The organism is Aliifodinibius sp. S!AR15-10 (genome assembly GCF_031569985.1).
In the GTDB taxonomy this organism is placed as follows: Bacteria; Bacteroidota; Rhodothermia; order Balneolales; family Balneolaceae; genus JAMQKA01.
The window spans coordinates 57,672-115,342 of record NZ_JAMQKA010000004.1; the positions used below are offsets into that span (position 1 = coordinate 57,672).

At 46.9% G+C, this 57,671-nt stretch carries 51 protein-coding genes and 1 pseudogene (1 of these 52 only partly in view); 23 read left to right on the top strand and 29 right to left on the bottom strand.

The window, feature by feature from the left end; translation table 11 throughout:
* The first annotated feature begins 8 nt into the window (after nt 1-8).
* From NC796_RS04150 to NC796_RS04160, 3 genes are all read left to right on the top strand, one after another.
* Nucleotides 9-1,319 (top strand): sigma-54 dependent transcriptional regulator, encoded by a 1,311-nt coding sequence (locus NC796_RS04150; RefSeq protein ID WP_310682377.1) that lies wholly within the window; start codon nt 9-11, stop codon nt 1,317-1,319.
* Nucleotides 1,312-1,923: an LptE family protein gene (locus tag NC796_RS04155; protein ID WP_310682379.1), complete on the top strand. Its 612-nt coding sequence runs from the start codon at nt 1,312-1,314 to the stop codon at nt 1,921-1,923. Before NC796_RS04150 ends, NC796_RS04155 begins: the two co-directional genes overlap by 8 nt.
* A 162-nt stretch (nt 1,924-2,085) precedes the next feature.
* Nucleotides 2,086-2,703 carry a hypothetical protein gene (locus NC796_RS04160; protein WP_310682381.1) on the top strand — a complete coding sequence of 206 codons (618 nt, stop codon included), beginning with the start codon at nt 2,086-2,088 and terminating at the stop codon, nt 2,701-2,703.
* 6 nt (nt 2,704-2,709) lie between these two features.
* Here the strand turns inward: NC796_RS04160 and NC796_RS04165 are convergent, their stop codons facing one another.
* The 22 genes and pseudogenes from NC796_RS04165 to NC796_RS04275 form a co-directional block, all read right to left on the bottom strand.
* The gene (locus NC796_RS04165) at nt 2,710-3,345 is read right to left on the bottom strand and encodes an MBL fold metallo-hydrolase (protein WP_310682383.1); all 636 of its coding nucleotides are present in this window, start codon (nt 3,343-3,345) and stop codon (nt 2,710-2,712) included.
* A gap of 117 nt (nt 3,346-3,462) precedes the next feature.
* The gene (gene rpmE / locus NC796_RS04170) at nt 3,463-3,678 is read right to left on the bottom strand and encodes a 50S ribosomal protein L31 (RefSeq protein ID WP_310682385.1); all 216 of its coding nucleotides are present in this window, start codon (nt 3,676-3,678) and stop codon (nt 3,463-3,465) included.
* Nucleotides 3,679-3,886: 208 nt separating this feature from the next.
* A complete protein-coding gene (locus NC796_RS04175) occupies nt 3,887-5,395 on the bottom strand; it encodes a magnesium chelatase (RefSeq protein WP_310682387.1) in 1,509 nt (502 codons plus the stop codon).
* Between the two features lie 290 nt (nt 5,396-5,685).
* The gene (locus NC796_RS04180) at nt 5,686-6,096 is read right to left on the bottom strand and encodes a hypothetical protein (RefSeq protein ID WP_310682390.1); all 411 of its coding nucleotides are present in this window, start codon (nt 6,094-6,096) and stop codon (nt 5,686-5,688) included.
* A 231-nt stretch (nt 6,097-6,327) separates the two neighbouring features.
* Nucleotides 6,328-7,877 (bottom strand): annotated as a pseudogene (locus NC796_RS04190) (MFS transporter).
* A gap of 58 nt (nt 7,878-7,935) precedes the next feature.
* Nucleotides 7,936-9,330, bottom strand: a complete 1,395-nt coding sequence (locus NC796_RS04195; RefSeq protein ID WP_310682396.1) for an alpha-amylase family glycosyl hydrolase — start codon at nt 9,328-9,330, stop codon at nt 7,936-7,938.
* 151 nt (nt 9,331-9,481) lie between these two features.
* Nucleotides 9,482-10,483, bottom strand: coding sequence for a LacI family DNA-binding transcriptional regulator (locus tag NC796_RS04200; RefSeq protein ID WP_310682397.1), 1,002 nt, complete (start codon nt 10,481-10,483; stop codon nt 9,482-9,484).
* A gap of 44 nt (nt 10,484-10,527) precedes the next feature.
* The gene (pabB, locus tag NC796_RS04205; protein WP_310682399.1) at nt 10,528-11,859 is read right to left on the bottom strand and encodes an aminodeoxychorismate synthase component I; all 1,332 of its coding nucleotides are present in this window, start codon (nt 11,857-11,859) and stop codon (nt 10,528-10,530) included.
* A 4-nt stretch (nt 11,860-11,863) separates the two neighbouring features.
* Nucleotides 11,864-12,733 (bottom strand): aminotransferase class IV, encoded by an 870-nt coding sequence (locus NC796_RS04210; RefSeq protein WP_310682401.1) that lies wholly within the window; start codon nt 12,731-12,733, stop codon nt 11,864-11,866.
* Nucleotides 12,726-13,265, bottom strand: a complete 540-nt coding sequence (locus NC796_RS04215) for a TlpA disulfide reductase family protein (RefSeq protein ID WP_310682403.1) — start codon at nt 13,263-13,265, stop codon at nt 12,726-12,728. Before NC796_RS04215 ends, NC796_RS04210 begins: the two co-directional genes overlap by 8 nt.
* A gap of 12 nt (nt 13,266-13,277) precedes the next feature.
* Nucleotides 13,278-15,053, bottom strand: a complete 1,776-nt coding sequence (locus tag NC796_RS04220) for a glycoside hydrolase family 13 protein (protein ID WP_310682405.1) — start codon at nt 15,051-15,053, stop codon at nt 13,278-13,280.
* Nucleotides 15,054-15,128: 75 nt separating this feature from the next.
* Complete coding sequence (pfkA, locus tag NC796_RS04225; RefSeq protein ID WP_310682407.1) at nt 15,129-16,118, bottom strand: 6-phosphofructokinase; 990 nt, start codon at nt 16,116-16,118, stop codon at nt 15,129-15,131.
* 40 nt (nt 16,119-16,158) lie between these two features.
* The gene (locus tag NC796_RS04230; RefSeq protein WP_310682409.1) at nt 16,159-16,923 is read right to left on the bottom strand and encodes a tetratricopeptide repeat protein; all 765 of its coding nucleotides are present in this window, start codon (nt 16,921-16,923) and stop codon (nt 16,159-16,161) included.
* Nucleotides 16,924-17,066: 143 nt separating this feature from the next.
* Nucleotides 17,067-18,323, bottom strand: a complete 1,257-nt coding sequence (gene ispG / locus NC796_RS04235; protein ID WP_310682410.1) for a flavodoxin-dependent (E)-4-hydroxy-3-methylbut-2-enyl-diphosphate synthase — start codon at nt 18,321-18,323, stop codon at nt 17,067-17,069.
* Between the two features lie 75 nt (nt 18,324-18,398).
* Nucleotides 18,399-19,247 (bottom strand): rhomboid family intramembrane serine protease, encoded by an 849-nt coding sequence (locus tag NC796_RS04240; protein ID WP_310682412.1) that lies wholly within the window; start codon nt 19,245-19,247, stop codon nt 18,399-18,401.
* Between the two features lie 277 nt (nt 19,248-19,524).
* Entirely contained in the window at nt 19,525-21,018 is a 1,494-nt protein-coding gene (locus NC796_RS04245; protein WP_310682414.1) for a M48 family metalloprotease, read from the bottom strand.
* A 113-nt stretch (nt 21,019-21,131) separates the two neighbouring features.
* Complete coding sequence (locus NC796_RS04250; RefSeq protein ID WP_310682416.1) at nt 21,132-23,045, bottom strand: DUF2779 domain-containing protein; 1,914 nt, start codon at nt 23,043-23,045, stop codon at nt 21,132-21,134.
* Between the two features lie 9 nt (nt 23,046-23,054).
* Nucleotides 23,055-24,092, bottom strand: coding sequence for a UDP-N-acetylmuramate dehydrogenase (gene murB / locus NC796_RS04255; protein WP_310682418.1), 1,038 nt, complete (start codon nt 24,090-24,092; stop codon nt 23,055-23,057).
* A gap of 5 nt (nt 24,093-24,097) precedes the next feature.
* Complete coding sequence (locus tag NC796_RS04260; RefSeq protein WP_310682419.1) at nt 24,098-25,402, bottom strand: hemolysin family protein; 1,305 nt, start codon at nt 25,400-25,402, stop codon at nt 24,098-24,100.
* Nucleotides 25,403-25,684: 282 nt separating this feature from the next.
* On the bottom strand, nt 25,685-26,140 hold the full coding sequence (locus NC796_RS04265) for a single-stranded DNA-binding protein (RefSeq protein WP_310682421.1): 456 nt from the start codon (nt 26,138-26,140) through the stop codon (nt 25,685-25,687).
* 663 nt (nt 26,141-26,803) lie between these two features.
* Nucleotides 26,804-27,997 carry a phosphoglycerate kinase gene (locus NC796_RS04270; protein ID WP_310682423.1) on the bottom strand — a complete coding sequence of 398 codons (1,194 nt, stop codon included), beginning with the start codon at nt 27,995-27,997 and terminating at the stop codon, nt 26,804-26,806.
* Nucleotides 27,998-28,038: 41 nt separating this feature from the next.
* Nucleotides 28,039-29,442: a hypothetical protein gene (locus NC796_RS04275; protein WP_310682425.1), complete on the bottom strand. Its 1,404-nt coding sequence runs from the start codon at nt 29,440-29,442 to the stop codon at nt 28,039-28,041.
* Nucleotides 29,443-29,676: 234 nt separating this feature from the next.
* On the opposite strand from NC796_RS04275, the gene NC796_RS04280 reads away from it, so the two are divergent.
* The 4 genes from NC796_RS04280 (at nt 29,677) to NC796_RS04295 (ending at nt 32,342) form a co-directional block, all read left to right on the top strand.
* Nucleotides 29,677-30,840, top strand: coding sequence for a cysteine desulfurase family protein (locus NC796_RS04280; protein ID WP_310682426.1), 1,164 nt, complete (start codon nt 29,677-29,679; stop codon nt 30,838-30,840).
* Entirely contained in the window at nt 30,840-31,379 is a 540-nt protein-coding gene (locus NC796_RS04285; protein WP_310682427.1) for a TIGR00730 family Rossman fold protein, read from the top strand. The genes NC796_RS04280 and NC796_RS04285 overlap by 1 nt, the downstream gene beginning before the upstream one ends.
* Nucleotides 31,380-31,450: 71 nt before the next feature.
* Nucleotides 31,451-31,864: a DUF1499 domain-containing protein gene (locus tag NC796_RS04290; RefSeq protein WP_310682428.1), complete on the top strand. Its 414-nt coding sequence runs from the start codon at nt 31,451-31,453 to the stop codon at nt 31,862-31,864.
* Between the two features lie 106 nt (nt 31,865-31,970).
* The gene (locus tag NC796_RS04295; RefSeq protein ID WP_310682429.1) at nt 31,971-32,342 is read left to right on the top strand and encodes a hypothetical protein; all 372 of its coding nucleotides are present in this window, start codon (nt 31,971-31,973) and stop codon (nt 32,340-32,342) included.
* Between the two features lie 3 nt (nt 32,343-32,345).
* On the opposite strand, the gene NC796_RS04300 is transcribed toward NC796_RS04295, so the two are convergent.
* Complete coding sequence (locus NC796_RS04300) at nt 32,346-34,229, bottom strand: long-chain fatty acid--CoA ligase (RefSeq protein WP_310682431.1); 1,884 nt, start codon at nt 34,227-34,229, stop codon at nt 32,346-32,348.
* A 241-nt stretch (nt 34,230-34,470) separates the two neighbouring features.
* Here NC796_RS04300 and NC796_RS04305 point away from each other — a divergent pair, with 241 nt between their 5' ends.
* Nucleotides 34,471-34,974, top strand: coding sequence for a transcriptional repressor (locus NC796_RS04305; RefSeq protein WP_310682433.1), 504 nt, complete (start codon nt 34,471-34,473; stop codon nt 34,972-34,974).
* Nucleotides 34,975-34,981: 7 nt separating this feature from the next.
* Here the strand turns inward: NC796_RS04305 and NC796_RS04310 are convergent, their stop codons facing one another.
* The gene (locus NC796_RS04310) at nt 34,982-35,458 is read right to left on the bottom strand and encodes a GNAT family N-acetyltransferase (RefSeq protein ID WP_310682435.1); all 477 of its coding nucleotides are present in this window, start codon (nt 35,456-35,458) and stop codon (nt 34,982-34,984) included.
* Nucleotides 35,459-35,474: 16 nt separating this feature from the next.
* Complete coding sequence (locus tag NC796_RS04315) at nt 35,475-37,073, bottom strand: glycoside hydrolase family 28 protein (protein WP_310682437.1); 1,599 nt, start codon at nt 37,071-37,073, stop codon at nt 35,475-35,477.
* 238 nt (nt 37,074-37,311) lie between these two features.
* On the opposite strand from NC796_RS04315, the gene NC796_RS04320 reads away from it, so the two are divergent.
* The gene (locus NC796_RS04320) at nt 37,312-38,490 is read left to right on the top strand and encodes a hypothetical protein (protein ID WP_310682439.1); all 1,179 of its coding nucleotides are present in this window, start codon (nt 37,312-37,314) and stop codon (nt 38,488-38,490) included.
* A 34-nt stretch (nt 38,491-38,524) separates the two neighbouring features.
* Here NC796_RS04320 and NC796_RS04325 read toward each other — a convergent pair whose 3' ends face one another.
* Nucleotides 38,525-38,998, bottom strand: coding sequence for a YbaK/EbsC family protein (locus NC796_RS04325; protein WP_310682441.1), 474 nt, complete (start codon nt 38,996-38,998; stop codon nt 38,525-38,527).
* Between the two features lie 314 nt (nt 38,999-39,312).
* Here NC796_RS04325 and NC796_RS04330 point away from each other — a divergent pair, with 314 nt between their 5' ends.
* The 9 genes from NC796_RS04330 to NC796_RS04370 all read left to right on the top strand — a co-directional run bounded on the left by NC796_RS04330 (nt 39,313) and on the right by NC796_RS04370 (nt 48,687).
* Complete coding sequence (locus tag NC796_RS04330) at nt 39,313-40,257, top strand: kelch repeat-containing protein (protein ID WP_310682442.1); 945 nt, start codon at nt 39,313-39,315, stop codon at nt 40,255-40,257.
* 140 nt (nt 40,258-40,397) lie between these two features.
* Entirely contained in the window at nt 40,398-40,700 is a 303-nt protein-coding gene (locus tag NC796_RS04335) for a hypothetical protein (RefSeq protein ID WP_310682443.1), read from the top strand.
* Between the two features lie 71 nt (nt 40,701-40,771).
* A complete protein-coding gene (locus NC796_RS04340) occupies nt 40,772-42,943 on the top strand; it encodes a pyrroloquinoline quinone-dependent dehydrogenase (RefSeq protein ID WP_310682444.1) in 2,172 nt (723 codons plus the stop codon).
* Nucleotides 42,944-43,245: 302 nt separating this feature from the next.
* A complete protein-coding gene (locus NC796_RS04345; RefSeq protein ID WP_310682445.1) occupies nt 43,246-43,938 on the top strand; it encodes an MliC family protein in 693 nt (230 codons plus the stop codon).
* A 65-nt stretch (nt 43,939-44,003) separates the two neighbouring features.
* Entirely contained in the window at nt 44,004-44,741 is a 738-nt protein-coding gene (locus tag NC796_RS04350) for an NYN domain-containing protein (RefSeq protein WP_310682446.1), read from the top strand.
* A 270-nt stretch (nt 44,742-45,011) separates the two neighbouring features.
* A complete protein-coding gene (locus NC796_RS04355) occupies nt 45,012-45,689 on the top strand; it encodes an O-methyltransferase (protein WP_310682447.1) in 678 nt (225 codons plus the stop codon).
* Nucleotides 45,690-46,382: 693 nt separating this feature from the next.
* Nucleotides 46,383-46,958, top strand: a complete 576-nt coding sequence (locus tag NC796_RS04360) for a carboxymuconolactone decarboxylase family protein (protein ID WP_310682448.1) — start codon at nt 46,383-46,385, stop codon at nt 46,956-46,958.
* 14 nt (nt 46,959-46,972) lie between these two features.
* Nucleotides 46,973-47,845, top strand: a complete 873-nt coding sequence (locus NC796_RS04365) for an RNA polymerase sigma-70 factor (protein ID WP_310682450.1) — start codon at nt 46,973-46,975, stop codon at nt 47,843-47,845.
* A 71-nt stretch (nt 47,846-47,916) separates the two neighbouring features.
* Nucleotides 47,917-48,687, top strand: a complete 771-nt coding sequence (locus NC796_RS04370; protein ID WP_310682451.1) for a hypothetical protein — start codon at nt 47,917-47,919, stop codon at nt 48,685-48,687.
* Nucleotides 48,688-49,387: 700 nt separating this feature from the next.
* On the opposite strand, the gene dnaJ is transcribed toward NC796_RS04370, so the two are convergent.
* The 3 genes from dnaJ to NC796_RS04385 all read right to left on the bottom strand — a co-directional run bounded on the left by dnaJ (nt 49,388) and on the right by NC796_RS04385 (nt 51,797).
* Nucleotides 49,388-50,557: a molecular chaperone DnaJ gene (dnaJ, locus tag NC796_RS04375; protein ID WP_310682453.1), complete on the bottom strand. Its 1,170-nt coding sequence runs from the start codon at nt 50,555-50,557 to the stop codon at nt 49,388-49,390.
* An 18-nt stretch (nt 50,558-50,575) separates the two neighbouring features.
* Nucleotides 50,576-51,187, bottom strand: coding sequence for a nucleotide exchange factor GrpE (locus NC796_RS04380; RefSeq protein ID WP_310682455.1), 612 nt, complete (start codon nt 51,185-51,187; stop codon nt 50,576-50,578).
* 217 nt (nt 51,188-51,404) lie between these two features.
* Nucleotides 51,405-51,797: a VOC family protein gene (locus NC796_RS04385; RefSeq protein WP_310682457.1), complete on the bottom strand. Its 393-nt coding sequence runs from the start codon at nt 51,795-51,797 to the stop codon at nt 51,405-51,407.
* Between the two features lie 198 nt (nt 51,798-51,995).
* On the opposite strand from NC796_RS04385, the gene rsmI reads away from it, so the two are divergent.
* The 5 genes from rsmI to NC796_RS04410 form a co-directional block, all read left to right on the top strand.
* On the top strand, nt 51,996-52,679 hold the full coding sequence (gene rsmI / locus NC796_RS04390) for a 16S rRNA (cytidine(1402)-2'-O)-methyltransferase (protein ID WP_310682459.1): 684 nt from the start codon (nt 51,996-51,998) through the stop codon (nt 52,677-52,679).
* A complete protein-coding gene (lnt, locus tag NC796_RS04395) occupies nt 52,669-54,246 on the top strand; it encodes an apolipoprotein N-acyltransferase (RefSeq protein WP_310682461.1) in 1,578 nt (525 codons plus the stop codon). The genes rsmI and lnt overlap by 11 nt, the downstream gene beginning before the upstream one ends.
* Nucleotides 54,247-54,405: 159 nt before the next feature.
* Nucleotides 54,406-54,975, top strand: coding sequence for an RNA polymerase sigma-70 factor (locus NC796_RS04400; protein WP_310682462.1), 570 nt, complete (start codon nt 54,406-54,408; stop codon nt 54,973-54,975).
* Nucleotides 54,972-55,931, top strand: a complete 960-nt coding sequence (locus NC796_RS04405; protein WP_310682463.1) for a FecR domain-containing protein — start codon at nt 54,972-54,974, stop codon at nt 55,929-55,931. The genes NC796_RS04400 and NC796_RS04405 overlap by 4 nt, the downstream gene beginning before the upstream one ends.
* 13 nt (nt 55,932-55,944) lie before the next feature.
* On the top strand, nt 55,945-57,671 hold the 5' portion of the coding sequence (locus tag NC796_RS04410; protein WP_310682464.1) for a TonB-dependent receptor. Its footprint extends 1,063 nt past the window's final position; 1,727 of the gene's 2,790 nt are visible here — the first part of the coding sequence; its start codon is at nt 55,945-55,947; its stop codon lies off the right edge, out of view.

Here is a 57,671-nt window from a genome sequence, read left to right on the forward strand (position 1 = left end):
TAAGTTTAATGGACCGCGAAGCATTTCAGGAACGATTCGGACTTATCGGAGAATCTGCAGCACTAAAACAGGTTATTGACAAGGCTGTTCAGGTTGCCGATACCGACATTACGATACTGTTACAGGGGGAAAGCGGAGTTGGCAAAGACATTACAGCACGTGCTATCCACGCTATCAGCAAACGAAAGCACGAGAACCTAGTTATTGTTAACTGCGGGGCCATCCCGGAGGGCATTATCGAAAGCGAGCTTTTTGGGCATGAGCAGGGAGCTTTTACCGGCGCCCATGAGGCCCGTGAAGGTTATTTTGAAAAGGCTGACGGTGGGACCATCTTCCTGGATGAGATCGGTGACACTCCTAAAAATGTACAGGTCAAGTTGCTGCGGGTGCTGGAAAGCGGTGAATATTTCAGAGTTGGCTCCAGCAAGCTGAAAAAAACGGATGTTCGGGTTATTGCCGCAACAAACAAGGATTTGTGGGAGCACGTGCAGGAAGGCGCCTTTCGTGAGGACCTGTATTACCGGCTTGACACGGTTAAAATCAAACTCCCTCCTCTGCGTGAACGCCCGGATGATATCATCCCTATTTTCCGCAAATTTGTAACCGAGTTTTCGGCCAAATATGATTCAGTTTTTAAAGGATTTTCTGACGAAGCAAAAGAGCTGTTGATTTCATATCGCTGGCCGGGGAATGTACGTGAGTTGCGTAACGTGGCAGAGCAGCTCGTAGTTCTGGAGAAATCACAATTTATTGATACACAGACGCTGAGAAAATATCTCAAGGGTCGCCAGCAAACAGGCTCGGCGGATAACCTGCCCGTGCTGTCGGGTGATGCCCAGCAATCAAAGAGTTCGGATTCCTCCTTTGGCAAAGCAGATCGCGAGCTGGTATACCGCGCTCTCGTAGAGTTGAGAAGTGAGATAAGCGAAATGAAAAAAATGCTGGCCACATTCCTTTATGGGGCCTTTTCCGGGCGCGATCTGAAGGCATTGCCACAAAACATCCAAAGTGAGGTAGAGCACTCCACAAATATCTCAGATTTTGACATCGATGAAGAGACGGAAAGCCCCGGGTCTCTGGGCGTTCAGTCTTTTTCGGAGGCGAACATATCCGAGGAAGAGGAGAGTGAACCCGAGATAGGGAATTTGTTCAAGCAGTTTTTTAATGGTGACGAAATCCCATCCATCGAAAAAACGGAACAGTTTCTTATTGAACAGGCACTCGTAAAATTTGATGGCAATCGGCGGAAAGCTTCTGAGGCCCTTGGCATCAGTGAGCGGACCTTGTACCGGAAACTAGATCAATACGGACTTGAGTAATACAGAGGTTAAGTTTCATTCCATGCACCATACTAATTCCCCAAAAGCATCATTCAACCGCAATATCCCAGACTCCAATACCTCGGGGAGAAGCATAACATACATTATTGTATTTCTTTTGCTTTCGCTGCCTTTCTCACTGTCTGGCTGCTACAGTTACAGCTTTACCGGTACCTCTATTCCTGAGGGGGTCAATTCAATCTATATTCCCTTCTTTGCCGACCAGTCGACCAGCGGTATCGGGGATCTCAGTGACCAACTGAACCAAGCACTCATTGATCGTTTTGTCAATCAAACAAAATTAAACCTGGCAAACAGTCGAGCCGATGCAGACGCGGTGTTGGAAGGTCAAATCACCAACTATACCAACCGCCCGTTCAGTGTAACCAGCGATGAAGAGACCGACCGTAATCAAGTGACGATAACCGTCAGGGCCACGTACCTGTACACCGATGCCGAGGAACCGGAGTGGAACCAGCAGTTCTCTGGCAGCGCTACTTACGATCCCAATGAGGACCCCATTGAGGGAGAAGAAAATGCGGCTACACAGGCGCTGGAACAGGTCGTTAATAATATGTTCAATGACGCGGTCAGCGACTGGTAGCGGGTAACCCATTGATTAACCAGTTTAACAGAAATTATTTTTGACTGTATTCTCCTACTGTTTGTATACTAGAAGCTCATAATTTTTTTGTTCTCTCGGCCATTTTTTGTTGTAACCAGATCCCGTAAACTCCCGGTCGATTTTGATAACTAAATAGACTCAATGTCGGAATTTCCTTTTAAAATACCCAAATCCCTGGCCACCTACGCTGAGCAGTTTAAAGACGATCCGCTCAAGGTGACTACCAAGCTAAAGAATCACCTTGAAAAAAGAGGGCCGGATGCTGTAGGATATTTCCTGCTGGCTTGGTTCTACCACCTCAAAGGCATAAAAGACCAGGCAATTGAGCAGGCCCTGAAAGCGAAGGCATTCGCGCCCGGCAGTGCACTCATGGAAAAATTGCATTATTACCTATCCCATCCTGATGCGTTTGATGCCTGGACTCCTGATGTAGAATCTGACCAGCCATCTCAGAAGCAGCACTCCCGGAAGGGCCCGGAACCGGTGTTGGACCTTGATGACCTGATTACCCGGTTGTCAAAAGTGGACTCTGATCCTATTTCCATACCGAATACAGCGGAAGAGGAAGAAATTCAGGTTGCTGAGTCAGGTGACGACGATGTGGATAACATTGCATCGGAGACCTTGGCCAAAATCCACGAAATGCAGGGTAAAACCAAGGCCGCAATCAACACATATGAACGGCTCAAAAAGATTAAGAAAGATAAAACGGAATATTACGACGAGCAGATCGAACGCCTGAAGAGAGAAGCCGACTAGCCTGGATTACACTTTCACAAATGGATTGTTACTCTTCTCGTAATCCACGGTTGTCTTGGGTCCGTGACCGGGATAGATGTCCGTATCACCGGGCAGCGTATAGAGCTGCTCTCTGATCGACTGTTCAAGCCTACCGAAATTTCCCTTGTATAGATCTGTTCTGCCTATCCCCTGCTTGAAAAGCGTATCCCCTGCTATCACCAATCCATCCTTTTGGGAATAGAGCACCACATGATCAGGCGCATGGCCCGGCGTGTAACGGACATCAAAATCAAAAGGCCCAAGCTGCCAACTGTTGGAAATGGGCAGCGGTTTCGGGTCAGCATCAATCGACTCGACATTAAATCCAAACATCTGGGCTTGTGATGCATAATTGTTCCATAAATAACGGTCCTTTTCACTCAGGTACACCGGTACATCAAACACTTCCAACACGCGGTTCAACCCCAAAATATGATCGACGTGAGCATGTGTCAGCACCACTGCAATAAGTTCTGCCGACTGTGATTCCAGCTCTTCCCGTGCCTTTTCAAACTCGTTCTGCTTGTGGAAGCCGGGATCAACTAAAATGCCTTTCCCTGATTCAACCAGCAAGTAGGTATTCTCGGCAAATGGACCGACGGTATAACTGAATAGCTGCATGTAAAATTCTTGAGAAGGTTCGAATTCAGAAAAGTTTCAGACTGGCAGGTAGTAACCAAAAAAAAAGGATGCAGAAACCTTGCTCTGCATCCTTTGAAATATCGAATATAAAGTTCCTTAGTCCTTGCTTCCGTAACGCTTGTGAAAACGATCGATACGGTCTGCTTTTTTCTGGACTTTCAGGTTGTCAGTATAAAACGGGTGGTTTTTTGAATCTACCTCGCTGTGATACGTACCATCTTTGGTTTCTAGAGTGCTCCGGGTTTTGAATTCGGTACCATCACTCATGACAACCGTAATTTCGTGATAGTCGGGATGAATTCCTTTTTTCATGATTATAAATGCTCTAATTTCCTTTGATTTTGAGTGGTCAAATATACGATGATCTTTGGGGTTATGCAACGTGGTTATTTAGCTAGTCTTCCTCGTTGAACCTGCATTGGATAGAGCCGAATCAGCTTTATTGATTTCTAAATCAAACAAATTAGCCTTGTGAGATCCTGAAACAAGTTCAGGATGACACAACATTAAGTAACCTTATCTAGTTATCAAAGTCTTCAAAATCGTCGAAGTCTCCCATGGAACCAAGCATGCTACCGAGCATATCAGTGTACGATCGGTGGTCGTCCAGATCCTCTTTGCCCAGCATGGAGTTTTGGTGAAGTGCTTCGATCGTCAGATCCATAAGCACAAACTTATCTTCGCTGAAGTCCATTTTTGCATTCTTTTCAACAAATTGAGCTAGTCCGGCTACACTGTTGAGGGCTTCCTCATACTTTTGAGCACTGAGATCATCGGGCATGTCCAGTTCATTGCCGTTGGCAAACCAGTCCAGTATTTCCTGGTACACATTCTCTTTCTCCTCCCCTTTTTTCTTCTGTTTTTGGGGATCGGGAAAGTGTTTAATAAATATCTTCTTGACCGCCTTTCCGATGATATGTTTGGCCACATTGATCGCCCCCTCTTGCTCACCTTCATAAACCAGCTCCATTTTACCGGTAAGGGCAGGCACAACATGATAGAGGTCTGTGATCCTGGCCCTAGTTTCATTTTCTCCATTAATCAACGCACGGCGCTCAGCCGATGAAGTAAGCTGTTCCATAGCAGTGATCGTCATCCGGGTTGATACCCCGCTTTTCTGGTCTATATACTCCGATTCACGCGCTTCAAATGCAATTTGCTCCAGTATTTCCTTGATTATCTGCGGCACATGAACGGTCACAGTACCATTTCTCGATCTCCAGGCCTCCTGCTCGGTTATCTTCATACCAACCTTCAGCTCTCGCGGATAGTGCGTCAGGATCTGCGAATCGATGCGGTCCTTTAGCGGTGTAATGATGTTGCCACGGCTGGTATAGTCCTCGGGATTGGCAGAGAAAAACATCCCTACATCCAATGGTATACGCACGTTGAAACCGCGAATCTGGATATCCCGCTCTTGCATAATGTTCAGCAGCGCTACCTGGATGCGGGGTTGAAGGTCCGGCAGCTCATTAATGGCAAATATGCCGCGATTGGTCCTCGGGATAAGTCCAAAATTTATGACGTTCTCGTCGGCCAGGGTCAGCTTTTTTGTCGCCGCTTTGATTGGGTCAATATCGCCAATCAGGTCGGCCACGGTGGTATCGGGCGTCGCCAGCTTCTCCCCATAGCGGTTGTCGCGGTGGACCCACTCGATCGGGGTATCATCACCCATTTCTTCAATTTTCTCACGGGCAAACTTTGAGATCGGCTTAAATGGGTCGTCATTGATCTCAGAGCCCTTTACAATCGGCATATATTCATCCAGGAAGTTAACCAGCATGCGCAGGATTTTTGTTTTTGCCTGTCCCCTGAGTCCCAGCAGAATAAGATCGTGCTTGGCCATCAGTGCGTGCTGGATCTGGGGAACAACCGATTTTTCATAACCAATAATTCCGGGAAAAAGAGTTTCACCACACTTAATTTTTTCGATCAGATTTCGGCGGATCTCTTCCTTCACCGAAACTGATTCCCAACCGCTTTCTTTCAATTCACCTAGCGTTGACACTTTTTTATGGAGATCACTCATAAATCTAAATCAAAATTTTACTTTCCGTTGCTATCGTGATAACCGTTTAGAATTGGTAATCATTCAATCTGTAAAAATCTTCTGCAGGTTATCTATTATTCGTTGGTTATACATCACAGATAAGAAATATTAACTGATAATGAAATCTTTTATTGGATCATATCTTGGAAGCGTACGACTCTGCTTCGCCTGTCCCGACAGCTGTACGGGATAAAAGAAACCAAGATATTCATGTTCAAAGCTCCTTCCGGGTTATTGAGGTTTGCACCTCCAGTCTTTCCCGGAAGCTGCTACAGGGTTTCTTTCTTAACGCCTCCGCTGCGTTTGTCCGGGCGGCTCATATATGCGTAGACCGGAGGGGTAAAGCCCAACTCCACCGGCAGCCCCAAGTCCAGAAAATCCCTGCTTTCGGTGCCAGCAACGTCTCCCAACGTTGATAAGCAGGACCCGGAATGAAGCTCTGATAGAACAATATCTGGGATTTTATGGTGAGTTTTTTGGTTTAAGTTCTTGAGTCCGACTCCCGGCGGATTTTCCTCACCGAAAAAATGAACACCCCATAAAGAGCCTACCGGTTGCAACTGGATTTCAGGATAGCGATGGCCGGTACCGGCTGTATCATATGCAGGGTAATTTGATAAAAACCCATAAAGCCTTGCATTTCGATCACCCAATTTATCCGTTAAAGCATTGTCACGCATAGAATTATCTTGTCAAAAGGAAGTCCTATTTAAAATGGTGACTGTGCTCAACATTGCTTCAAAGACAAGTCTGGTGCATGTAAACAGCAGATTACGCTGAATACGCAGATAATTTTAGTGATTTTTGTCTTGAAAGAGATGAAACCAATCTCTTGATATTTTAGTAAATGGTCTTCTTTCAACTGTTTGGTATCTGATCTCAGGCAAACAAAACGCGTAACAACTGCTTCCCTACCCCACAGTTTCAGGTGTTTTCTCAATTTCTTTGGCGGCCTTGTCATCTACGAACAGCATTACCAGTGCCGCTACTCCCATCGATGCACCACCGGCTATGAGGGCAAAAATCGCTTCTCCCCCAAAAAGTTACGCAACATAAATCCAAGGATACTGGCTGCTACAATCTGCGGAACCACAATAAAAAAGTTAAAAAGTCCCATGTAAACACCCATCTTTTCACCCGGGATGGCACCGGAAAGTATGGCATACGGCATGGCCAAGATGCTGCCCTAGGCCAGACCAATACCCACCATCGGGAGCAGTAGCATAGTGGGGTCGCTGACCAGGTAGATGCCCGCCAGGCTTGCTCCGCCGATCAAAAGAGATGAGGCGTGAACTGCTTTTCGGCTGGTCCACTTGGCAGCTCTCGGGAGTCCGAAAGCGATTAAAGCAGCAAAGCCATTATATACTGCAAAGCAGATACCGACCCAGTCGGCGCCTTCGTTGTAGAGAACAGACGTCGCATCGCTTGTTCCATAAATATGAGAAGTAACTGCCGCCGTTGTGTAAATCCAGAGAGCAAAAAGAGCAAACCAGGAGAAAAACTGTACCACCGACAACTGCACCATCGTCTTTGGCATATTCAGAAAATCGGAGACGACCACAACCAGTCCGTGCTCTTTTTTGTCCGCCTGCTGCAGTAATCCGGCAATGCCCATTACCACGCCAAATGCAGCAACGCCAATACTAAAAATGTAGAGCTCTTTCTCATATCCACCGCTATACACTAAATATGTTAGCCCCAGTCCTATTGCAATAAAGGTTATAGCAGATACAAACTTTTGACGAATGCCGCCTTCTACTAACTCTCCCTTTGCAGCATCAATAAGAGAATCTGTTTCCCGGGAATCCCTGGCATAGCGTTCAAACTCTTCAGGCGGATATTCCTCCGTTTTCAAGACGGTCCAGAGCACAGCTCCCAAAAAAGTAATTCCCCCAAGATAAAACGACCATTTAACCGCCGGTGGAATTTCTCCTGAGGGAGCAGTATTTGAAAGGCCGATCCAATTGGTCATGATATAAGGGAGTGCCGAGGCAATAACCGCGCCGGTGCCAATAAAGAAGGTCTGCATGGCAAACCCTTTGGTATGCTGTTCCGCCGGCAGCATATCGCCCACGAATGCCCGAAACGGCTCCATCGATATGTTAATCGAAGCGTCCATGATCCAAAGCATACCTGCTGCTACCCACAGGACCGGAGAATTGGGCATGATTAAGAGTGCTAATGAGGCAAAAATTGCCCCAAAAAGGAAGTAGGGGCGGCGCCCGAGACTATTCCAAGTTTTATCGCTCATATGGCCAATGATCGGCTGAACGACCAAGCCGGTCACCGGTGCGGCAATCCACAAGAGCGGGATGTTGTCAATACTGGCACCAAGTGTCTCAAAGATGCGGCTGACATTGGCGTTTTGTAGAGCAAATCCGAATTGTATCCCCAAAAAGCCAAAGCTCATATTCCAGATCTCCCAGAAAGAGAGGCTGGGCTTCATGTGCTTCTTTTTCATAAAATCCCTGTTTATGATCCCCTTCTATTGGTAAAATAGAATACCATAAATACCAAACCTATTTTTCTAATACAAGGTGACTGTGGGCAGGTATCGCAACTTGTTGTTTACCCACAGTCAGTGTTTCTCCGCTGAACACATCACTATATTCAGTGGGTCTGATATCTTGCAACGCCACCTGCTGTTCCTGCCCGGTAAGGTTCAGGACCACCAGTACTTCACTGTCTCCCTTGACGCGTTTATATGCGTATATGCTCTCTGATGGGCTGGTTTGTACATGCTGAAAATGTCCACCATGCTGACCGTTCCAAAGTGCCTCATTTCTATCTTTAAGTTCAAAAAGTGTCCGGTAAAAGTCTTCATATTCATAACCGTCCCAGTCAATGGTATCTTTCTTGAAGAATTCCAATCGCTGCTCCAATCCGGTCTCCTGTCCGCTATAGATAAGCGGCATGCCGTCAATTGTGGATGCCATAACGGCAAAATTCTCAAAGTTATCACCAAACAACTCCTCGTCAGTTCCGTTCCAGGAATTTTCATCGTGATTGGTTGTGAAATAAAGCCGGTAAGCGTGCCCTGGGTAGAGGGAGTCCTGCCTGGCCATGTATTCGGTCAGTTGATCCAGCGAGGCTTCCCCCTTTGCGATCTCGGTGGTTAGATGGAAATATTCCCATGTATAAGTGGCATCAAACCACGGATGCATCTCCGGGGTGTTCCACTCAGCCAGCCAAAAGAAATCTTGCTTGACGTTATTCACTTCAGGAATCGCTTTTTTCCAGAACTCCAGCGGTATGTCGTGGCCTGCATGATCCACCCGGTAACCGTCAATATTGGCCTCTTCCACCCAATACTTTAGCTTTTCGATCATATCGTCCCACAGCGCCCTGTTCTCGTAATTAAGCTGTGCAATATCGGTCCAGTCGGCTTCATAGGTAATGTTGCCTAATGAGTCTTTCATGTAATATTCCGGGTGCTCTGTCACCCACGGGTGATCCCACGCGGTGTGGTTTGGCACCATATCCAGGAACACTTTCATATCGTTGGCATGTATTGCTCGCACCAGGTCAAAGAAATCCTGCCTGGTACCAAAATTCGGGTTCACCGCGGTATAATCTTTTATCGAATAGTAGCTTCCCAGTTCCCCTTTGCGTCTTTTCTCTCCTATCGGGTGGATCGGCATGAGCCACAGGATATCAACTCCCATATTCTTTAACCTGGGTAATTCCTTTTGGAATGCTTTAAAAGTGCCCTCCGGGGTGTACTGGCGAATGTTCACCTCATATATATTTGCACTCTTCGACCATTCAGGATGCTCAATGTGTTCCGAAGCCGAGGTAATAGCTGAGTCTTGAGTAGCTTCCTCTGCTGAACGAGTACAGTTCCATCCCAGCAGACCTACTGCCAGGATCAGAAATAGTATTTTATATTTTAAACAGGAAAGAAAAGGCCTCATACTAAAAAGAATTAAGTTGTAAGTTATATCAGCAGACCCCCTTCCCTGAGATTTCCCGGGCCCACAGATCACAAATCAGGAATGTAAGCGCTTACAAAGGTATGAATTGTTAATCTCATTCTCCAATTTTAAATGTTGGCAGGGTCAACTCCTATACATCTGTGCTGGATCGAAGCACCAGTTCTGGAGTAAACTCTTTATGGGTAGGAGTAAGTTTGCTGTTCTTCATCTTATTCATCAGCCGTTTGGTGGCATACATTCCCATATCATACATCGGCTGACGGATCGTTGATAACCCGATATAATTTGAGATGGTGATATCATCGTAGCCGATTACGGGTATTTCCACACCTTTCTCCTTCATCGCCTTGAGGGCTCCCACGGCCTGGATATCGGAAGAACAAAAGCATGCTTCCGGCGGATTTGGCAGTTCCAGCAGTTTGCTCATCGCTTCGTACCCGTTTTCCTCGGAAAAGCCATCGCGATACATAGAGTCGCCTGTCATGATGAGCTGCTCATCCACCGGCATGTCCGCCTTTTTCAATGCTTTTTTGTATCCGTCAATCCGCTGTTTGCTCGGCTTGGAGCTTTTCATTGCGCTGATCATTGCTATCCTTTCATACCCACTTTCAAGGAAATAATCCATCGCCTTCTGCACGCCCTCCTCATTATTGACCGTCACAGAATCGGACCCAGAAAAGGACTCGTCAATCAGCGTAATCGGCATGTCGTGCCTTTTCAACTTTTCCAGCTGCTGCTCCTGCATGTGAGTAGAAATAAAAAGATAACCGTCGGCCCAGCCCCGTTTTAAAATATTCTCCACCTCATGGAACATACTCTCTTCACTGTTGCTCCCGACGTTGAAAATATTCAAATCGTACTTGTAGTTGGTCATTTCGTCCTGAATACCGGCCAGTACCTCCATAAAAAAGTAGTTGGAGAGAACGGGTACGACAACCATTATAATATTCTTCTTGTTGCGAGCAAGCCCCTGTGCGTAAGCCTGGGGATGATACCCCAGCTCATCAGCAACTTTTAACACCTTTTTACGGGTCTTATCGGCTATACCCTCACTTTTATTGATCACTCTTGAGACTGTGGCGATACTCACACCCGCCTCTTTCGCTATGTCATAAATCGTAGTTTTCGCCATCTACTCTCAATTATGCCCATTTTCAGGTTGGACTTCGGGCAATTTTATTTAATCAATTCTGTTTCAATCTGTAAACTTTTTTGATCTTTTGAAACCGCCGAGGTCAGCGCCTTCGCTTTTACCAATGTTTCCTGCCACTCCCTGCCCGGTTCAGAATCGCTGGTTATGGCTCCACCTACAGAATAGTAAAGCTGATCCTGTTTAATAACTGCGGTTCGAATTACAACGTTAAAATCAAAATTGCCACCCGGCGCCAGGTAACCGATCGCACCAGAATAAATTCCGCGGCGATAGCCCTCCAGCTCCTCGATCGAGCGCATAGCGCTAATTTTGGGAGCCCCGGTCATGGATCCCATAGGAAAACACGCCCGGATGATATCGGTTGAAGCTACCTCGTCCACCAAAGCCTCTATGGTTGAAACCATCTGGTGTACAGTCTCAAAGGACTGCACTTCAAACAGATTGGAAACCTTGACGGAACCGGTTTTAGCTATCCTACCGAGGTCATTGCGCACCAAGTCGACAATCATCAGGTTTTCCGCCCTGTTTTTTTCCGAGGATTGCAGCCACTGTTTTAGCTCTTCATCTTCAGTTACTGAGTTGCCCCTGTGGATTGTCCCCTTTATCGGTTGAGAAAATACTCGGCTTCCCTCCCTGGCAAGGAAACGTTCCGGGGAAGCACAGCACACACTCCAACTGTTGCCCTCATCCGCAAAATGCAGATAGGCCCCAAAAGGCACCGGCCCAACCCGTTTCATATCCTCATAGAGCCCATAAAAACAACCCGAAAAATCGCCCTGCATCTGGTGAGAGAGGTTTACTTCGTAGTAATTTCCTTCCCTGATATGGTTCTTTGCTTGCCGGATAATGCCGCGGTATGCCTGTTCTGTAACCCGAGGTTCAACGTTTTTTAACCTGTAATCAAGTTGTTGAGATGTAATCTCGGAACCGGTATTTGCCGGAATTTTTCCTTTTATCACCGACCATCCATTCTGGGTGATTTGTATCAGCAAGCCCGGGTTCATCATAAAAAGATCGGGTGCCCCCACCTGGTCGCGGTTGTTGGATTCCAGCTTCTCCAGGTGATTCTTGAGATCATAGCCCAAGTATCCGAAAAGCCACCCGTCAGTTTCAGATTGAAACTGTTTGAGCTCTTCCCAGGGATCGGCATCAGGCTTCTTATGAATTTTTTTTCCAAGTCTTCGGTAAACCTGGTTCCCATATGCCCATATTTCGGCTTTGGGCATCGCCGCCAAGTAAGTTTTTTGAGCTGCGGGATGTAAATATGACTGCGATTCCAGCAGCACCACGGCTCCCTTGCTCTGCAACATAGGGATGAGTGTGGAGAGGTTGATATTTCGATTTGACGGCTTCAAAAAACTATGCTAACAACTTATTTTTATATGATTTGAATGCTTCTTTCAACTTAAGAAAAAACGAATTCTCCAGGCTAAACGTTTGGTCATCGATTTTTCTAACAGGTACTAACTCGCGGACCGAATTACAGATCCAGGCCGCATCTGCATGCTTGAGATCCGCTGTTGTAAACTGCCCTTCCCTTACGCTGACGTCAAATTTTGTTGCCAGTATTTCGAGTATCATATTCCGCGTTATCCCGGGAAGGATGTCACAATCAATTGAGGGAGTACACACGGTTTGGTCATTGACCCAAAAAATATTTGCGATGGTTGTTTCCGCCACAAGCCCGTCAACAGTCAGCATAAGTGCATCATCAGCCTGCTGTTCTGAGGCCTGGGTGGCGGCCTGAATGTAGTTAATACTATTGGAAAGCTTAAACCGCGGGTTCAACGCCTCCGCGGGTATACGTCGCGTAGCAACCGTAGCCAGCGATACTGCCCTAGAAATTTGAGGCAGTTTTGACACGGTAATACAATACCCGGAATCGGCCTCACGGGAGATGCTAAAACCGCGTCCCCCCTCGCGCCAAACCTGGATGCGAACAACAGCATCTTCATCCCGAAGTTGATTTTCCGTTAATAACTCCAATATTTTTTCCCTGAAACTTTTGTCCTCCAACTCAATCGATGGAATAATCCTCAGATACTCCAGTGCCCCTTTTAACCGCTCTAGGTGAGCTTCCAGCTTCAAAAAACGACCCTGGTAAGATCGAAAAGTCTCAAAACAGCCGTCGCCGTAACGAACGGCCCGGGCGTCTACCGGAATAAGAAGTTCATCCCTTCGATGGATCTGGTCATTGACTATTATCCAGGACTGTCGAGAATTACTCATTTGCGAGGTGGGTTTTCAGACTGTCATAGCGGTTCGGACCGGTGTATCCCACAAAGGTGGCCACCACTTGTCCTCCCGGATTAAAAAGAATTTGACTGGGGACGCCGGGCAAGTTCATTTCACGGTAAAAATCGGTACCGTCAACAAATTCAAATGCGTAGTTGTACTTTTGCCGATAAGCAGCGACTTCACTGCTGTCGGTACGGACCGAAGCAGCAACTACCCGCAGTGATATAAAATCCTCTTCTGGCAGTTTAGAAAGGACTTTGTGCGATTCGATTGAGGGCTCCGACCAAGTCGACCAAAAATCGAGGAGCAGGTATTGCCCCCGAAGCTGGTTTAGCAGCAGGGTATCCCTGCTTTCGATGTAGGGAAAGGCGACATAACCGAGGGAATCGGCCTCCATCATTTGTCGCTGGAAAGCAGATTCGCGGCTGGAGGTATAGCTCAATGTAGCTATCACGATGAGGATAGCCGTAACCACGGCAACCACAATCATGAATTTATTGAAATGCCTTGGATGAATCCGCATGGAACTGTACCATTATTGCGGTTCGAGTATAGCCCCGGAAAGAGCTTCTACCTTGACAGCTATCTTGTTTTCAAGTGAAACGGTCATCTCATCGCCATTCAGTAGGTTCTTGTAACCGTCAGGCGTCATAATAAACTGGGAAAGATCAAGCTTTATTTCACGGTCCTGGTCTGCACGATTAATCAGAACGATCACCGGGTTTTCTTTCTTTTGGTGTCGACCAAAAACAAGAAGATCTACCTCGCTGACCATTTTCAAATAATCACCAGTACGCAACAACTCTTGGTTGTTCCTGATCTGACCGAGTTTTTTGTACCAGTTGAACAGATCCCAATCAAATTCATTTTTATCAACCGGACGGGTTTTACCCTCGATGGGATGAGTTTTTTCATCCTCATACTCCATATCGGGCCAAAGCATCGGCTTTCGATCGTCGGGGTCATCAGCTCCCCACATGCCGGCTTCGGTTCCGTAAAACGTCATCGGTGCACCGATATAGGTATATTGGAAAAGCGCGATTAGTTTTTGTAACTGCTGTTCTTTTTTGTTTGGCTTACGAATGTTAAAGCTATCGCTGGGCATGCCCCACTGGTCAAACTTCCGCCCGGGATTTACAATTATGGACGCGAGCCGTGGAGTATCATGGCTCTCCATCAGGTTCTGCATCACATAATTGGCTTCAGCAGGATAACTCTCCCTTATGGAATCCAGCCAGTGACTAAATTCCTTAACCGTAATATCCCGGTCAATCATGTAGCTCTGTACGGCCTGGAAGAAACGGTAGTTCATTGAGGCGTTGAACTGTTCAGCATTGATGTAATTCACGGCGTTGTCAGTCCAGATCTCTCCCACTGTAAATGCCTCGGAGTTGATACTGCGAACCACCTCATGCCATTCCACCCAGAAATCCTGTCCGACTTCTTCCGGCACATCCAGTCGCCAGCCGTCAATACCATCAGAGGGATCGCCATCTCCGTTGGGGTCCATCCAGCGACGTGTGATATCAAAAAGATGCTCGCGCACCGGTTTTACCAGCGTTCCGTTATCGGCCTGAAATTCCGGCAAATCTTTTACGCCCCACCAGCCGTGATAAGCAAATTCTTTTCCATCCTGACCATTAAAGGAGATCACATCATACCAATCTTTAAAGGAAGAATCCTCCTGGTTCTTTTTAAGATCCCGGAACGCCCAAAAATCGCTGCCTGAATGGTTAAATACACCGTCAATAATGATCTTCATTCCCCGTTTATGGACCTCCTCAATAAGCTTGAGGAATAGCTTGTCGGCTGATGTCCACTGCCAGGTAGAGGGATCTTCCGGGTCCTCCTGCTCCATAATCGCCACATCTCCTTCGGGATCGGGCCCAAAAAAGCGATCGATGTGGTGAAAATGGCTGGTATCGTATTTATGCAGAGATACGGCATCAAATACGGGGTTCAGGTAGATCGCCCCGATGCCCAATTCTTCGATATAATCCAGCTTGTCCAGGATACCCTGGAGATCACCACCATAGCGCCGGTGAAAAACGCTGTCTCTGAACCGAGGACCAAGTTTTTTCTCCCATTCAGCTCGTTCGTACCAATCGCCGGTCCAGGAACTAACCTCCCAGCCCTCGGGGCCGTCAACTCGCTCTGCAGTGGGATCATTGGAAGGATCCCCATTTCTAAAACGTTCTGGAAAAATTTGATACCAGATCACGTGCTTGGCCCATTCCGGAGTATGGTAGGGCACCTTGTCACGGGTCTCTTTTACCGTGATATCCTTTTGCGGGTGCTGCATCATTTGCATAATCAGATCCTGCTTTCTTTTGAGTAAATAGTCTTTATTGATGAAACCATCATCATATCAGACTAATTTACATAATTAAATAGATACGATGTCAGCAATTTTTAACAGATCTTCATCAATTGTGTTACGTTGCTTGGTCGCTTTTTCCAAGTTTGTGTGGACCACTTTGTGATTCTGAACACCAACCATTATCCTTTTTTTGCCACCTTTCAGGGCTTCGACGGCAGCCACTCCAAGCCGGCTGGCCAATACACGGTCGGCACAACTTGGTCGCCCGCCGCGTTGGATATGCCCCAGCACTGTTACTTTAATTTCATATCGCTCACCAAACTTCTGCTTTACATTGTCTGCGAGTTCGTAAATACTCCCCGATTTTTCGCCTTCCGCGACGATCACGAGGCGGGATGTTTTGTTACGTCTTGAGCTCTGTTCTAGCGATTGAATAAGTTTGTCCATTCCACGGTCTTTTTCCGGGATCAGGATCTCCTCGGCACCGGCAGCAATTCCGGAGCTTATAGCGATATATCCGGAATCACGGCCCATTACTTCGATGAAAAACAAGCGGTTATGTGAAGTAGCCGTATCCCTGATCTGGTCAACGGCCTCAATTACTGTATTTGTCGCTGTGTCGAAACCGATAGTAAAATCGGTACCTGAAATGTCATTATCAATGGTTCCGGGAATGCCCAGCACCGGGAAATCAAATTCTTTACCAAAAATATTAGCCCCCTGGAATGTTCCATCACCACCAATAACAACCAGTGCTTCTATACCGCGTTTTTGCAGGTTGTCATAGGCCTTTTGTCTACCCTCTTTTGTTCTAAAGCCGTCGCATCTAGTAGACTTAAGTATCGTACCCCCCTGGTGAATGATATGCTTTACAGAGCCGGCCTCCATCCTGTACATATCATTTTGTATTAATCCCTCATATCCTTCGCGGATGCCATAGGGGGTAATATCATAATAAATACAGGCACGTACGACGGCCCGGATAGCGGCGTTCATTCCCGGAGCATCACCGCCAGATGTGAGCACACCAATTTTCTGTAGCTTTTGATCAGACATAGTTCAACAGTTAAAATTATTTGATTTTAAAATAGATGAGTTATCGTAATGCGTTAAGGAGATTTCTGCATTTGTCCAGCCATTTGGGGTCATCAGGTGTCATTGGTTCTTTTTTCAGCGCCTTTTGACACGTTCCGATGGCTTGCTGGTCTTTTCCTAAGTGCTTGTAAATTCTGGCTAAATCGTAGTAGTAGAGAATATTTTCGGAATTCAGTTCAATCGCTTTCTCAATTGAACGCATCGCCTTGGTTTCACTTGCTTTCGGGATGCCTCCGAAGAGCGTGTTGGCAGCCAGCCGTTCCACAAAATTTAAATTGGCCACCTTAAAATGCCAGCGTCCCAATACATGCCAGGCTCCGGCATTTGTGCTGTCCAGTTGAATAGCACGTTCGGCATATTTTTTTATATCACGGGAAGCTTCAACTCGTTCACGCGCGCCAGAGACCATCGCCTTCCGTCCAAGGGCAACGGAGGCTACAAAATTGGATTGGGTATCAGTCGAATCCACGTTCAGAGCACGTTTCGCCAACGCTATCGCCCGATCATAATAGGAACGCTGCTGCTCACCCTCGAGACGGTATCCTATCCTAGAGTACAAAAAGCTAGTACGCCAGAGAGCAGTATAATTGTCCGGATTGTGATTCAAAATGGAAGTATATAATTCCAGTGCTTCAGCTTCATCAAAATTATCATACAGGGAATCCGCCCTGGAAAGCTCTTTCTCCAATGCAGCATCCTGTGCTAAGCCAATACTTGTAACGGTCATTATAATCATGGGAAGTATGAAAAAATCTTTCATACCCATTGCATAACCTTGGTTTCAAAATGAACGGAATATAACAAATTACAAGGTAATACCTAGAATTGTGAATCCTTGTATTATGCACGTTAACTAAAGGAGTGCTGATAAATGTCGAAAGAATTTTGCACAATATGTGCTCAAAAACACTACCCTTCCAAGGTAGGCTCTTCCGCTTTTTTCTCTCCGTTTGATTTGGAGTAATTACGTATCACATAGTCATCCAGAATACTTCTGAACTCCTCCCCGATGCCTTCTCCACGGAGTGTTGTATAATGTTCGCCATCCATATAGACGGGGGCTGCCGGTTCTTCGAACGTTCCGGGCAGTGAAATGCCGATGTTGGCGTTACGGGATTCCCCGGGACCATTAACGACGCAGCCCATAACGGCCACATCCATCTCTTCTACGCCGGGGTACACCTCACGCCATATAGGCATCATTTCGCGCAGGTATTCCTGGATCTCATCGGCCAGTTCCTGGAAATAAGTACTGTTGGTTCGACCACAGCCGGGACATGCTGTCACCTGGGGAATAAAATTACGGATGCCGAGTGACTGCAGAACTTGCTGGCAGACACGGACCTCTTCCGCACGATCTCCCCCCGGCTTGGGCGTCAGTGATACACGAATGGTATCGCCAATGCCCTCTTGCAGGAGTACCGAAAGCGCAGAGGTGCTGGCTACAACGCCTTTCATACCCATTCCGGCCTCGGTAAGCCCCACATGCAGTGGATAGTCAGTAATCTCAGCAATACGGCGATACACGGCGATGACATCCTGCACGCCGCTCATCTTACAGCTTATAATAATTTTGTTTGAGGATAGGCCAACTTCTTCAGCAAGATCGGCTGAACGACGGGCACTTTCCACCATGGTATCGAGCATAACCTGTTTTGAAGATTTGGGCTTTTCCCGCTCGTTGTTCTCATCCATCTTTTGAGCCAACAGTTGCTGGTCCAGGGAGCCCCAGTTCACCCCGATGCGCACCGGCTTGTCATACTTTATCGCCTGTTCAACGATGGTACAAAAATTCTCATCCCGCTGCCGGGTACCTACATTCCCGGGGTTGATCCTGAATTTGGCAAGCGCCTGGGCCATATCGGGATATTCGGGAAGCAATTTATGACCGTTATAATGAAAATCCCCGATAATCGGTACCGTGACGTCCTGTTTGAGCAGCTTTTCTTTGATATGGGGGACCGCTTCTGCGGCCTGCTTGTTGTTAACCGTGATTCTAACCAGTTCGGATCCCGCTTCGTGGAGATATTTCACCTGATCTACGGTTGCCTCAATGTCGGCAGTATCGGTATTGGTCATTGACTGAACAACGATGGGGGCACCGCCTCCAACAGGCACATCTCCGACCATTACCTGGATAGATTTACGTCGCTGAATGTTAGACATAAACTGTAACTAAAATTTGGATGTGAACTTTGTAGTTGAACGGAACAACAGGTTGTTAAAGCTGAATTCAAACCGTCAGTTTTTCTTGCTGAGCTCAAACAATTTCCTTTTTTCCTCTTTGGTCAGCCCGTCGTACCCTTTTTTCGAGATTTTTTCGAGAATTTCATCGAGTTCTGACTGGTCACTTTCTTCCACGATTTCAACGTCTGATACGGAGCGAAGATTGCTCGATTTTCGTGTACTTTTCTTTTTCTTGTAGGCGCCCCGCAAATTATACCAAAAATTTTCAATTGGCCGCACAAGCGCACTTAGATCAATGCCCTGTTGCTGGTACCGCATCAACAGGTACCCGATACCCGCTCCGCCCAGGTGTACAATTCTTGCGGTATTGTCGGATGAACCCAGGAACAGCAAATCGAGCGCAATTAACCCGGCCACAACATAACGCGCCTCAATAGGAGGCAGCAGGAAAAGCATAATCGGCATCCGGGGGAACAACATAGCAAATGCCACCATTACGCCAAAGACTGCCCCAGAAGCACCGATTACCAGGTTGATGCCAACAAACTGAGCAAAAGCAATATCCAGCAGCGCACCACCGATTCCCGAGCCGAAATAGATCACACAAAACGTTCGGGGACCCAGCGTTTGCTCTACCGAACGCCCCATCCACCAAAGCCAGAGCATATTAAAAATCAGGTGGAAACCGCCGGCGTGCAGAAACATGTAGGTAACGAGTCGCCACGGCTGGATGACAGCGGTCGGCAGATCGGGATTAAATGCCATTGTACTTATGAAAAGATCATTAGCACCCAAAATCTGCAATAAAAATACGACTACGTTAATCGTAATTATAGTACGGATAGCTACCGGCAGGCCTAGGTATCCGCGCTTCAATGAATTTCCAAATGAATCGTTGTACATGACTCTTACTCTAGATACAAAACATTAAACATAACCAGTCGTAACGTCATAAATTTGATGTTCGTTTCTGGGTCTTCTAAAAATACAAATAAGAACGTCAAGATTGTAGCTGTTTTCCAGCATCTATGCATTCTTTATTAAAAGAGTAGCGTATTCATTGTCAAACTTATCGCCCTCTTACTCCAATTTAGCCCCGGTCACAGTGCCTGACTGGAGGATTCAATTTTGATGAAATATTTCTATAAAGCTTTTGGATGATCGGTGAAGAATTTCACAATCACTGCCTTGGAATTTTCAGATACTGGCCCTGCTCAATCTGGCTGTCAAGATGGACCTGGTTGACAATGGCCAGCTCTTCTGCCGTAATATCCATCGGAAGTTCTTCAGGCAAAAACGAGCTGAATGTCCCCGAACGGTCGGTTTTGATTACCTGCAGGCGCACCGGTTGAATACCAAGAATATCCGAATCTGTCAACTCACGAAATCCATCGGTGGTTGCAAAGAAGTTTGATTTCTGAGAATCAAACTGTACGGCCGTGGTGTACGAAATAAATCGATACACGTTGCCACCATATTCAATACCATACACATAGATACCGAGTTTGGTACCATCCTGTGTTGTGGCATTGGCCGTCGCCTCGTAAGCCGGAAGGTCGCTGTCGGCTGCAGCAGATTGTTCAGTAACCGTGATCCCCTCTTGGCTCACAAAATTCTGGACCGATTGCTGTGCCCCACCTGCCTCAGAGTCAATCTGCATAATCATCACGGCATTGCCATCCTCATTGGCTAAAATAACGCGAGTCGGCTCATTAATAACCTGCCAACCTGTGGGTACCGGGAACTGAAATTCCAATTCGGGATGGTAAAATACATTGCCCCTGGTAAATCCTTCCCGGGGATTATTACCATAAATAATCCCGTCGATGGTATTCATATACCCGTCTTTGTTTATTTTGGTCTGCTCATATCCTTTTTCTTTCCATTCTTCAGCAAGCTGTGGAATTCGTTTTTCACGTTCGCCGGGCTCCGGGTGAGTAGACAAAAATGAAGGGATATTCTGCCCCGACTTGTCCGACAAACGCTTTAGAGAGGTAAAAAAGTCAGCACCCTCCGCCGCCACGTAGTGTTGCATGGCCGCATACTCTACGCCCAACTGGTCCGACTCCCGCTCGTCATCACGTCCATACTGCAGGAAGAGAAGCTGCGTGGCCGTACTTCCCAGGTTCAGCAGATCCTGCCCAGGGAGTCCCAACAGTTCCTGTCCAGCAATAGCCCCACCGACCAGGGCTATCTGCCCAACCTGTTGTTCAAAGGCCCGTTGCGAGGCGTGCCGGGCGGCAACGTGACCAATCTCGTGTCCCAGCACGACGGCAAGCTGAGCTTCGTTATTCAGATGTGAGAGCAGTCCGCGTGTTATGTAAACGTATCCCCCGGGCAGCGCAAATGCATTGACCACCGGGCTGTTCAGCACCCTAAAATAAAATTCGGTATTCTTGTACTTGGGATCCGTATTCTCACGACGCATATGGCTCACAGAAAGCACCTCCTGTCCAAGTTCTTCCACATAATTCCTGACTTCCTGATCATCGTACACCCCGTATTGCTGCTGGATTTGTCCATCTGCCTCCTTTCCGATTTGGAGCTCCTTTTCCCAGCTATAACCGTAAGCGCGACTCTTGCCCGAAACCGGGTTTTTCTGAACCACACATGCGCTGACAGTAAGCGAAACGATCAGAATGGGAATTGAAAACCATGACAGTAGACGTATCATTATATCTCTTCTTTTCTTTTTATCTCTGATTAATACTGCATTTAAAGCAGTTGCAATATAATTAGCTCCATATCTCTTGGGTAGCTTTAAGCGCCTAATTTTTCATTAAATCTCTACTCATTTTGACGACTGCGGATTTCTTTGAGTTTTTCCTGCCAATGCATGTAAATCATAACCAGAGCAAGCGTGTCCAGTTCACAATAGCTAAGCAGCCCTCTGATTAAAGATTCTACAGCCTCCGGTTCATTCAACCCATTCCGCAACTCACTATATGCCACCATCGCTTCTGTTCCACGCCCAACCGCATTTTCCCCCTCGTCACGGAGGATATCATATGGATTTTCCAGCTGCTGCTTTTCCTGCTGCCACCATACGATGTCCGTGAAGTTATTGCTGCTATAAGGACGAGAGAAACGTTCTTTCAAGACGGGACTAATCTTCATCACGGAAAGCAGTACATCTTTGATGCTGAGCGAATCCTTCATCTCGGCATTGTAGTAATAATTCTTCACCAAATGCCCCAGATCAGCCAGTTGTGGCGATGGGGTGCCTTTTCCCCCAACAACTTTTTCGAGCCATTGGATCAGATCCTGTGCACCCGGAACCCGATCACTTTCTTGCTGGAGTTCTCCTCGAATTCGACGGAGTGCTGAACGCTCAAATCCAGAATAATGAACAATAGTGCCGCTAAGGATACCGGGTATCTTTTTGAGCTCGGCAACCAGCTCATAATTGGGATAGCTGTCATCTCCGCGGTGCACCCACTGGTGGTGATGCAGAGAACCATCTCCGTGGAGTGTATGGCATGAAAATTGGAATACCACTTGATGATACGGTTTTTTACCAGCTCGAATGGGAACAGCGAAACTACCGGCTTCGAAATCCAGGAAATGCAGGGGAAATTCCCAGTCCTGAATTTCATCTAACAACTGCGGTTTAATGATTTCATCCGGCACCTTCCTTCCCTTGGCTTTGGCTATCTGGAGTATGCGGCGGTGATGGTCGGTAATACGTCCTTTTGACCGGGCAATCTGTTCCGGTTGGATCTTCTCCTCCAGCGGGATTTCATGCTGTAAAAAAATTTTGTCCTGCAGTAGCTCACCGTTACCGGCACCGATCAGGTCAAAAATGTGGGCATCTCCATTTTTTTCCTCCAAAACATCTTTCCAACACTCCTCAAACCCGCTTATTTCCTGTTGACCAAGGCTCATCGGATCGACTCTGAATTCGCAATTTCCACATTTTTTACCCACATCGGTAACTTTCTTTTCTCCACTAAAATACCACTCAGAAAGTTGCAGAACTATCTCTTCAAATGAATAGCGATCAGCTTCAACGTAGTCATTTCGATCGTCAAAAAGTGGTTCTCTTCCATCCCAAATGGCATTTATTTGATCTATTACAGGGACAAATGCGAGTAAATCACTCATATCCTCAACTTCCACGGGCACCCCCGATACTAGTTTCTGATCCAAATTATCTATTGGAGCTGTAGCTGTTTTATCAGGTAATACCAGGTAGGGCTCCAGTTTCCAGTGGGGATACAGCTTTTTTATTACCAGGAGTTGATACGCAAAATCACGCAAATAGTCTATCCACTTGGAGTGAATACGGCCCTGGCGATTGGTCATGGAGTAGCGCTGTGGATCAAACGCCTTTGTTTGCAAGTTGTAAATGCGAACTCGCTCTCCGTCTTTTTCCAGTAGTGGAACGCGTGAGAACAGGGATCGATAAAGGAACGCCGCGTTATAAATTACGGTATAATCCTGTTCCAAAAGTTGTGCCGTTTCCTCAGCCATATGCTCCCGGTCGCCATGGGCAACTCTCTTACCTTGGGGATACAGTCGCTCCAGGAGCAACCGTAACTGTCGCTTGTTATAGCGTATATGGGCGATAAAAGGGAGCGCTTCCTCTCGCTCGGGGTAAATTGAAGGACGGGCTTTGTAATATAATTTTGTCGGACAGTTACAACCGGTGCGAAACAGGTACTTGGTGAAGTAATCGGAGCTGGATTCATTTCCGGACATAACGGTTCGCTATGAGATGATATTTACTTCTGGGTCCAGGTCGATGCCAAAAACATCGTGCACAGACGCCTTCACTTTTTGAGCAAGCTGTAGAATCTCGCGTCCCGTAGCCCCGCCATGGTTGACAATGACCAAGGCCTGATTGCGATACGTTCCGGCATTGCCAAGGACTTTGCCCTTCCAACCGGTTTCTTCAATCAGCCAACCCGCCGGAACTTTAACAGTATCATTATCCAGCGGATACCCCGGAATCTCGGGATAATCAGCCTTCAACTGCTCGAATTTTTGCTTGCTAACGACCGGATTCTTAAAAAAACTACCGGCATTACCCAGCGCTTTGGGATCAGGAAGCTTACTCTGCCTAATCTCAATCACCACATCACTGAGATCCCGGATCGTCGGGCTCTCTATCCCCTTTTCTTCCAATTTAGCTTGAATCGCCCCGTAAGAGGTGTTCAGTTTGGGCTCTTTGTCCAGGCGCAGAGTGACGCTTGTAATAACCTGTTTCCCTTTAAGCTCATTTTTAAAAATGCTGTCCCGGTAATCAAAATGACAATCATCGTAAAAAAATGTACGTGTTTCACCTGTTACAATATCAACTGCTTCCAGCGATTCAAACACTTCCTGCAGCTCTACGCCGTATGCCCCGATATTCTGAATAGGTGCAGCCCCGACTGTACCCGGAATCAGGGACAGGTTCTCGATGCCTCCCCACCCTTTTTCCACGCAGTGCAGCACCAGATCGTGCCAGATCTCTCCCGCGCCCGATCGAACCCATACATGCTTTTCATTCTCCTTTACTTTCTCAATTCCCTTGATCGCAATATGGATTACCAACCCATCGAAGTCGTCCACAAAAAGCACATTGCTGCCACCCCCCAGCACAAATTTGCGGATTTTTTGGTTTTCCGGATCCTGCAACACCTGCACCAGTTGTTCTTTCGACTCTGCTGAGATGAACTGGGCAGCATTGGCGTCCACCCCCAGGGTGTTGTAGGATTTCAGGCTTTGATCTTCTTGAAGTTGCAATGAGGTGGTGTCTGACATCCTCTCTAATCTTTGCTTTTGAGTGGGGTTCGTTTTTTAAGCGTCTCGGGATTTAGCCGTACCCTGAGCTTACGAACCCGGTTGTTTTGTACTGAGTGAATAGTGAGCTCCAGGCCTTTGAAATACACGCGTTCCCCCACATTGGGAATCCGTTCGGTAAGGTGGTAGACCAAGCCCCCGAGTGTTTCATACTCATCCTCCTCAGTTGTCAGCTCGCATCCCACAATTTCCTCCATGTCATCAAGATCGATGCGGGCATCAAAAATGAAGACGCCATTTTTAAATTCAGTGAAAAGTTCTTCGTCGTTCTCTTCATAATCATCAGAGATCTCACCCACAATCTCCTCCAGGATATCGTCGAGCGTGATCAGACCTTCAGTGCCCCCGTATTCATCCACTACAATGGCAATGTGCGTCTTCTCCTGCTGAAATACCCGAAGTAGGTCATCCAGCTTTTTGGTGGCAGGGACAAACAGCGGCTTCCGGGCGATGGTGCGCCAGTTGATGGTGGTGCGTTCAATGTCAGAATTGATGTAGGGCAGCACATCTTTCGAATAAATGATGCCCAGAATATTATCCAGGTCATTCTCAAAAAGCGGCATCCTCGAAAAACTCTTATCCCGGATAATGGTAAGTACACTTTCCAGCGTATCTTCTGTCGAAATCGCCACGATATTCACACGCGAGGTCATAATTTCGCGCACGGAGGTAGTCCCAAATTCAATCACATTTTCAATAATCTCACGCTCATCACTTCGGATTGAACCCTCCATTTCACTCACTTCTGCCATAGTCATAATATCTTCGGTCGACATCCGGTTGGGAGGTTTGGGCAGCCGTTCTTCCAGGCTGATGGTACTTTCGGCAATTACTTTTGACAGCGGTTTCAGTATCCAGTAGAAGACATAAATAAAACGGGCCAGCCGTCGTGAAATCTTGAGCGGGTTGTTAATGGCAATAATTTTGGGCGTAATTTCACTCAGGATCAAAATGGTAAAGGTCAGTGCAACGACCTCTACAATGTATACCACAAGCTCAGAGTAGCCAAGGTAAACTGCTACAGAACCCGTAATAACTGCAGCCAACACCGATGTAATGATATTGGCAAACGTATTACCGATCAGGATTGTGGCCAGCAGCCGACGTGGTTTCTCCAGCATCCGAATGATCAGCTGGTCGGCTGAACCGCTTTGTTCACTCTCATCGAGCACATCCAGCTGCTTGGAAATGGAGAAAAAAGCGACCTCCGACCCCGAAAAAATTGCGGAAAAAACGAGTCCCGCCACAACAACCAGAAGCTGTATTGCCAAGTCTACCGCATTGATTGTTTCATGATATACGGCAACCTCTTGCAAAAAAGATAAAATCGTATGTAAGCCTATACTACTGGGATCGTCCAATGACCTTGCTATATCTTTAATTATAACCTATAAGCTACGTATTGACGCCATGCGGTGCAACTATCTGCTGTATTGTTAATATCGGAATCCATTTGATAAAAAAGGTGATGAAGCAGATCTCCATCACCTTTTTAAATTGGATTTTAGCCGAAATAAATATTTCCGGCTATTTCTCACACATGACTAGTTTAGCTAGAATGGCAGGTCATCATCCAGATCGTCAAAATCCTCATCCAGCTCTACTTTGCTATCAACTGGTTTTGAGGAGCTTGTTCCCTGTGGTTTATCCGGCACAACGCGCGTGTCTCCGCGGTCGCCTTTACTGTCCAGCATGGTGAGCGTCAACGCTTTGATCTCAGTAGTGTACTTAGTTTGGCCGTCACGGTCTTCCCATTGTCGCGTTTGAATTGGACCTTCAATATAGACTTGGGAGCCCTTTTTAAGGTACTCCTGGCATATTTCAGCGAGTCGTCCCCACGCTACCACCCGGTGCCACTCGGTATTCTCTTTCCACTCTCCCGAACTGTCTTTATATCGCTCGGAAGTAGCCACCGAAAGATTGGCCACAGCGGTATTGGATTGCGTGTAACGAACTTCAGGATCTTGTCCCAAACGCCCTATGATCATAGCTTTGTTCAAAGAACTCATAATAGTTACCTCAGTGTGTGTTTTTTTAGCTTTCGTGCATAAGGTAGATATAATTCAGAGGAAATCCTTACAGAAAAATTTGAAAAAAATGTATTTTGGGGGATTTTTGGGTCAAACGTTTACAAAAATCTTCCCTGTTTCTACAGCTTGCATAACACAACCTGTGCGATTCCCAGTGTAGTAATTTTGCATTCAAATGCTCTAATATAAAACGATGGATATGTGGTTGCGAATCTCTTTTATAATACTGTTACAGGTGGCAGAGCTTGACCGCCGTTGTGCAACTTTTGCGGTTATTCATACCAGTTGATAACCTCCCTCAAATGAGTTTATATCCCAGTGCTCTTGTGGGATATCCCCGAAATCGGGCAACTCGGACTGAGCTATTAACAGTACCGGTTTAAAAAAGCCAACATATTCCACAAACAAACTCCTTGATTTGAAGCATACGACATCCCTTTGATTCAATTATAATGAATAGCGTCCCGTTAAACAGAACTGTTAGATAGAATACTATCTAGAAATGCCAATATCTATTAAAAAAACTGTTAAATCTGTAAACCCTTGATTTTACTTTTGTTATACATTTTTCCTAAAAAATAAAACCCTCCAACGTTTTAAATCGTTGGAGGGGTAATAAGAATTGATGGCTGTAGTTGTCACCTACTTGTTTGTCAAGGCTAAAACTCCCGGTAAGTCTTTGCCTTCCAAGAACATCAGGCTGGCCCCGCCTCCCGTCGAAACATGGGATACTTTATCTTCCAGGCCGGTCTTTTTAATCGCTGCGGCCGAGTCTCCCCCGCCAATGATGGTTGTTGCCCCATTCTCGGTCGTTTGTGCGAGCTCTTCCGCAATTGAGAAGGTACCGTCGGCATAGCTGTCCATCTCAAAAACGCCCATCGGTCCGTTCCAGACGATGGTATTGGCATTCTTTATTTTGTTGCCGAATGCGATGGTAGTTTGTGGACCAATATCAAGACCCATCCAGCCATCTTCGATCTCATCTTCGCCTACCACTTTGTGCTCGGCATCATTTTTAAACTCCTTGGCTACAATGTGGTCGATTGGAAGTGCGAGGTCAACCCCTGCCTCCTCGGCTTTCTTCAACAATTCTCCTGCCAGCTCCACTTTTTCTTCTTCCACCAGTGAATCACCGATCGGGAGTCCCTTGGCTTTGTAGAACGTATAGGTCATGCCACCGCCGATCAGGATGGTATCCACTTTATCCAGCAGATTCTCGATAACACCGATTTTGTCGGAAACTTTTGCGCCTCCAAGAATTGCAATAAACGGATGAATAGGGTTATTGATGGCATCGCTGAGATATTTGATCTCTTTCTCCAGCAGAAAACCGGATACGGCCGGCTGTAGGAAACGGGTGACGCCTGCTACTGACGAGTGTGCACGGTGACTACTGCCAAACGCATCATTCACAAAAAGATCACCGTGGGCGGCCAGCTGCTTACAAAATTCTTCGTCATTGGCTTTTTCGCCGGCGTGGAAACGAACATTCTCAAGCACCACAATTTCGCCGGGCTTGGCCTGTGCAATTACGGATTCCGCCTTTTCTCCGACACAGTCTTCCGCAAAATAGACCTGGGTGTCCACCAGCGTACGCAGGTAATCGGCAACCGGCTTCAGACTGAGCTCTGGATCGGGGGATCCACCGGGCCGGCCAAGATGACTCATGAGGATAAGCAGTCCATTATTATCAACCACGTGCTTGATCGAGGGCAGCGCCTGGACAATCCGGTTATCGTCGGTGATCTTGCCATCCTCAATCGGCACATTGAAATCCACCCGCATTAAAACTTTTTTATTGTTTACATCAATATCCGTAAGTGTCATCTTATCCATGAGTAAAAATTGTCTTTGTTGGAAATATTTTGGTGCTGAATTTACCAGCTTATTGTAAATCGTCCAAACCCACCGTCAAACCAGGTTGGAGTTCCTGTTATCTTAGGTAATCCAATACCAGATTGCTTGTCCATGTCAAGATCATAAGAAATGCCGGCCAACAAATTAAAATTCCTGCTGAATCGATAACCAAGTGTGAAAGTCAAGCGTTCGTTATAATCTTGAATAATGGGGTAAGTTCTGCGAAAATCATAATTTCTGACCCCATTTTCAGCTTTTTCTCCCTGGGGATGAACATATTCGGCATGAAACTCGAAGCCGGCAGTTGGTCCGGAATCTCCCGGATCATATAATATCCTGCTCTTTACCGTCACGGGCTTTTCCAGGTAGTCAAATGGAATCCTTTCAAAACTAAACGGTGTCAAATCGCCGGGTACTTTTTCTCCTTCCAGGCGATCAATATTATCCCCGTATCCCAGCCACTGTTCCAAGCGCAAGAAGTTTAATTTGCCGATGGCATAAAAGCCTAACTTATTGGTGACTTGCAAATTGCCAAAGTTTAGGTCATAGCGAGAATTTTCGGCCGGTGCCCGCTTCAGTTTTGAAAATGTTCGCTGGTAGGTCACACCCACAGTGAAATTGGGATGATTATATTCCAACAGAGCTCCCAGATAGTGGGCCCACTCCTCGTCAACAAAATTGAGAGTGTCAGCGGGTTGCGTCACCACTTTCCGGGAATACGTTTGGAGTCCTCCCAACAGCTCCACACGAACGTTATGTATGAGAGGACTCACCAGTTTTAATGAGACCAATTCAGGGCTGTTGGTGTATTGATAGGTCGTTTCATACCTCGAATTATAACGGTTCCGGCTGTCGGCGGCCAGATCCTGCACCACGTTACTGGCCCAGTCCATCACCGTTACATCGACTTCCACCATCCCATCCGAAAATGTGCCGTAGCGATAATAGAATGTGGCATCAAGATCCGCTTTTTCCCTGGTTACGGTATGGGTCATTCCCAGTTGATGTTTTCCTGCCAGGGTGTGCTGGTATCCCAGGTAAAATAAAAAGCGGTTAGCCCTGAGGTTTTCCGCGTGATATCCCGCTATATTGACGGCATTCTTCGCATTTATATCAATGGTGCTTTTGATTGTGTTTTCAACGGCAAAATTTGTTGCATTTAAACTTCCCAATGACAGTCGATAGGCGTCTTCCTCGAGTTCCCATTTATAATCATCCATCAGGGTATATCGATAGGTCATCAAATCAATCTCATGTTCAGGACTCATCTCATTGAGGTGCTCCCGGAATAACCCCCTGTTGAAATGAGTGCCGCCCTGGTTATGAGAGCGATCCAGCATAAAATTTCGGACACGCTGCTCCCACTGAAACAGTGTGGCATGTCCCCCTGACTCCTGGGCAAAAACAGATGCAGACCTTCCCATCAAGCCGGGAAACAGCAAAAAGCTTAGTAGTATGTACCGTATACCTAAAATTAATTTCCCCTCTCGGATATTTAACCGTTAAGCCCTCTTTGAATCGAAGTTGAAACGTTATGTTTCAACTATGCTTTTTAACATAAACCCATGTTACATCGAAATATGGACGTGGTCAATGCTTTTTTTCTGACCTTTTTTGGGTATCTTTTATTCCTTGAATTGACGAAAAGAAATTGATCTATGAAAACCGTTTACTTTGATCACGCAGCAACAACGCCCGTAGACGAACGGGTTGTGGAAGCGATGATCCCATATTTTACCGAACACTACGGAAATGCCAACTCCACGCACGAGCTCGGCAGTAGTGCAAAAGTAGCAGTGGAGGAAGCCCGTGAAACAGTTGCTGAAATCATCGGGGCCGAACCTGCTGAAATTATCTTTACCAGTGGCGGCACTGAAAGTGATAACACGGCTATCAAGGGCGTAGTGGAAGCGACCGGTAAGAAGGAGGTCATCACCTCTCCACTGGAACATCATGCCGTGTTACATACTGTAGAAGCCCTGAAACGGCATGGCATCAAGCCCGTGTATGTGGAACCTGAAGCGGGCGGAACTGTCTCTCCTGATAAAGTAGCCAATGCCATTACCGACGAAACGGCGCTGGTTTCCCTTATGCATGTCAATAACGAGATCGGTTCCATTAACCCGATCTGCGAAATCGCTGAGGTCTGCGATGAACACGATGTACTATTCCACTCTGATACTGTTCAGAGCATTGGGAAGCTGCCGGTTGATGTAGATGAACTGGGCTTAGATTTTTTGAGCATGAGCGGCCATAAAATTTATGGTCCCAAAGGTATTGGTGTTATGTACATGCGGCACGGCTCGGCCTGGATTCCCTGGATGCACGGCGGCTCACAGGAACGTCGCCGCCGCGGGGGTACGCTTAATGTGCCGGGCATTGTTGGCCTGGCCGAGGCCCTTGAGCTTATCACCAAGAAAAGGGAGGAGCACTGGGAACACTTCAAAAAGTTGCGATCAAAGCTTGCAAAAGGCCTCTATGAAACGTTCGGCGATACTGTTCAGGTAAACGGTCCCGCCGAAGGCCAAGGCGTTCCTCATATAATGAATCTCTCTTTTACCAATCCCTCGGGCGGTGGGCTCGACGGCGAAATGCTGCTGCTTAACCTTGATGTGGAAGGTATCTGCGTCTCCAACGGTTCGGCTTGTACTTCCGGGGCGCTGGAGCCGTCTCATGTCTTGGAGGGTATCGGCATGAAGGAAGATGTCGCCAACTCCAGCATCCGCATTAGCATGGGCAAAGACAACACCGAAGAAGAGATCGACTACCTTATCGAAAAACTGAAACTCGTTGTTGACCGAATGAAAACCGTTACCGCCTGATGAGTGTCAAGAGAGTTTGTGTATTTTGTGGATCCCGAACAGGCAAAAAAACAACTTACGCTGAACAAGCGAGAGAACTTGGCAAATCGCTGGCATCCAATCATATTGAATTGGTCTACGGTGGAGGAGATATTGGCCTCATGAACGTGATTGCTGATGCTGTCCTCAGTTATGGAGGAAAAGTGCACGGGGTGATCCCGGAGCATCTGCTAAACCGTGCGCACGGTAACCTGACAGCTCTCCATGTCACCGATTCCATGCACGAACGGAAAGCGATGATGGCTGAACTGTCAGATGCGTTCATCGCGATGCCGGGAGGTTTTGGGACCTTTGAAGAACTGCTGGAAACAATCACCTGGTGCCAGCTGGATCTCCATGAAAAACCGGTCATACTCTTCAATATGGACGGTTACTACGATTTGCTGATCAAGTTTATCGAACAAGCGGTGGAGCAGGGTTTCATTGCGGATCATAGCTGGGATGCCATTCATGTCATAACGGAAACTGAAGACTGCTTGGATTTGTTAGCCTCTTCCTGATAGTCAGTGTCATATTTTATATCATTTTGTGCACGTTTCTGCTCATGAAAAGAATCTTACTGGTGATTACAATGGCATCTCTTTTTTCGGCCTGTGGCTCCCGTTCATCTGATTTTAATACCGGCGTTGAAGTCACTAATCCACTGCCGCCCTGCCCCGATTCGCCCAATTGTGTGCGCATTTCACAACAATATCCGCAGGCTATTGATGCTGTCTGGGAGACCACGCTTTCTGTTCTACAGGCAATGAGGCCGTATGACATTGAGCTATCCCCCGATGAATACCGGATCAACTCGGTGTTTCTGGTTGTATTTTTCCGCGATGATATGGCAGTTCAACTGGAAGAGATGGATTCCACCACAACATATCTGCATATTCGCAGTTCGAGCCGAGTGGGCTATGGTGATATGGGCGTCAATCGACGCCGGGTTGAAGATTTTTTAGAGCGGATGAAAAAGATTGAAACCAAAAAAGAAAAGAAATAGTCAACACTGGATTTAGCTCGAAATACCGTAAAACTTCACATTTGATTCATGTTAGAATGATATGCTATCGCTGAATTTTCAATATTAAATATTTTATCTGTCTTTAATGGAAAAATTTACTCGTGTTTTCGGTATTATTCTGATCATTTTGGGACTCGCCTCCTACTTTGGGACTGGAATGGTTAGTATCACCGCGTTAATTCCCGCATTTTTTGGTGTTGTATTTCTGATTTTAGGTCTTGCTGCACGCAAAGAGTCTCTGTATAAGCATGTGATGCATGGAGCAGCAGTGCTGGCATTGTTGGGACTTTTCGGCAGTGCTGGGGGACTACTAAACGTAGTATATATGATTGGTGGAAGTTCGGTAGAACGCCCTAGTGCCGCAATTTCTCAGGCCATAATGGCTCTTCTCTGTATTATCTTTATAGGTGCGGCTGTCAAATCGTTCATAAATGCACGCAAAGCGAAAGAAGCCTAGTTTTTAAACGGCGGCATCTGCAAAAATATCCTCGATCAGGTCACCGTATTTTTCTTCTATTACTCTTCGTTTGACTTTAAGTGTAGGGGTCAATTCGCCGCTTTCTACTGAAAACTCATGGGAGACGAGTCTAAAATCACGGATCTTTTCGTGTGATGCCAGCTCATCTGAATAATAGCGAATCTCTTTTTTGAAGATGGACTGAATTTCGTCCTTCGCCAACAGGTCCTCCATCGATTCATAGCGCAAGCCGTTCTCGTTGGCGTATTTCTCCAGGACCTCAAAATCGGGAACTATCAGGGCGGCCATGAAAGGCTGCCGTTCGCCAACCACCACGAGCTGGTCTACCCATTTGCTAGTCTTGAATAGATCTTCTATCGGGCCGGGATATATATTTTTCCCGCCGGCATTGACAATCATATGTTTAATGCGATCGGTGATCTGAAGGTTTCCATCCACAAACCGGCCCACATCCCCGGTATGGAGCCACTCTTCATCGTCAATCATCTCCCGGGTGGCTTCATCATTTTTCCAATACCCTTTCATCACATTGGGACCTTTGCATAAAATTTCGCCCGGCTCGCTGGTCAGATCCGTGGGATAATCCTCACCGCTGAGCTGAGCAATAATCTTATTGTCTTCCAGCCGCTGAATAGCTACCGTAACGCCGGGCAACACCTGTCCAACAGTGCCCATTTTTTCGTGATCATAACTGTTTGCGGCCATAATCGGTGATGTCTCCGTAAGGCCATAACCTTCCAGGATATTGAGTCCGGCCGCCATAAAAAAGTGCCCAATCTCGGCCGGAAGCGCCGCACCACCGGACACAAAAAAGCGAATATTTCCTCCCGTTCGCTCTTTAAGCTTGTCAAATACCAGTTTGTCGGCAACCGGCTTTTGCAGGGCTGTTAACCCACGTTTTCCATCGGCGTACTGGCGCCCCACATCGAACGCCCAGTTGAATATCTTTTTCTTTACAGTACTCCCCTCTTCCACACTCTTGGTAACAAGGTTGTAAATCTTCTCGAAAAGCCGGGGGACGCTCATTACAATGGTGGGGTGAACCTCCGTTAAATTTTTGGCGACGGTGTCTACACTCTCAGCGTAGTAAATCTCGCCGCCACCAGCAATAATAGCATAATACCCGGCCGTACGCTCAAATGAGTGGCAAAGCGGCAAAAATGAGAGTGCGCGATCATTTTCATCAATGTGGATATGCTGGTGGGCCGCCTTTACATTACTGACGATATTACGGTGTGTGAGCATTGCCCCCTTGGGTTTACCGGTCGTGCCGGAAGTGTAGATCAGGGTTGCCAGATCTTCGGGCGCAATGCGTTTTGTGCGTTCATGGATCTCCTCCTCATGCTTGGGATACAACTTAAACCCCTCACTCATTACATTCTCATAAAGCACCACGTAGGGCTCCTCCAGCTGGCTTTCAACACGGGGCTCGTCAAAGGCAATGACCTGTCGTACGTGTTCACAGCTTTCAAAAATCTCGATCGCTTTTTTAAGCTGAATACCTGTTGAGACAAAGAAAAGTTCTGCCTCTGAATTCTGCAGGATATATTCGCACTGGTTTGGCGGTAGTGAGGTATACAATGAGACATTTACTCCGCCCACCAATTGAATCGCGAGGTCTACAACCGCCCATTCGTACCGGTTTTCGCTGAGGATCGCCACGCGATCGCCCTGTTCAATTCCGTGTTCCACCAGGTAAGCCGCCATCGCATTTACATCTTCTGCAACTTTCTCCCACGTAATCGCTTCGTACTCCCCGTTGGGAGACGGTTTCCGTCCAAACGCCGTTTTCTTTTTCCCTTTGTACTTGTTAGTAAGATTTAAAAAGAGTTCAGTCAGCGTTTCAAAAGCTACAACTGTAGGCATAAATTTACCCGTTTGTTCAATTTAATTCCCCGCACATTATGAGATTCATGAATATAACATTCTGCGATGATAATGGAAGAATTATGCACGGATGAATAGAATGCATTATTTAATTACTCACAGATGGCAAAACTGGCAATCGATAAGCCAAAAAACTCAATAAATCAATACTTTTGCTTGTTATACTTTTTCAAATGCCCGACGTTATTCATTATATTGAATTAAAAATCGAATAATTTTTATGGCACATCCAGCAAAAGAAGAGACAATTGACCTGGTTAAGGAGATCTTCAGTTCATATCTGAAGGAACACAACCAGCGGCAAACGCCTGAACGTTTTATGGTGCTCGAGGAAATTTACCGGGCCGACGGCCATTTTGACGCCGACGACATCTTTTTCAATATGAAGGATTCCGGCAGCCGGGTTTCCCGTGCAACGGTCTACAATACGCTTGATTTGTTGGTGGAATGCGGACTCGTGCAGCGCCAGCAGTTTGGTAAAAACCAGTACTTTTACGAGCGTGCCTATGCCTACCAGCAGCACGATCATATTATCTGTAAAGAGTGTGGTTCCGTAATGGAGTTTTGTGATCCCCGCATTCAGGAGATCAAAAGCATGATGGAAAAGATCCACAATTTTAAAATTGAGGGTCACTCGCTTCATTTCTTTGGTACCTGCGGTGATACTGAAACCTGCGAGCGTAAAAAAGATGTGGAAGTTAAGAAAGGAAGTACGGTTAATTAATCGGCTCTTAGTAAGATTTCCGACCGAGCTGTTTCCTCATCTTAAAATTAGTTAACGTAACTCCTCGCGTGAGCACCCGTTGTTTTTTGATTATCGAAAATCCCATCTCTCTAAAGAATGAGAGAGCAGTAATACTTGCCTCTACCTTCAGGGAAGGAACATGCCATTCTCGTGCCCTGGTTTCCAACGCTTGGTATAGTGTTCTCCCTACTCCCCGGCGCTGGTAATCTCGGTGTATATAGAAGCAATCGATATGCCCATCACTTTCCAGCTCACCGAATCCCAGTATTACCTGATTTTGTTCAGCTACAATAGTATACTTTTGGGAGCACTGAACGACCCAATCCCTGAAATTGATATCATCAGGAGCCCACGCCTCAACCTGTTCCCTGGAGTAATCCTCCCGGTTTACAGTTCGCACGGTATCATGAAAGAGCTGGGCAACCTGCTTGGCATCCGATGGTTTAAACCGGCGTATGTTCATTTCCAGTTCCACACAGCTACCAAACCTGTTGTTCGGGTTCACGTTTTATGACATTCAAAGAAACGCCATCCCCAAGCTCGATTTGTTTCAGAGGGAGATCAGGCATTAACATAGACCCGCTGTATTCTCCCCGGATCAGCAGTGGTGCAGATGCTGTTTCCAGGCTGTCGGTGAGTGACACATTTTCAAAGCTGACCTCATAGGAATCATCAACTATCATAGCCCGCTCCTGTGAGGCGATACTAACATCCCGCAGGGTCAGATTTTTCACGCGCTCAATGCGAGCCCCTTCCCCCGCGTTTGTGACCTGTATATTCTGAAGTACTATATTCTCCAACCATTTTTCCGGCAGCCCGATCAGCGAAATGGCCGTTGGCACTCCATCGATCGTTACATTCCGGATATCCACATTCCGAATAAGCGGGGCGGGGCCGGTAGCTTCAGGACCAGTATAAAACGTATTGAAATTAATCGCCTGGTTTTCAATATCCTTCATCTCGATATCCCGGATATAAATATTTTCGATCACGTTACCTCGTCCACGCTCTGTTTTAAAACGAATTCCACGGTCAGCTCCCTCAAAATAGGCGTCGTGTACATACACATTATTGATACCGCCCGAGGTTTCACTACCAAAAACGATGCCGCCACTCCCGGTACGGACATTACGCGCCTCAAAATTACGGACTATAATATTTTTTGTAGGAATATCAATTTGGATACTCTCCTCATTAAACCCTGATTTAAGAACTACAGCATCATCGCCAGTCTCAAAATGGTTGTACTCCACCAGCACATCCTGGGAAGAATCCAGCACGACACCATCGCCATTTGGAGCCCTGAGACTATTCACTGTAATATTTCGAACTATGGCTTTTTTGCTGTATACCAGGTGCACATTCCACATCGGGCTGTCATTCAGGGTGATCCCCTCCACCAAGATGTCCTCCGACTTCCAGAAAACCATGAAATTGGGACGCATTCCTTCGTTTCCAGCACCCTTTCCAAAATCGCGCCGAGAAAGCGGAACTTGCGTTGCAATTCCACGTGGTGGCGCTCCGTGCTCTTCAAACCAGTTCCACCAGTGATCGCCTTGTGCATCAAGGGTGCCCGTGCCCGTAACCGCTACATTCTTCACATTATAGGCATAGATCAGCGGTGAATAATTATAGGCTTCAACACCTTCATACCGCACCGGCACCACCGGCAGGTAATCCTCTTTATCAGTACTGAAATAAAGAGTGGCTCCATCGGCAATGAAAAGGTTGATATTACTCATCAAATGGATTGGCCCTGTCAACCAATCACCCTTGGGGATCAAGACCATACCCCCACCTGCATTATGCGCGGCCTCAATCGCGCGGTGTATGGCATCGGTGTTCTTGAAACTCGAGTCTTTTGACATCGGTTGCGCCCCAAAATCGACCACATTAAAAGTCGTATCCTGGAACCCGGGCCGTTCCAGTTTCGTCATTTCAAACGGGGCATCAATAGGTCCAATTTCTTTTGTCACCTCCTGTTGCGCCAGCAGTCCTTTGCCCCCAACGGCAACAATCAGTGTAAGAAAAATTGTAGTTGTTACTCTTTGAACCCAGGTTCTCAGCAATTTTAACATCTACTTCTTGATTTAACTCATATTCTATTTTTAGATATTTTCCTGCACTTTGTCTTTACAGGGATTAATATCGTTTACAAAAGTTAGAAATAATTGTAATTAAGACAAGAAATAGATCGTAAAATTCCATTTTTCCTGTCTTGTACCCTTATTGTTATAATATGGGTGCAAATAATCTGAACCGTAATCAGGTATTCTAATCTCTTAACATCCAATTTGTTGCAAAACAAAATCAATTATGTGGGGTAACATATCTTTAGCATTGCTTTCCATATTCCTGCTTTTGATAGAGGTGTCTCCGGCACGGGCACAATTTGTTGATCATTTTGAGGACGGAGTGAGCCAGGAATGGAACTATCATTCTGGTGATGGTGCAGCTAAAATGGATTTCACCGGTACTAACGGTTATGCTAAGATCTCTGTTGATGCCACCAAAGACCGTGATAATATCTGGTGGGCACTGATTCGGCGTAATGTGGCACCATATTTGAACTTGGAAGAATTCAACAAACCCGATCGGGAGTTGCGTGTTGATACCCGCATTAAAGCAAGCCATGCTCCACGCCGTGTCAATCTTCATTTTAACACCCAGAAAACCACTGATTTTCATACCCATCTAATGGAGTATGACATCCCCGACACTACAGGCTGGCATACAATCAGCATGACCACCGAGGGATTTGAAGCCGTGGCCGGGGATACAATAAATGCACAAATGGCCCTTATCGACTGGGGCTTGGAGACCTACCAAGTGCAGGTGGACTATTTTAGAGTTGATGTTGTCGATACCGATACGACAGGACCCGACCCCGGAAATCCGGTCGCCTATCACCCGCCGGTACCCGATCTCTCAACCTTTGAGCACAAGGCGAATGTTGCACATGATGCCATGGTTAATCTGGCTTATCCCGACAAAAATTTTAACGGCTGGTATAGTGCTTCAGCCGATGAACGAATTCCTGCATTAACGGTCAGCGACTCGCAGTATGTTATCCTTCGCTGGGACTTTACCTCATTGTCTCAAAAGGAGGTAGAAGGGTATGGCGTCTTGGAGCTCACTACTAGGTCCCTACAGCGTATGGATACCGACCCACCGGAATTTGGACAGGTTCGCATAGTGGAAATACTCACCGGGGCTGCCGACTGGAACCAAGAAACTGTGACGCTTTCCAGCCTCTCTCGCGGGAAACCACTGAACGAGGTATTTAATCCCCAGATGATTATCGATACCCGTATTTCCGGCGGAAACCAACGTACCACTCGCATCACCATCTCCAAACCGGCCTTGCAGCGGCTCGTCAGCGGTCAAACTATCGGCTTTGCACTCCGTCCGCTTGGTCCCATAAACGCCAGCTTTTACTCCTCAGAATATGCTGACGGAGCCTATGCGCCCGCGTTATATTTCAACACAAAATGATGCAAGAAACATCATAAATATTCGCTCTCCTGCCTCAGTAGTGATGTTTTACTGAAACCGGGACAATATTTGGATTTGCCAGGTCTTCGAAATCCTGGTAAGCCATCCGAACCAACTCACGATGAGTTCCCGCATTGAATGCGATCTCTTCATCATCAGTAAGTGATTCAGCCACAAGAACTTCCATATCGTAAAGATTCCCAAACGGCGGCATAGCCCCTACTTCACAGTCGGGGAACATACCACTGAATTCATCTTCAGAAGCCAGTGACACCTCTTTTGCTCCTAACTGTTCTTTAACCTGGTCAAAGTCTACATCATGAGTTGAGGGCAGAACCAGCATTTTGAGATCACCATCCACTTTCAGGATCACCGTCTTTGCCATTTCTCGCCCCGGTATGTGCGCCGAAGCGGCAACTTCCTGGGCCGTAAACGCTTTTGAGTGCTTGATGACGACATATTTTTTGTCGTTATCGTCCAAATATTCCGTCAGTCTGCTGAGTGGCATAACAACCTCCCGTCTTATTTGAGACGTTAGTTTTATATTTCAAAGTTAATAAAAGAAAGTGCAGTTTATCCAACCTCTTGCCTGACTAATGCATCCAATCCAGGGGAAATCCCATGTTTTAATTTAACAAAATTAATAATTTAATCCCGAACCAGTTCGTTGCGACCATTAATTTGCAATAATGGAAGAAACCCGGCAATTTCCTGCCGTCATAGAACCCAACAATAAACTACCAACTCATGAAGCTCTCTGCATCAAATTGTGCAAGTACAGCATCAACCATCCTCTGTTTAATATTGCTTTCAGTACTAACAATGACAACACAGGCACAAAGCCAGGAGAAATGGACGACATTATCTTCTGATACTGAGCCGCACCACCGCCACGAAAACGCCTACACAAAGGTTGGGGACAAGCTCTATTTGCTGGGTGGACGCGGTGAACGACCGGTGGATATCTATGATCCCGCAACAGGTAGCTGGTCCACTGGAGCTACTGCCCCCCTGCCAATGCACCATTTCCAGGCCGTTACCTCTGACGGAAAAATTTATGTAATGGGTGCCTTTACCGGCGGATATCCTGATGAAGATCCGGTCCCCAATGTATACATCTATGATCCGGAAACTGACAGCTGGACAAGAGGCCCAAAAATTCCACGGCCTCGCGGTGCAGCGGCGAGCGTTGTCTATAACGATAAAATATTTGTTGTCGGTGGCAGCCAGAATGGGCATATCGGTGGACATGTTCGCTGGTTTGATTCTTTTGATCCCGAGACCGGGGAATGGGAGCAACTGGCTGAAATACCGCGTTTTCGTGATCATTTCCAGGCAGCTGTTATTGGCGGAAAACTTTACGCCGCAGGTGGAAGAAGAACGTCACAGGCTTCAGGCCGGGTCTTCCAGCTGACGATTCCAGAAGTAGACGTATATGATTTTGAAACGGGGGAATGGAATCCCCTTCCCCCCACAGGTGATCTGCCCACCGAGCGCGCAGGTACAACCGCTATTTCTGTGGGAAATAATCTCGTAGTAATTGGTGGTGAAAGTGGGACACAGTCGGAGGCTCATTCCGAGGTTGAGGCTTATAACACAGAAACCGGGAAATGGCAGTCACTGCCCCAGCTGAATATGGGTCGCCACGGCACCCAGGCGATTGTCCATGATGGCAAAATTTACATTGCTGCGGGATCAAAAGTGCGCGGCGCTGAAGAGATCAATACGCAGGAAGTGCTGTCAATTCCATCTATGCTTATGGAGTAAGCTTCAGCAGTGCCCCCGTTGGGAGGGAGTTGCACTCCCGACGAAATATTTAAATTAGAAGCATCTATAATATGGTGATAATCTTTATTTAACGAATCAGAGGTGCAGACATCAGTCGCTCTGTCTTCTATATTAAGCTGGTGCATTCTCTGCTGTTCTTCCTTATCGGGATATGCACTCTTTATGTGCTGTATACCGTAGCTTTCGACCAGATCACGACGATAACCTGGATCGCATTTTCAATAGTTCTAGCCGAATTGATTATCCTGGTCTGGAATGATTGGCAGTGCCCACTAACCATATTTGCAGAAAATAGTGGTGCTGTGAGAGGCTCCGTCGCCGACCTTTACCTGCCCGGTTGGTTAGCCGATCACTTGTTCAAAATATTTGGACTTCTTTTTATTGTCATATGCCTGATGCTGGCCTGGCGTATATTTTGGTGAATTTGATTTAATATTTGCCTTGCTGGCTAGTCGATTTAACATAGTTCGTCATTATTAACAGGGATTTTGGGATGAATACATTATTTAAAAGCGTTCTGTGGACTTTTTTGTGCATCATATCTTTAATCATTTTCTCCTGTAGTTCAAATACTGATTCTGAAAAATATACTACCTGGGAGATCTACGGCGGGGGCAATGAATCCATTCGATATTCCACGCTCGATCAGATCGATACTACGAATGTAACCAGCCTGGAGAAAGCCTGGACCTACCACACCGGCGATGCCGATACCGCCAAAAATTCACAGATTCAGCACAACCCGATCATCATCGGCCACACGCTTTACGGTGTAACGCCCAAGATGAAGCTCTTTGCCCTGAATGCCGCCACTGGACAAGAAGAGTGGGTCTTCAATCCCATTCCCGATACTGCTGAAATCAATCATGGAATTACCAACAACCGGGGTGTGGCCTACTGGGAAGATGGTGATGACCACCGAATTTTGTACGTAGCCAATTCTCAACTATTTGCTGTTGATGCGACTACCGGCGAACCTGTTCCCTCTTTCGGTGAAAATGGAAGTATCCCGCTGGCCACCGGGCTCGGGGAAGAAAGCCGGGATCTTTACGTTTCCGCAACATCTCCGGGTATTGTGTATGAGGATCTGCTTATCCTGGGATCACGCGTTTCAGAAGGAGCCGATGCCGCTTCAGGAGATATCCGGGCGTTTAACGTGCGTACAGGTGATCTCGAGTGGACCTTTCACACCATCCCGCATCCCGGCGAAAAAGGCTATGAGACCTGGGAAGATCCCGAGGCCTGGAAACGTATCGGCGGCGCCAATAGCTGGGCGGGCATGAGTCTGGATGAAGAACGTGGCATAGTTTTCATTCCCACCGGCACGGCATCGCCCGACTTCTACGGTGGCAACCGCAAAGGGGCAAACCTCTTTGGCAATACGTTGCTGGCCCTGGATGCTGCCACCGGTGAACTAATTTGGCACTACCAGACGATTCACCATGACCTCTGGGACCGTGATCTCCCCTCCCCGCCCAGCCTGGTGACGGTAACCCATGACGGGCAGCAAATTGATGCCGTCGCCCAAACCACTAAAACAGGCTATGTTTTCCTTTTCAACCGAGAAACGGGTGAACCACTGTTTCCTATTGAAGAGAAGCCCGTACCCACTAATTCTGAACTGGAAGGTGAAGAGGTGTGGCCCACGCAGCCCGTACCAACCAAGCCAAAGCCCTATACCCGCCAGCATCTCAGTGAGGTTGATCTTAACCCTTTCGTATCGGATGAGGTCCGTGAAAAACTAAGGAAACGACTCCAGGAGCTGGACAGCGACCATATATTTGCTCCGCCCTCGCTTAACGGCGTCTTGATGTATCCCGGCTATGATGGAGGCGCAGAATGGGGCGGCAGTGCCTTCGATCCCGAAACCGGCCTTCTGTATGTCAACAGCAATGAAGTGCCGTGGACCCTGACCATGATCCCGGCCGGAGAGGAGCAGCCCGCTTCATCCCAACAGCCACAAGCAATGGGACGCAATTTGTACATGAGTAACTGCGTCAGTTGCCATGGGCCTGATATGGATGGAAGTGGCAATAATCCAGCAATCCAAAATGTGGAGGATAATTATGAAGCTGATGAGCTGTTGAACCTGGTCAAAAATGGCAGGCGCATGATGCCGGGTTTTGGTCACCTGGGGGAATCGGAGACCAAAGCGATCGTCAATTATCTGCTGGAAGAGGATTATTACGATATTTCAGCTAACCAGGAAGTAACCAATAGTGAGTCGCGCACCTCTCCCTATGTGATGACCGGCTACCATAAGTTCCAAACACCTGAAGGATATCCTGCCAGCAATCCGCCCTGGGGAACGCTAAACGCCATAAACCTGAATACCGGTGAGTATGCGTGGAGAATTCCGCTGGGCGAATATCCTGAACTGGCAAAACAGGGCATCTCAACCACAGGCACTGAAAATTACGGCGGCCCAGTGGTGACGTCCGGAGGTCTCGTACTTATAGCGGCTACCCTCGATTCCAAAATCCGGGCATTCCATAAAAAGACGGGGGAACTTCTGTGGGAAGAACAATTGCCGGCCGCGGGTTTCGCTACGCCAAGCATGTATCAAATCGACGGGAAACAATACCTGGTGATTGCCTGCGGTGGGGGCAAACTGGGAACAACTTCCGGAGATGAATATGTGGCTTTTGCATTGCCAACTGAGTAGAGAATCTCCCATCCAGACGATGTATTAATAATATTATTAATACGTTTAGGGGTTAAAAAAGCTTCCGTGTCATCCTGAACTTGTTTCAGGATCTGGTAAAGTCTTTTTCCGTTGACACCCAAACAAAACATATCAACGCATACTCGCGATATCAGGAACAGGTTGGATGACATCAAGATCTTATTCAATTAATCCGACCCTTATTAGCTAATCTGACACCATAATAAAGTGGTTTCATTCCGCGTATCACATCAGCAAAAAAATGCTTTTCTTTAGATGAGTTCTAAAGCAAAAATTTATTCATGCAACACCATCGATTCCTATCTTTAATTGCCTTGGCTGTTTCACTGGTTATGCTTGTATCATGTTCGCAAGAACAGGAGAAAGAGCCATCCCCTACCCCCCATCCCAAACCTGAGCCCACGGGAAAAACGTATGTCTACAATTGCCTGGAGGCCGCCAACATCATTGTCAAAGTGGACACCGCTGACGCCTGGCTTTTCCTGCAGGATACCACGGTGCACCTTCCCCAGGCTAAATCGGCATCCGGGGCTCGCTTCATGACAGAAGATTACCTGTACTGGTCGAAAGGTGATGAAGCGCTTGTCGAAATTGACAACCAGAGCTACGGGTATTGCGACGTGGACCAAAAGGAAACCGTCTGGGCGGATGCGCTGCTGCGGGGAGCCAGCTTCAGGGCCGCAGGAAATGAGCCAGGTTGGTACCTTGAGGTCTATCCCGACAGCATTAAATATGTGCTTGACTATGGAGAGCGGACACTGGTTACCCCGTCACCGGAACAAGAATTTAATACTGAAACCACCGAAAAAATTTATAAAGTAGAGACTGAAGAACACAACGTTACGATACGCGCTACCGATGAGTCTTGTACCTCCATGGCCGGAAAAGAGTTTGAATCCACCGTTTACCTGGCAGTAGATGGAAAAGAATACCAGGGCTGCGGGAAAGAGCTTCGGTATGAAATGCGGTACTAATTCCGACGGAGCTTTTTCTTTATATTCCAGTGTCAATTAATCTTAAAGCCCAAAAATCCAATCCTATGGATGAAGAAATTACGCATAAACTAGCGGTGCTTATCGATGCTGACAATGCGCAACCCTCGATTGTAGAAGGACTTTTGGCCGAGGTTGCAAAGTTCGGGACAGCAAATGTTAAACGCATCTATGGCGACTGGACCTCTCCCCGCCTGAGCAGCTGGAAAGATGTATTGCTCCAGCACTCCATACAGCCGATACAACAGTTCGGATATACGCGTGGGAAGAACGCCACCGACAGCGCCATGATTATCGATGCGATGGACCTGCTGTACAGCGACAAGTTTGACGGTTTTTGTCTGGTTTCCAGTGACAGCGATTTTACGAAGCTGGCGGCTCGGCTACGTGAGTCAGGACTGGTAGTGTATGGGTTTGGAGAACAGAAAACGCCGGAACCGTTTGTCGCTGCCTGCGACAAATTTGTATATACCGAGGTATTGCGGGATGAAGAGGATGATCAAATAGAAACAAAGCAGAAGTCCACTAACGAACTCAAACAAGATACAAAACTTGTAAACCTCCTGCGTAGTGCTGTTGAGGCTTCTTCTGACGAGACCAACTGGGCGCACCTGGGGCCCGTAGGCAGCTACATTGCAAAACAGTCGCCTGAGTTTGATCCCAGGAACTATGGCTTCCATAAATTGGGCGAATTGGTAAATGCCACGAAGCTTTTTGAGATGGAGGAGCGTCCTGTGGGAGAAGGGCAGTCGAAAGCGATCTATATAAAAGACAAGCGGAAGTGATTAATGATGAAATATATTTTCTAGTTCCGTGCTTTCAAATTGATTTTGGTTTTTTTGAATTTCCCGGTTTTCGGTCTCCCTTCCTCCCTTTTCCATTTCATAGCTTATCTCGTTCCGTTTCTCTGGTGCGGAACGCTGTAAATCCACTTCTGGTGGTCGGCGGTACAACAGCCTCCCAACAGTCTTTTTGACTCTTTTCAACCAGCTCAATTTGCAGTTATTTCATCAATTGCTAATTTGGGGTCTTCTACTCAACAAAAGGAGCTTATCATGAGACTACTGACATTCTTCTTACCTGCTCTAATTATTTTTGTTTTTGCCAGCATGCCGATCTCGGCCCAACTGCTGGAGGGCGGCGGTGAAGGCCCTATTGACAACCCGATTCAGCCCAGGGATGAAGCTGAAGAAAAAATCCTACACGCGCTCGAAGAGGTCCGATCGGGGCCCAGCTATGCCAATGTTTCGGTACGTGATGGTCGCCTGCTCCGGTTGCTCACTGAATCCACCAATGCGCAGCGTGTAGTTGAAATTGGGACTTCAACCGGCGAATCTTCGGTCTGGTTTGCCCTGGCGCTGCGGACCACCGGCGGGCACCTCTACACGCATGAAATTGACGAGAAACGAGCCCAGATAGCGCGCGAAAATTTTAAAAAAGCAGGTGTTGAAAACCTGATCACCCTTATAGAGGGCGATGCTCACGAAACAGTAAGTCGATATAAAGAGCCGATCGACATCCTGTTTTTGGATGCGGACAAATCCGGGTATCCTGATTACCTGCAAAAGCTGTTGCCACTTGTTCGTCCGGGTGGACTCGTCATCGCTCACAACATGCGTTACCCCGATCCGTCCCCCGAATATATTGAGGCAATCACCCAAAATCCCGAGCTGGAAACACTTTTCCTGCTCATGGACAGTGCTGGCATGGGCGTAACGATGAAGAAGAGGTAAGCTAATCGATACGATAATTAGGGATTCCTCAGACCCCGTTCAACTAATTGCTAGTCAATGCCTTCGGGGATTTTACATGCCAAGTTGGTGCAAGGTTTTCTCATCTGCAATCGAATTTCCTTTTATTTCACCAAGTCCATGTACAAGTCTGTAACCCTGATTTAGCGAAAAACTGCTAATGCACTCTTAGGGTGTTCATTTTTTGTATGACCAAAAAACGAACCAAAAAATCCCAGATATTCTCTTTTTCGGGCCTATTAGAGCTCATTGCTTTTCTGCTCCGTTCGCTTTTAAGCAAATTAACTGCAAGGATTTTCTGGACTTTGGGCGGAGCCATCGTCTAAGAACTGTGTTTTTTCGAACATACCTCAGACTTTTTGAGTAGGCTCTAATTATAGTAATTATAAATTTCAATTCAGTGTTTAATGTAGTGAAGTGAATAGAATAGCAGGGTTAAACGGCTCTAAGAATCCGGCCTTGGTAAAGTTGACCGCCCGGAAGGATCGGAGAGAAGCGTAAAGAAAAAATCTGTGATTTTTTTATTCCGACAGCTGTCGGAACGGGGATTTTTTGGTTCGTTTTTCATCACTAAAAAATGAACTCTCCAGTAAAATTATTTAAATGTCACGTTTCCCCGACCCATCTCGTCATAGGTATGTAAATGTTTCTTGATAACCCAAAACCCAACATACTATGACTATAACTACTGCAGAACTTCAGAAAGATTCTCACCCAAGGCTTACGCCCATTGAAAACCCGGATTCCATAAAACTGAAACTGGCATACTGGTTCACAAAGCGAAAGGTCGGGAAGGTAATCACACCCCTCAAAGTCCTCTATGCCCGCTTTCCCCAGGCACTGGGACTCTCCAAAGAGCTGATGGACCTGGATCAATTTTTTACCATTTCCTCGCGATTAAAACACCTGATCAAGGTATATGTGGCTACACTGAATGGCTGCGCTTTCTGCATCGACATCGGGAAGGCATCAGCTAAAACTAAGGATATAGATTCCTCTATTTTTGATGACCTTATGCAATTTGATGAGAGCGAGTCTTTTACAGCAGCCGAGAAATCGGCGCTCTCATATGTTGATGAGGCAACCAGGAACAAGCATGTTTCTGATTCTACGTTTAATCGCCTAAAGCAGCACTTTGATGAGCAGGAGATCGTGCAGATTACGCTTATCAATGCAATTGAGAATTACTATAATTTGATGAACGCTCCCATGAACATTAGCTCTGATGAATTGTGTGAACTGTTGAGCTAAATCATTTAAAAGGTATGGACCAATTAACAACCATTTTTGAAGAGCACCGTTCGCGCCTATTTCAGATCGCTTACGGTATGCTCGGCCGGGTTGCAAAGGCTGAAGACGCGGTACAGGAGGCTTATCTCCGTTGGCAAAAGCTGGACCTGGAGCAAATTCAAAACCCTGCAGCCTACCTGTCTACCATCGTCAGTCGCATCTGTTTGGACCAACTCAAATCAGCAAAAAACCGTCGGGAAAAATATGTAGGCCCCGACCTCCCCGAACCTCTCCTGGAATCAGACAAAGACAATCCACAGCAACAAACAGAACTGGCTGAATCGCTTTCAATGGCCCTGCTGGTCGTCCTGGAAAAGCTGACCCCAGTGCAACGCGCAGTATTCCTGCTGCATGAAGTGTTCGGGTACAATTACTCGGAAATTGCCGGCATGATCGGTAAGTCGAAAGCTCACTGCCGAAAAATCGGGCAGCGGGCACGTGACCATATCCAGGAGGGGCGCCCCCGGTTTGATACCGACAAAGAGAAACAGGAGAAACTGCTTCACTCTTTTATGGAGGCAGTACAACACGGCAATATCGCCAACCTCGAAAAAATGCTTGCCGATGATGCCATCCTGTATTCCGACGGCGGTGGCAAAGTCACAGCTGCACGAAGGCCTATTTTCGGAGCCAACAAAATTGCAAGATTTATGGTTGGCATACGCAAGCAACAGCAGGATCATGCAGTAGAAGTAGAGTTCACAGAGGTCAATGGGGTACCGGGGCTGGTCGTTCATATCGCGGATAAACTGCACAGCGTCTGGTCTTTTGAAATAGCAGATGGAAAAGTCCAGCATATTTATACCGTACTCAATCCTGACAAACTCAGCCACCTGTCCCATACGTAACCAATTGTTGCTTTTTGGGAGAAGAATGGTAGTTTGGGTGAGTCAGTTTTCATGTTTCACCCGAAGAACCTATGCACCGAGATCCCAAAATAAGCGAAACAACCCCATTCGGGGCACATAGTGAGATGGTTGCCCATCCCGGTGGAAAATCGGAACGTGAGGTTGAGCTGGCGATATTCAAAGACCATCGCTACTCTTTTTTCTACTGGCTGAAATGGACTCGCTTACTCCAAGAGTCCGGACAGATATCAGAATCGGAATCGCCAACGCTGGTTACCATAGACTGGCACCGTGACCTGGCACCGCCCTCCGATTCTGACAAGGAGGCATTGAATTCGCTTAACCAGCAGGATCTGGAAGAGGTTCGGGATTTTACGGTATATCAACTCGACCCCCATAACGACGGGCACGTACTGTCAGCGGCCTGGCTGAATGTGATTGGCGATATCATCCTACTAAAAAATTACGGGATGGAACAGAAAGACCATTGGACTGATCGGGATGGACATAACCATCAAATCATGGAATTTACCTCCATCGATACATTCCAGTCTGAAATAACTGCACGAGATGGGCCGATGTATCTTGACATCGACTTGGATTACTTCATCAAAAATAAGGTGGCCCCCTATCAACGAACAGATGTTCAGATCTATAAAGATGAGGAAATAGAGTCGGTCATTGATCCGCAAAATCCGTTATTTCAGCATATTCTTAAGTACCTTGAGGGAATCACGCTTGCATCCGAACCGCGTTACTGCGGGGGTATCCGAAACAGCAATCATATTTTGGAAGTGATTCTCAACCAGCTTTTTACCCAGGATATGGAGTGGAGACAATAGCCAAGTTATTTGGTATTTCAGTTACAAATTACTGTTGTCCGGTAAATTTTGGAAATCGCCACCTGGAGTCTTTATCGTCATGCAGGTGTTCTTTTTTAGTGATAAAAAGGAGCAGCTGGATTGGGATGAGAGGTCTACTTTATCAGATAGGAGTCTTATTCCCATGTAGTGTTCATTTTTTGTACGGCCAAAATCCGCCGGGAGTCGGACTAAAGAACTGTATGTACACCAAAAAAGCCGCCAAAGAATCCTAGATGTTGTACTATCCTGCCTATACATAGCCTATTGCATTGGAACATCACTCATCTTTTCAATAACCAGCTGCAGGGATTCTCTTGACTCAGAAAACCTTGTTAATTTCTTACTTATAGCTCTATCAACAAGAAGAAAAACCGAAGCATCTTTGCCTGATGTGGGCTGCAAAAGAAATCCTTTCAAAACCTTCTGAAGTTCGACCTAACATCAACAGTTCAACGGTTTAAATCTCGGAAATCACAGATTTTTTCTTTACGCTCCGCTCTGATCCTCTTCCAGGCGGTTAACTTTACCTAGGCCGGAATTCGTAGATTGGTCTTTCTGTAGACTACCTATTTATAGAGGGATCCTACCAGGTTTTTTCCAAAAAGGATATTTAACAACGTAAATACTTTGCCTGAAAGATTGAATACCCCAGACATTACTGATTACTGATAAAACAAAATCAGGTAAACACATCCTTGATTTTGGAGAAGAATCCTTTGCCATCATCTTCTTTGTTTTCGGCGGCAAAATGCTCTTGTCCCCTCAGCGCCTCAACATGCTTCCGCTCTTCTTTGGTGAGGTTACCGGGAATATAGACATTCACCCTGATAAACTGGTCGCCGCTGGTGGATCTGTTCAGATTCTGAATGCCTTTGTCCTTCATCCGCAAAAGCTTGCCGGGTTGTGTGCCCTCCTCAATTTTAATTTTTGCTTTCCCTTTGAGGGTGGGGACTTCCACTTCGGTGCCAAGGATGGCGTCAGGAACACTAAGGACTAAATCGTAATAAATATCGTCACCGTCACGCTCAAAGTGCTCGTGCTCTTCCTCTTCAATGAGAACAATCAGGTCGCCGGCTTCTCCTCCACGAATTCCGGCATTTCCCTGCCCTCGCATCGTGATGTAATTACCTTTGGAAACACCGGCGGGGATACGAACTTTGACAGTCTCTTTCCCTTTGTAGCGGCCTTCCCCGTGGCACTTTGAGCATTTATTCTTGATAATCCGTCCTTCGCCGTTACAATCGGGGCATCGCTGCACATTGACCATCTGTCCCAGCATCGTGCGGTGAACCTGCCGGACCTCACCCATACCATTACAGGTGCTGCAGGTTTCGTAGTCGTTCTCCGTTTCCGCACCGGTACCGTTACACTCGTCGCATTTGACCTGTTTCTTAACCTTAAGCTTTTTCTCGGTGCCAAAGGCGATCTCTTCAAGCCCCAGCTCGACACGAAGTTTCATATCGGAGCCCGGCTGCCCGGAGGAACGACGTCCCCTGGAGCGACCGCGCCCACCTCCGCTGAACTCACCGCCAAAAAAGTCGGAGCCGAAAATCTCGCTAAACCGGCTAAAAATATCTTCAAATCCAACATCCTGGTACTGGCCTCGACCGCCAAATCCACCACCCCCATTTACGCCCTGGTGGCCAAATTGGTCGTACTTGGCACGTTGCTGCTCATCACGGAGTACCTCGTAGGCCTCAGAGGCTTCCTTGAATTTCTTCTCTGCTTCCGGATCATCGGAATTGCGATCCGGGTGGTATTGCATCGCCAGCTTGCGATAGGCTTTTTTAATTTCATCCTGGCTGGCATCCTTGCTAACTCCAAGAATCTCGTAGTAGTCGCGGGGCATACTAAATTTATCCTTCCCTTATTCGCTTACAATTACTTTTGCGTGACGGATGGTTCGGTCGCCCATGCGATATCCATTTTCCAGGACTTTCAGCACGACATCGCTGCCAACGCTGTCATCTTCCGGCTTTTGGCTCATCATTGCATCGTGCAAATCCACGTTAAACGGCACCATCTCCTCATCGATCCGTTCAACACCATATTTATTCAATACTTCTTCAAACTTGTTGGCGACCAGCTCAACGCCATCCATAAAATTCTCATTAACCTCCGTCTCATCAAATGCTTTCAGTGTACGCTGCAGATCATCATTGATCGGCAGGAAGTCTTCCAGCGCCTTGGCTTTGGCTGTTTCAAAAAGCTGGGTGCGCTCACGCTGAAAACGCTTCCTCACATTCTCCAGTTCAGCCGCTTTCCGAAGATGGTTATCTTTGGCAGTGTCGACCTCATCCTTCAGTTCTTCAATCAACTGGTCTTGCTCCAGGAGCTTCTCGATAAGCTCTTCCTTTTCGAGCTCCGCATATTCCGTTTCCTCGACAGGTATCTTTTCCTGTTCCTGTGATTGCTGTTCAGCAGAATCCAATTCCTCATCCTGCTGCTCTTGTTTCACCTTTTCGTTGGTTTCGCTCATATCCTTTCAATTTTAGAAATTCCGTAATCGCTTCGTCAATTGCTTACCTTTTTATGCAAATAACATGCCACCAACCTAAATGTGACATTTTGCTGTCAAAGTTACGCAATGCTGGATTTTTTAGAAGTTAGTAGTTGGATGTTGGATAATCCATTTCTCTATAATCTCCGGCCTCTAACTTCCAGCTTCCAGCCTCAAACTTCTAACTTCCAACCTTTTACTCATCGTCTTCTTCGTAAAAAACTTCGATCATATTACCATCGGGATCAGAGATAAAAACAAAACGTCCTCTTTTTCGGTTCGCGGGACCACTCAAAATGCTGACCTCCTGTTCTCTGAAATACTCTGCCAGCTCATCCACTTCGTCGGGAGAATCCACATAAAAACCGAAATGATCAACGCGGTAATCGCGCGAGCTGGGATCATAGCTTGTTTCTGCCTCTACCAGTACCAGGGTATCCTCATCTCCAACCTGGTAGACCGCCATGCTTTTTCCCATCTTGCGGAGCAGTTCAAAACCCAGAACCTCTCCGTAAAACTCTTCCGCTTTTTCGATGTCATTAACCCTGATAGTGATGTGATTAAGTCCCGATGGATTGAATTTTGCCATGTTGTTGCGTTTAGTCTGCGAAGTTAATTAAAGATTTTGTCGTGACGGGTGAGCTCACTAGTCATGAGAAAATACAATGTTTATCGACATATAATTCGATCACCCGTTCAATGTCGTTAATTCACTCATTAACAGCCCTGATAATAACGTTTTTAGCTGTTATCTTCATCCAGATCTTAAACTCAAGACTGACCAGCAGTGGCTACACTTTATATCGTTGCAACACCTATTGGAAACCTGGATGACTTCTCTCCCCGGGCGGTGGAGGTCCTGAAATCTGTTTCCTACATCGCCTGTGAGGATACTCGGAGTTCAGGCATTCTCCTGAAAGAATACGGTATTGATACACCTACGTTCTCATTTCATCAGCACAACGAACATCAGAAAGTGGACTACCTGGTTCAACTTTTGGATGCGAACCAACCGGTAGCGTTGATTTCTGATGCAGGCATGCCGGGTATCTCTGATCCCGGGTTCCTGGCCGTGCGCGAGGCATATCAATATGGGCACAAAGTCACTGTTATCCCGGGACCCGATGCCGCCACGACGGCAGTTGTGGCAAGCGGATTGCCATGTGATCGCTACGTTTATGAAGGATTTCTTCCCCATAAGAAGGGGCGGCAAAAGCGGTTGAAACAACTATCTGCCGAAGAACGAACGATCATCTTCTATGAAAGCCCGTATCGTGTGATCAAGTTGCTGGAAGAGTTGAATGAACATTTTGATCCAGGCCAATGGGCAGCCGTATGCCGGGAGCTGACAAAAAAATTTGAAGAAGTTGTCAGGGGTAGCCTGTCAGAATTACTCACCGAGTTTGAAAGCCGCGATGAACTAAAAGGTGAATTTGTGATCGTTGTAGCGCCGAAAGGATATGATGAATAAACTAAATTCCATCTCTTCAAATTTATGGTCTAACAAATGGGCGCTGAGTATCCTGTCCGGTTTGCTTCTGGGCCTGAGCTATCCCCCCGTGCCCTTCCCGTTTTTGATATTCCCGGCCTGGATTCTGCTTTTTCGCCTCTTAGAGCTCACCGAGACCAATCGCGGTGCGGCTTACTGGAGTTACATTTCATTTGTAATATGGAACCTGATCACTACCTATTGGCTGATGTTGGCCACAGTGGCGGGGGGCATAGCGGCGATTCTGGCCAACTCTGCGGTCATGACCATCCCGATTGTTTTTCAGCGGCAGTTTCAAAAGAAGCTGAAGTCACCCTGGCTCATCGCCCTGTTACAGGCCGCGGCATGGATCAGCTATGAGTTTTTGCATCACAATTGGGACCTGGCCTGGCCCTGGTTGTCACTTGGCAATGCGTGGTCTAACGTACCGGGACTGGTGCAATATATTTCCCTGACCGGCTACTGGAGCATCTCATTTTGGGTCTTGGTTACGGCCAGCCTGGCCTGGCAGGCGGTCAAAACTTCGGATAGACGTCTTGCCCTCGGGGCTGTGGCGGTGGTATTGCTGTTTCCCGCAGTCTCGCTCGTCCAGTATTACAGCACATCATTTTCGTCTGACAAAAAGATTGAAGCTGTGGTGGCACAGCCTAATTTTGACACCTATCAAACCTACGGGGGCTATGGAAATGTATTTGACACGCAGCAAGTGCTATACAATCTCTCCGACTCTGTCCGCACCGACTCCACCGACCTGGTGCTTTGGCCCGAAAACGCCGTGCGGGGATCATTGACCTCCCGCGAAATTTCCGGTTCCACGACGCTACGGGTAAAAAATAATCTCAGCCAGAGGGCAAAAGAATGGGATTTAACCCTTATTACCGGGACAACATACTTTGAATACTTTTATGATGAGAAGATGCCGCCGCTTGTCCGGAATCCCGAAACGGATCCTTTTCTATACTACAATGCGGCGTTGAGTTTTTACCCCGATCAAAAATATGAGGTATATCGGAAGTATAACCTCGTTCCGATTGTGGAGCGCGTTCCTTTTGTACAATTCCTAAACGCGATCGACATTTTGGGGTGGGTGAATTGGCGTGACGCGCAGGGATATGGCAAAGGCACTAAGCCACAACAATTCCGGGTCGATGGCACCCAGACCCCGGCACTTGTGTGTTACGATTCAGTGTTCCCAAACTGGGTTCGCCAGTATGTTAGCCAGGGTTCCGGTTTTATCAGCATCATAACCAATGACGGATGGTGGGGCAATACCAGTGGACATCACCAGCATTTTGCGTATGCCCGACTGCGGGCGATAGAATTCCGGCGCTGGATTGTGCGAAGTGCGAACAACGGAATTTCCGGCATCATTAATCCCCATGGGAATATCGAGGTAAAAACAAATTATTGGAAGAAAACCGCATTCCGTTATGATGTGCCCGTGCTGGAGGAACAAACACTCTACACGCGCTGGGGCGATTGGTTTCCCATCACAATGGTTGCGATGACAGCGTTTGGTTTTGGACTTATCCTGGTTCGCAAAAAATAGTTCGGCTCTAGAGGGGTTAATATTCAGCCCTCGGTTCCCCTACCTCACTCCCGGGTGCTGTGTATAAAAGTTCGTACCAAATAAACGTTTTTCCTCAAAAAATGCTTTCGTAAGGAAAAACTAGTCATATCCGCATTTTTCTGTGTATTAAGGCCAAGTATGGAATCCGTATCAGAACAACAATTTTCGGAATGGGCAGCCAGATTGAGCAGGTCGGATGAAAAAGCCCTGGATGAACTCTTCGATAAAACATTTGAAGTATATGTGAAATTCGCCTGGCGATTCACCAAGGATAAATCATCTGCCGTCGATATCGTACAAAATAGCTTTATAAAGCTTTGGCAAATACGGGCTGATCTCGATCCTTCCCAATCGCTGAAAACATATATCTATCGCATGGTTAAAAATAATGCATTGAACTATTTGCGTGATAATCGACAGCACTCGCTCCAGGTTGATGAACTGCAATTGGCTGATCCCGATGCCGGCATATCGGAACCGTCGGAAGAAAATCCACTGGCCGAACATCTAAAAAAGTGGGTCGAAGATCTGCCCAAACGGCAACAACAGGTTTTCGAACTGAGCAGATACGATGGACTAACGCACGAAGAAATTGCAGGTGTATTACAAATCGCTCCACGAACTGTCAATAACCATATGGTTGCCGCTCTGAATACGCTCAAAGATAACTATGAGAACTACAGGCAACGCAGGAAAAATATAGCATGAACAAGAAAAACAATATATCAGAAATCCTCAGCTACTGGCTGAAGAAAATTGATCCCAAGGACCGGTCTGCGGTAAAAAAGTTGTGGGATGAGGCCGAAGATATTGATGAGACTGATGAGCTTACGATCACCAAGGAAGATAAAGCCAGCGCTTTAGCTCACATTAAAAACGAACTAAATCTCACGCAGGTAGATGAAACGCAAACTGAGGATAGAGATGCCACCATTTTTACACTGAATTGGCGGTGGGTTGCAACAGCGGCCACCATCCTCCTGGCGGCTGGAATATCATATTTATTTATTCCCATCAGAGAAGTAGCACCATATGGACAACAAAAGACCGTATATCTTTCAGATGACACACGAGTTTTACTCAACAGCGGGAGTTCAGTGAGTTATAATCGACTTTACGGGGTTATCAATCGCAGTACCACCCTGGAGGGGGAGGCTTTTTTTGAAGTACAATCAGGCGAAGTTCCCTTTACCGTTGAGACATTCAATGCAGAAATACATGTTCTGGGCACCAAATTCAACGTTCGCTCCTGGGGAACAGAACCGGGTTCAGAAACAACTGTCACACTCACAGAAGGGAAACTTGCGTTTCAGTCACTTACCGCACCTGGCAGCGCTATCATCCTCAATCCCGGTGAACAAAGTTCTCTTTCGCTGAATCAAAGTGTGCCCACCGAACCCGACAATACGTCTCTCGAAAATACACTCTCCTGGATGGAGAACCGGTTCATGTTCGAAAACCGTCCGCTTTACCAGATTATTCCCGAGCTTGAACGGCGATTTAATATATCCATCGACGTACGGGCAGACAGAATTATGAATGACTCCCTGACTATCTACTACTCCAACCAGGTAAAGGCCGAGGAGATCATCAAGGATATCTGCCTGAGCCAGGGCGTCACATACCGAGCGATGAACAATGGATTTGTGATAGAAAATCGATAATAGATACTAACATATGAGAATAAGGGACGGAATATTTTTAGCAATTCTATTCATCTTGCTATTCGCCGGCAGAGCAATGGGTCAGGATGCCAACAATCCCGGAGCCGACCGATATACCCTTATATTTCAAGGTATCCCCATTGAACAGGCGTTGAAGGATCTTGTTGAGACCACAAAAATCGATCTCATCTACAATCCAAACCTACTACGTGATCAACAGGTATTCAGTATCTCAAAGCAAAAAAAGCCGGAAGAGGTACTTTCTGATATATTAAATGGAACAAAACTGGATTACGTCCTGCTCTCCTCCGGTACTTTTTTGATTATCGAATCTGCCAATACTCCATCCAAATATGGAAGTTTTGCTGGAACCGTATACGACAAATCCACAGGGGAACCACTTGACGGGGCAAATGTGTTAATTGCTGACGCTTCCACCGGTACCTCGACAAACCGTTCCGGTAGATTTTCGATTGCCCCCCTTCTTTCTGGGCAATACGAGGTCACTATAACCTACGTAGGATACCAGGCGATACGTGACACCGTTTGGATACCAATGCAATCCAGTAATCCCCAAAATTTTTACCTTGAGGCACGACCTGTTTTCATTGAGCCTCTGATTGTCTCAAGCATTCAGCCACGCTTGCCATATTACGGGGCAAGCGGTGAAGAAGTAACTGACCTAACCGGCAGCCGCGGATCTTATACCGGCACTCCCGATGCTATCCGAAGCATCAATGCTGTGATGGGTACTAATTTCAGCCTTTCGGTGGCTGATCTCCATCTGCAGGGTGGGGCCGCAGGCGACCACAAAGTGCTGTTGGATGGTACCCCGGTCTATAATCCCGTGAGCCTGGGGCGCCTGACGGGTGCTTTTAGTCCTTATGCATTAGAAAAAATCACCATCCACAAAGCGGGTTTTGGCGTAGAGGTGGGAAGCCAATTATCGGGTATCATTGAAGTAAAACAGGATCTTGCAGATCATTCCGAGAATACCATCACCGCGCAGGCCGATCCATTAAATGTGAACGCAAGGATTGATCTCGCAACCGACCTGTCCGAGCAGGTGACGCTTAAAACGATGGTAGCAGGACGAAGTAATATCTGGCAATGGTATCAAAAACCATCCCTGGACGGAACTCTTGAGCAATGGGACCGCCTGGATCCGCTGCTGATCGAAAACCTTCTGGAAAACACCTCGGTAGCCTCAAATTTCAGGGCGTTATTCCATGACTCCGACATCCGGTTCTATGATCTGCACATGAAAAACGAACTCCGGTTTAACGAGTTTCACTCAACATCACTGAGCTTGTATCAAGGCAAGAACTACCTGCAAACTCAGCTACTCTCCCATAACGACAACGCGGAGTCTGACGTACCCGATTTTATGTATACGCAGGATGGATATGACTGGCTCAACACGGTGGGTACCCTGCAGCACGACTGGCTTATCAGTTCCCGGCTTAACGCCTCCTTTAAAACCTCGTTAACAAGCCACCGCTCCACACACCACTTTGCGATGGCCAACAGCGATGAATTGAATACTGTTCCAGCCAATCCCGACCAGGCTTTAGCCAGGCTACGTGATGCCGTTGATGGCCAGGCGCACAGCGGTGATCAAAACAAGCTTACAGAAGCGAGCGTCGAAGCCCGTTTTGATTACAGCCTGCATCGCCACCACACGCTCGATTTTGGATTGGAGTCCAAGTTCGTTGATTACGCTTTTAGTCTCTCAGACCC

Excerpts from the sequence above, each read along its gene's own strand:
- NC796_RS04315 (WP_310682437.1), bottom strand. The coding sequence starts at position 37,073 with ATGTTAAAATTGCTGAGAACCTGGGTTCAAAGAGTAACAACTACAATT.
- NC796_RS04310 (WP_310682435.1), bottom strand. The coding sequence starts at position 35,458 with ATGAACATACGCCGGTTTAAACCATCGGATGCCAAGCAGGTTGCCCAG.
- rpmE (WP_310682385.1), bottom strand. The coding sequence starts at position 3,678 with ATGAAAAAAGGAATTCATCCCGACTATCACGAAATTACGGTTGTCATG.
- NC796_RS04180 (WP_310682390.1), bottom strand. The coding sequence starts at position 6,096 with ATGCGTGACAATGCTTTAACGGATAAATTGGGTGATCGAAATGCAAGG.
- NC796_RS04385 (WP_310682457.1), bottom strand. The coding sequence starts at position 51,797 with ATGGCAAAATTCAATCCATCGGGACTTAATCACATCACTATCAGGGTT.
- NC796_RS04175 (WP_310682387.1), bottom strand. The coding sequence starts at position 5,395 with ATGAGTGATCTCCATAAAAAAGTGTCAACGCTAGGTGAATTGAAAGAA.
- NC796_RS04160 (WP_310682381.1), top strand. The coding sequence starts at position 2,086 with ATGTCGGAATTTCCTTTTAAAATACCCAAATCCCTGGCCACCTACGCT.
- ispG (WP_310682410.1), bottom strand. The coding sequence starts at position 18,323 with ATGTCTAACATTCAGCGACGTAAATCTATCCAGGTAATGGTCGGAGAT.
- pfkA (WP_310682407.1), bottom strand. The coding sequence starts at position 16,118 with ATGTCTGATCAAAAGCTACAGAAAATTGGTGTGCTCACATCTGGCGGT.
- NC796_RS04270 (WP_310682423.1), bottom strand. The coding sequence starts at position 27,997 with ATGGATAAGATGACACTTACGGATATTGATGTAAACAATAAAAAAGTT.
- NC796_RS04285 (WP_310682427.1), top strand. The coding sequence starts at position 30,840 with ATGAGTGTCAAGAGAGTTTGTGTATTTTGTGGATCCCGAACAGGCAAA.
- NC796_RS04150 (WP_310682377.1), top strand. The coding sequence starts at position 9 with ATGGACCGCGAAGCATTTCAGGAACGATTCGGACTTATCGGAGAATCT.
- NC796_RS04250 (WP_310682416.1), bottom strand. The coding sequence starts at position 23,045 with ATGTCCGGAAATGAATCCAGCTCCGATTACTTCACCAAGTACCTGTTT.
- NC796_RS04365 (WP_310682450.1), top strand. The coding sequence starts at position 46,973 with ATGGACCAATTAACAACCATTTTTGAAGAGCACCGTTCGCGCCTATTT.
- NC796_RS04210 (WP_310682401.1), bottom strand. The coding sequence starts at position 12,733 with ATGAGTAATTCTCGACAGTCCTGGATAATAGTCAATGACCAGATCCAT.
- NC796_RS04195 (WP_310682396.1), bottom strand. The coding sequence starts at position 9,330 with ATGAGGCCTTTTCTTTCCTGTTTAAAATATAAAATACTATTTCTGATC.
- NC796_RS04280 (WP_310682426.1), top strand. The coding sequence starts at position 29,677 with ATGAAAACCGTTTACTTTGATCACGCAGCAACAACGCCCGTAGACGAA.
- dnaJ (WP_310682453.1), bottom strand. The coding sequence starts at position 50,557 with ATGCCCCGCGACTACTACGAGATTCTTGGAGTTAGCAAGGATGCCAGC.
- NC796_RS04290 (WP_310682428.1), top strand. The coding sequence starts at position 31,451 with ATGGCATCTCTTTTTTCGGCCTGTGGCTCCCGTTCATCTGATTTTAAT.
- NC796_RS04400 (WP_310682462.1), top strand. The coding sequence starts at position 54,406 with ATGGAATCCGTATCAGAACAACAATTTTCGGAATGGGCAGCCAGATTG.
- NC796_RS04300 (WP_310682431.1), bottom strand. The coding sequence starts at position 34,229 with ATGCCTACAGTTGTAGCTTTTGAAACGCTGACTGAACTCTTTTTAAAT.
- NC796_RS04350 (WP_310682446.1), top strand. The coding sequence starts at position 44,004 with ATGGATGAAGAAATTACGCATAAACTAGCGGTGCTTATCGATGCTGAC.
- NC796_RS04320 (WP_310682439.1), top strand. The coding sequence starts at position 37,312 with ATGTGGGGTAACATATCTTTAGCATTGCTTTCCATATTCCTGCTTTTG.
- NC796_RS04165 (WP_310682383.1), bottom strand. The coding sequence starts at position 3,345 with ATGCAGCTATTCAGTTATACCGTCGGTCCATTTGCCGAGAATACCTAC.
- NC796_RS04230 (WP_310682409.1), bottom strand. The coding sequence starts at position 16,923 with ATGGGTATGAAAGATTTTTTCATACTTCCCATGATTATAATGACCGTT.
- NC796_RS04345 (WP_310682445.1), top strand. The coding sequence starts at position 43,246 with ATGCAACACCATCGATTCCTATCTTTAATTGCCTTGGCTGTTTCACTG.
- NC796_RS04360 (WP_310682448.1), top strand. The coding sequence starts at position 46,383 with ATGACTATAACTACTGCAGAACTTCAGAAAGATTCTCACCCAAGGCTT.
- NC796_RS04220 (WP_310682405.1), bottom strand. The coding sequence starts at position 15,053 with ATGCAAATGATGCAGCACCCGCAAAAGGATATCACGGTAAAAGAGACC.
- NC796_RS04355 (WP_310682447.1), top strand. The coding sequence starts at position 45,012 with ATGAGACTACTGACATTCTTCTTACCTGCTCTAATTATTTTTGTTTTT.
- NC796_RS04380 (WP_310682455.1), bottom strand. The coding sequence starts at position 51,187 with ATGAGCGAAACCAACGAAAAGGTGAAACAAGAGCAGCAGGATGAGGAA.
- NC796_RS04265 (WP_310682421.1), bottom strand. The coding sequence starts at position 26,140 with ATGAGTTCTTTGAACAAAGCTATGATCATAGGGCGTTTGGGACAAGAT.
- murB (WP_310682418.1), bottom strand. The coding sequence starts at position 24,092 with ATGTCAGACACCACCTCATTGCAACTTCAAGAAGATCAAAGCCTGAAA.
- NC796_RS04215 (WP_310682403.1), bottom strand. The coding sequence starts at position 13,265 with ATGCGGATTCATCCAAGGCATTTCAATAAATTCATGATTGTGGTTGCC.
- lnt (WP_310682461.1), top strand. The coding sequence starts at position 52,669 with ATGATGAATAAACTAAATTCCATCTCTTCAAATTTATGGTCTAACAAA.
- NC796_RS04340 (WP_310682444.1), top strand. The coding sequence starts at position 40,772 with ATGAATACATTATTTAAAAGCGTTCTGTGGACTTTTTTGTGCATCATA.
- NC796_RS04200 (WP_310682397.1), bottom strand. The coding sequence starts at position 10,483 with ATGGCGAAAACTACGATTTATGACATAGCGAAAGAGGCGGGTGTGAGT.
- NC796_RS04330 (WP_310682442.1), top strand. The coding sequence starts at position 39,313 with ATGACAACACAGGCACAAAGCCAGGAGAAATGGACGACATTATCTTCT.
- NC796_RS04325 (WP_310682441.1), bottom strand. The coding sequence starts at position 38,998 with ATGCCACTCAGCAGACTGACGGAATATTTGGACGATAACGACAAAAAA.
- NC796_RS04305 (WP_310682433.1), top strand. The coding sequence starts at position 34,471 with ATGGCACATCCAGCAAAAGAAGAGACAATTGACCTGGTTAAGGAGATC.
- NC796_RS04370 (WP_310682451.1), top strand. The coding sequence starts at position 47,917 with ATGCACCGAGATCCCAAAATAAGCGAAACAACCCCATTCGGGGCACAT.
- NC796_RS04240 (WP_310682412.1), bottom strand. The coding sequence starts at position 19,247 with ATGTACAACGATTCATTTGGAAATTCATTGAAGCGCGGATACCTAGGC.
- NC796_RS04245 (WP_310682414.1), bottom strand. The coding sequence starts at position 21,018 with ATGATACGTCTACTGTCATGGTTTTCAATTCCCATTCTGATCGTTTCG.
- NC796_RS04405 (WP_310682463.1), top strand. The coding sequence starts at position 54,972 with ATGAACAAGAAAAACAATATATCAGAAATCCTCAGCTACTGGCTGAAG.
- NC796_RS04275 (WP_310682425.1), bottom strand. The coding sequence starts at position 29,442 with ATGGGAAGGTCTGCATCTGTTTTTGCCCAGGAGTCAGGGGGACATGCC.
- NC796_RS04295 (WP_310682429.1), top strand. The coding sequence starts at position 31,971 with ATGGAAAAATTTACTCGTGTTTTCGGTATTATTCTGATCATTTTGGGA.